This is a genomic window from Burkholderia sp. Bp9142 (assembly GCF_003853415.1).
In the GTDB taxonomy this organism is placed as follows: domain Bacteria; phylum Pseudomonadota; class Gammaproteobacteria; order Burkholderiales; family Burkholderiaceae; genus Burkholderia.
The window spans coordinates 1-55,055 of record NZ_QTPP01000006.1 but is presented as its reverse complement, the minus strand read 5'-3'; the positions used below and the strand labels follow the sequence as shown (position 1 = coordinate 55,055).

Here is a 55,055-nt window from a genome sequence, read left to right as displayed (position 1 = left end):
TCCGGCACCCCGTCCCATTCCGCCACGCCGATCACCGTCCGCGACGCCGTCATCGATTTGTTTCGCCAGTTCGGCATCGATCGCGTGTTCGGCAACCCCGGCTCGACCGAGCTGCCGATGTTTCGCGATTTCCCCGCCGATTTCCGCTACGTGCTCGGCCTGCAGGAGGCTGTCGTGGCCGGGATGGCGGACGGTCACGCGCAGGCCACCGGCAATGCGGCGGTCGTCAACCTGCATTCGGCGGCCGGCGTCGGCAACGCGATGGGCAACCTGTTCACCGCGTTCAGGAACCGCACGCCGCTGATCGTCACCGCGGGCCAGCAGGCGCGCGCGATCCTGCCGTTCGATCCGTTCCTCGGCGCGACGCAGGCCGCCGAGATGCCGAAGCCCTATGTGAAATGGAGCATCGAGCCCGCGCGCGCGCAGGACGTGCCGGCCGCCATCGCGCGCGCCTACCGGATCGCGATGCAGGAGCCGCGCGGGCCGGTGTTCGTGTCGATCCCGGTCGACGACTGGGACCAGCCGGCCGAGCTGCTGCCGCGCCGCGACGTGAGCAGCGTCGTGCGGCCCGATCCCGACGCGCTCGCGCGGCTCGGCGACGCGCTCGATGCCGCGCGGCGTCCCGCGCTGGTGGTCGGTGCGGCCGTCGATCGGGCCGGTGCGTGGGACGACGTCGTGCGGCTCGCCGAGCGGCACCGCGCAAGCGTGTACGTCGCGCCGATGTCGGGGCGCTGCAGCTTTCCCGAGGACCATCCGCTGTTCGCCGGCTTCCTGCCCGCGATCCGCGAAAAGATCGTCGCGCGGCTCGACGGGCACGACCTCGTGTTCGCGTTCGGCGCACCCGCGTTCACCTATCACGTCGAGGGCTTCGGCCCGCACGTGCCGCCGGGCGCCACGCTGGTGCAGCTCGTCGACGATCCGGGCACGGCGGCGTGGACGCCGTCGGGCGACGCGGTCGTCGGCAACCTGCGACTCGCGGCGCGCGACCTGCTGGCCCGGCCGGCGCCGCCCGAGCGGCCGATGCCCGCGCCGCGGCCGCCGCGTCCGCGCGCCGAAGCGCCGGCCGCCGGCGAGCGGATGTCGGTGGCGTTCGCGCTGCAGACGCTCGCCGACGTGCGCGACGCGCATGACATCGTCGTCGAGGAAGCGCCGAGCGCGCGGCCCGTGATGCAAACGCACCTGCCGTTCACGCGCAGCGGCACGTTCTACACGATGGACAGCGGCGGGCTCGGCTACGGGATGCCGGCCGCGGTCGGCGTCGCGCTCGCGCGGCCGGGGCGGCGCGTGATCGGCCTGATCGGCGACGGGTCGAGCCTCTATTCGATCCAGGCGTTGTGGAGCGCCGCGCAGCTGAAGCTGCCGATCACGTTCGTGATCCTGAACAATCGCCGCTACGCGGCGTTGCAGGACTTCGCGCCCGTGTTCGGCTTCGGCCCCGACGATCCGGTGCAGGGCACCGATCTGCCCGACCTGGATTTCGTCGCGCTCGCGCAAGGGATGGGGTGCCGCGGCATCCGCGTCGCCGATGCCGCGCGCCTGCGCGACACGCTGACGGACGCGCTGCGGGCCGATACGCCCGTCGTCGTCGACGTCGAGGTTGCCTGACGCGCATGGCGCGTCGTTCCGGAGAATCCATGCAAACCGTATCGATGCTGATCGGCGGCGAACGCCGCCATTCGTCCAGCGGCGCGACCTTCGTGCGCCGCAACCCGCTCGACGGCGAAGCCGCGTCGGCCGCGCCCGCGGGCACGGTCGACGATGCGCGCGCGGCGGCCGACGCGGCCGCCCGCGCGTTTCCAGCGTGGGCGGCGCTCGGCCCCGGCGCGCGCCGCGCACTGCTGTTGAAGGCGGCCGCGGCGCTCGAAGCGAAGCACGAGCAGTTCGTCGCCGCGATGGCGGCCGAAACCGGCGCGTCGGCGCTGTGGGCCGGCTTCAACGTGCACCTTGCCGCGAGCGGGCTCGTCGAGGCCGCGTCGCTGACCACGCAGGTCGGCGGCGAGCTGATCCCGTCCGACGTGCCCGGTTCGCTCGCGATGGGCGTGCGGCAGCCGGCCGGCGTCGTGCTCGGCATCGCGCCGTGGAACGCGCCGGTGATCCTCGCGACGCGCGCGCTCGCGCTGCCGCTCGCATGCGGCAACACGGTCGTGCTGAAGGGCTCCGAACTGTGTCCCGTCACGCACGGGCTGATCGTCGAGGCGCTGCAGGAGGCCGGGCTGCCGCCGGGCGTCGTCAACTTCGTGACGAACGCGCCCGAGGATGCGGGCGCCGTCGTCGATGCCCTGATCGCGCATCCGGCGGTGCGTCGCGTGAATTTCACCGGATCGACGCGCGTCGGGCGGATCGTCGCCGAAGCGTGCGCGCGTCATCTGAAACCGTCGGTGCTCGAACTCGGCGGCAAGGCGCCGTTCGTCGTGCTCGACGATGCGGATCTCGACGCGGCGGTCGCGGCGGCCGCGTTCGGCGCGTTCGCGAATTCCGGGCAGATCTGCATGTCGACCGAGCGCATCGTCGTCGACGCATCGATCGCCGACGCGTTCGCCGCGAAGCTCGCCGCGAAGGCTGCGTCGCTGCCGCTGGGCGACCCGCGCCACGGTCCCGTCGTGCTCGGCTCGCTGATCGACATGAAGGCCGTCGAGCGCTGCAACGCGCTGATCGACGATGCGCTCGCGCACGGCGCGACGCTGCTGTGCGGCGGCACGTCCGGCAGCACGCTGTTCCCGGCGACGCTGCTCGATCGCGTGACGCCCGCGATGCGGATCTACGCGGAGGAATCGTTCGGGCCGGTGAAGGGCATCGTGCGGGTCGACGGCGAGGCGGCCGCGATCCGCTGCGCGAACGACAATGCGTTCGGGCTGTCGTCGGCCGTGTTCAGCCGCGACGTCGCGCGCGCGATGCGCGTCGCGGCGCGCATCGAATCGGGCATCTGCCACGTGAACGGCCCGACCGTGCACGACGAGGCGCAGATGCCGTTCGGCGGCGTGAAGGACAGCGGCTTCGGTCATTTCGGCGGCAAGGCCGGCATCGCCGCGTTCACGGACCTGCGCTGGATCACCGTGCAGACCGTGCCGCGCCACTATCCGTTCTGAGAGGCCGCCGACGATGAGGATTGCGATTCTCGGTGCGGGCGCGATGGGCTCGCTGTTCGGTGCGCTGCTGGCCGAGCACGGCGAGGCCGTCACGCTGATCGACGTGAACGACGCGCATCTCGATGCGATCCGTCGCGACGGGCTGCGCCTCGACGACGATCGCGGTGAGCGCCGCATCCGTACGTTGCAGGCCATTCGGCCGGAAGCGGCGAATGCGGCCGCAAGCGCGTCGCCCGACATACCGTTCGACTTGCTGATCGTTTTCACGAAATCGCTGCACACGCGTGCGGCGCTCGAAGGCGTGCGCGCATTGCTGACGCCGCATACGCACGTGCTGACGCTGCAGAACGGTCTCGGCAACGTCGAGACGCTGAATGCGTTCGTGCCGCTCGAGCGCATTCTGGTCGGCGTCACGACGTGGCCGGCCGACTTCGCCGGCGCCGGGCACGTGCGTTCGCACGGTGCCGGCACGATCCGCATGATGACGGCCGACGGCGCGACGCGTCCGTTCGTGGCGGCCGTGGCCGACGCGCTGTCGCATGCCGGGCTCGCGTGTTCGCTCGATGCCGACGTGTGGGCCGCGATCTGGGAGAAGGTTGCGTTCAACGCGGCGCTCAACACGCTGTGCGCGGCGACGGGCTGCACGGTCGACCAGCTCGGCGGCGTTCCGGACGGCCCGCGGCTCGCGCTCGCGATCGCGGCCGAGACGGCCGCCGTCGCGCGTGCGAAAGGCATCGCCGTGGACGGCGAACGCATCGCGCGCAACGTCGGGCATGCGATCCACGCGCATCGCGGCCATCGGCCGTCGATGCTGCAGGACGTGCTCGCGGGTCGCCGTACCGAGATCGACGCGATCAACGGCCAGGTCGTCGCGGCCGCGCGCGAGACGGGCGTCGCGGTGCCGCATACGGACACGCTGCTCGCGCTGGTCCGGCTGATCGACGCACGGATCGACTGAGCATCAGGCCGGCGGCCGGCTTGCGCCGCAAGACGATACGAGTGCGTCGCGCGCAGGCGACGGCGCCGGATCGGGACGGGTTGGACAAGACACCGGAGCCGGCGCCGATGCGTCGACGCCGGCCGACTGCGCAGCACGAGATCCGGGCACGCGCCGCCGCGCCAGCCCGGACAACAGGAGACGCCATGAAAGTCATCGAATGCCGTTGTCTGGACGCGCGCCGTTCGCGCACCTTGCCGCCGACGCGCGGCGCGCGGGAGCGCGCATGAGCACGCGCGACGGATTGCAGCCGCCCCCGGTCGACATCGGCGCGACGCTCGACGACGGGCCGTTCACGACAATGCAGCGTTACGTGGTGCTGCTCGCCGCGCTCGCGATCGTGCTCGACGGTTTCGACGGCCAGTTGATCGGCTTCGCGATTCCGGTGCTGATGCGCGAATGGGGGATCACGCGCGGCGCGTTCGCGCCGGCGGTGGCCGCCGGGCTGATCGGGATGGGCATCGGCAGCGCGTGCGCGGGGCTGGTCGCGGACCGCTTCGGCCGCCGCCAGGCCGTGATCGGCAGCGTGTTCCTGTTCGGCGTCGCGACCTGCGCGATCGGCTTCGCGCCGGATGTCGCGACGATCGCGATGCTGCGCTTCTGCGCGGGGCTCGGGATCGGCGGCGCGCTCCCGACGGCCACGACGATGACGGCCGAATACACGCCCGCGCGGCGCCGCACGATGATGGTGACGGCGACGATCGTCTGCGTGCCGCTCGGCGGGATGCTGGCCGGACTGTTCGCCCACGAGGTGCTGCCGAGCTACGGCTGGCGCGGGCTGTTCTTCGCCGGCGGCGCGCTGCCGCTCGTGCTCGGCTTCGTGCTGGTGCGCGCGCTGCCCGAATCGCCGCGCTACCTGGCGCGCCGCCCCGCACGCTGGCCGGAACTCGGCGCGCTGCTCGCGCGCATGCGGCGGCCCGTCGCGCCCGGCACCGCGTTCACCGATCTGCGCGATGCACGCGCGCCCGGCGCACGAGGCGGGTTCGGTGCGCTGTTCGCCGGCGGGCAAGCGCGCGACACGATCGCGCTGTGGTGCGCGTTCTTCATGTGCCTGCTCGCGGTGTATGCGGCATTCAGCTGGCTGCCGACGATGCTGGCCGCGAGCGGGCTGAGCGTGTCGGTCGCGGGCTCGGGACTTACCGCGTACAACCTCGGCGGCGTGATCGGCGCGCTGCTGTGCGCATGGGCGATCGCGCATGCCGGTTCGCGCTGGCCGCTCGCGCTGTGCAGCATCGGCGGCGCCGTGAGCGCGGTGTGGCTGATGGGCGTGGATGCAAGCCGCCATACGGGCTGGCTGATCGTCGGGCTCGGCCTGCACGGGCTGTTCGTCAACGCGGTGCAGTCGACGATGTATGCGCTCTGCGCGTACATCTACCCGACGGCGGTGCGGGCAACCGGCACCGCGAGCGCGCTCGCGTTCGGCCGGCTCGGCGCGATCCTCAGCGCGTTCGCGGGCGCGATCGTGATCACCACGGGGGGCGCCGCGGCCTACCTGACGATGCTGGCGATCGCGATGGGGGTAGTCTGCGTCGCGCTGCTCGTCGTGCGACGGCATATCCCGCGACTGTCGCGCGCGACAGTGCAGCCGCGCGAAGGGGAGGAACTGGCCCGCACGTCGTCGTGACGGCGGGCGCATGACGTGCGCGGCTGACGTGCGTTACAGCGTGGTGCGCACGTGCCAGAGCTCGGGGAACAGCACGACGTCGAGCATCTTGCGCAGGTACGGCGCGCCGCTCGTGCCGCCCGTGCCCTGCTTGAAGCCGATGATGCGCTCGACGGTCGTCACGTGACGGAAGCGCCACTGGCGGAATGCATCCTCGAGATCGACGAGTTCCTCCGCCATCTCGTAGAGCTCCCAGTGTTGCTGCGGGTGACGATAGACCTCGAGCCACGCGGCCTCGACGGTTTCGTCGTGACGCATCGGCTGCGTCCAGTCGCGCTCGAGCCGTTCGGGCGCGATCGGGAAGCCGCGCCGCGCGAGCAGGCGCACGACCTCGTCGTAGAACGACGGCGCCTCGAGCGTCGCGCGCACCTGCTCGAGGATGTCGGGCCGGTGGGCATGCGGCTGCAGCATCTGCACGTTCTTGTTGCCGAGCAGGAATTCGAGCTGCCGGTACTGGTACGACTGGAAGCCCGACGACTGGCCGAGATACGGCCGCATCGCCGAATACTCGGACGGCGTCATCGTCGACAGCACGCTCCACGCCTGCACGAGCTGCTCGAGGATCCGCGACACACGCGCGAGCATCTTGAACGCGGGCGGCAGCGCGTCGCCGCGCACCGCGTCGAGCGCGCCGCGCAGCTCGAAGAGGGCGAGCTTCATCCACAGCTCGCTCGTCTGATGCTGGATGATGAACAGCATCTCGTTGTGATCGGGCGACAGCGGATGCTGCGCGTCGAGGATCGCGTTCAGCGACAGGTAGTCGCCGTAGCTCATCGACTTCGAGAAATCGAGCTGCGCGTCGTGCCAGCCGGCTTGCGCGGGGGCATCGCCCGGCACGTGCGGCGCTTCATGAGCGGGGTGGCCCGCGCGTGCGCCCGAGAACGGGCAGCCCGCCGGCGCATCGTCGCCGGGTGGCTGCATATGACCAGAATTCACGACTCTCTCCAGATTTGAATGACGGGGGCGCGGCGCGCGGCCTGCGCGCGCCGGGCGATGCCGATCAGGTCACCGCGCCGCGCTCGGCGAACTCGGGGGCCTTCCACGCATCGGTGGCGAGGATGTCGCGCAGCGTCTCGACGGCATCCCACACGTCGGCGAAACGCGTATAGAGCGGCGTGAAGCCGAAGCGCAGCACGTACGGCTCGCGGTAGTCGCCGATCACGCCGCGCGCGATCAGCGCCTGCATCACCTCGTAGCCGTGCGGATGCTCGAAGCTCGCCTGCGAGCCGCGCTGGTGATGCGCGCGCGGCGTGACGAGCTTCAGCGACAGGCCCGCGCAGCGCGCTTCGACGAGCGCGATGAACGCGTCGGTGAGCGCGAGCGACTTGCGGCGGATCGCGTGCATGTCGGTCTGCAGGAACACGTCGAGCCCGCATTCGACCATCGACATCGACACGATCGGCTGCGTGCCGCACAGGAAGCGCGCGATGCCCGGATCGGGCGCGAAGCCCGGCTGCATCGCGAACGGTGCGCGGTGGCCCCACCAGCCCGACAGCGGCTGCGAGAAATGCGCGTGATGGCGGTGCGGCACCCACACGAACGCCGGCGAACCGGGGCCGCCGTTCAGGTACTTGTACGTGCAGCCGACCGCGCCGTCCGCATGCGCGCCGTTCAGGTCGACCGGCACCGCGCCGGCCGAATGCGCGAGATCCCACAGCATCAGCGCGCCCGCGTCGTGCACGAGCTGCGTGACGGCCGGCATGTCGTGCATGTAGCCGGTGCGGTAGTTCACGTGCGTGATCATCGCGACGGCCGTGTCCGCGCCGAGCGCGCCCGGCAGGTCCGCCGGATCGTCGATCAGGCGCAGCTCGTAGCCGCCGCCGAGCTGCTCGATCAGCCCTTGCGCGATGTACAGGTCGGTCGGGAAGTTCGAGCGCTCCGACACGATCACGCGGCGCTGCGGTGCGCGCCCGGCCTGGTGGCGCAGCATCGCCGACAGCAGCTTGAACAGGTTGATCGAGATGGTGTCGGTCACGACGGTCTCGCCGGGCGCGCCGCCGATCAGCGTCGCGAGCTTGTCGCCGAGGCGGCGCGGCAGCGCGAACCAGCCGGCGGTGTTCCAGCTGCGGATCAGGCCTTCGCCCCATTCGGCGCCGATCACCTGTTGCGCGCGGGCGGCCGATGCGCGCGGTTGCGCGCCGAGCGAGTTGCCGTCGAGGTAGATCACGCCGCCGGGCAGCGCGAACTGGTCGCGCAGTGCGGCGAGCGGGTCGTCGCGATCGAGGGCGAGCGCGTCTTCACGGGTCTTGATCATGATGTCGGGTCAGTGGTTCGGTTAATCAGGAGGATCGGCCGGGCAGCGCGCGCAGCACCGCACGCACGGGGCTCGCGTCGAGCGTCGCGAACTTCAGCGGCAGTGCGATCAGCTCGTAGTCGCCGGGCGGCACGTCGTCGAGCACGATCCCTTCGAGGATCGCCATCCGGTGCGCGCGCACGCGATGATGCGCATCCATGGTCTTCGATTCCTGCGGGTCGAGCGACGGCGTGTCGATGCCGATCAGCTTGACGCCGCGCGCGGCGAGCAGGTCGACGGTCTCGGGCGCGACCGCGCAGAAGCCGCTGTCCCATTGCTCGACGCTGGCGCGCGCATAGGTGCGCAGCAGCACGCGCGGCGGCACGCCGTCGAGCGCGGCCTCGAGGTCGGCCGGGCGCACGACCGGCGATGCGCCGATGCAGTGGATCACGCGGCACGGGCCGAGATAGGTGTCGAGCGGCACCGCGCCGATCGGCGCGCCGTCGGCGTCGTAGTGGAGCGGCGCATCGCAGTGCGCGCCGGTGTGCGGCGACAGCGTCAGGCGCGCGACGTTGACCGGCGAGCCGGCCTCCATCCGCCATACGCGTTCGACGGAAACCGGCGTATCGCCCGGCCACACGGGGGTGGCGGGGCTGACCGGCGGCGAGATGTCCCAGAGTGTGTCCATGGCATGACGAATCGGTGAATCGATGCTTCGAATGATAGGTGGACGCTCGCAGAAAGTGCTTGCGAAATAAACATGGACAATCCGCCCGATTGGCAGATAATTCGAATCAGAGGGAAAACGGGGACCAAAAATGCATGCGATCACGCTCGATGCCACCGACTGCCGGATTCTGGCGGTACTGCAGGAGGAGGGCAGAATCAGCAATCTCGACCTGGCCGAACGCATCTCGCTTTCGCCGTCGGCCTGCCTGCGCCGGATGCGCCTGCTCGAAGAGCAGGGCGTGATCGAGCACTATCGCGCGTGCCTGAGCCGCGAGAAGCTCGGCTTCGAGCTCGAGGCGTTCGTGCAGGTGTCGATGCGCAACGAAGAGAATCAATGGCACGAGCGTTTCGCGGAAGCGCTGCGCGAATGGCCGGAGGTGGTCGGCGCGTTCGTCGTGACGGGCGAGAGCCACTACCTGCTGCGCGTGCTCGCACACAACCTCAAGCACTATTCGGATTTCGTGCTGAACCGGCTCTACAAGGCGCCGGGCGTGATGGACATCCGTTCGAACATCGTGCTGCAGACGCTGAAGGACGAAGCGGGCGCGCCGGTCGGACTGGCGCGCACCGGGGCGATCAAAGCGGTGTGAGGCCGTGGAAGCCGCCGCCGTGGAACACGAGCGGCGGCGCGGCGTCCGACACGTCTCGCACGCCGCAGCGTTCCACTTCGCCGACGAAGATCACGTGGTCGCCTTCGTCGTAGCGGCTGCGGTTGTGGCATTCGAACCACGCCAGCGCACCGTCGAGCACCGGCATGCCCGAGTTGCCGGCCGCATGCGCGATGCCTTCGAAGCGGTCGCCCTTGTAGGTCGAGAAGCGCTTGCACAGGTCGAGCTGCGATGCCGCGAGCACGTTCACCACGTAATGGCTGTTGCTGCGGAACACCGGCGTCGACGCCGATTTGTGCGCGAGGCTCCACAGCACGAGCGGCGGATCGAGCGACACCGAGTTGAACGAGCTCGCGGTGATGCCGATCAGCTGCCCGGACGGCGCGCGCGTCGTGATGACGGTGACGCCGGTCGCGAACTGGCCGAGCGCCTGGCGGAAGGCGGCCGAATCGAAATCCGGCGGGTTGGCATGCTTCATCGGGCGGCCATCCGGAACGAAACGGACAGGCGCGGCGCGCGGCGGATGCAACGGGCGCGGCGGACGAAAGGCGGCAAGGCCGGGGCGGTCGGTTGGAAAGTGGTGCGCATGGCCCGATTTTAGCGGAATCGTGACCGGCAAGCCCGTGCGGACGGCGCATTGCGGCGCGAGCGTGAGGTAGCGAACACTGTCGCGCGGCGCCGCCATCGCTGCGGAACGGCCGTTCGATCGCGTTTTGTTGCGCGCCATCGCGGCCGCGCCGCGCGCCGGGTGCTACCGCGTCGTCGCCAGCCCGAGCGACAGCGCACCCGTCAGGATCAGGCTCGACGCCCACACCGCATCGAGGTTGAACCAGCTCCGTGCAACGAACTTCAACCCGAGATAGCGGTACACGAGCCACGCCAGCACGCCGCCCGCGCCGATCATCGCGGCCGCGTGCACGGCCGCGACGACGAGCGCCATCCCGAGATGCGCGTCGACGAGCGTGGCCGCCGCGCGATGGCCGGCGTCCCCGTCGAGCCCGCAGAGTCCCAGATAAATCGGCACCAGCATCAGCCCCGCGCCGTGCGCGAGCGCGACCGCGAACGACCAGAGCCCGAGCCGCGCGGGCGGAATCCGCGCGAGCGCGCGCGGATGGCGCCGACGGATCAGCAACGCGGCGCCGAAGCCGATCACGAGCGCGCTCGCGCCGATCCGGATCGCCGACTGCCACGCGAGCAACGCGGCAAGCAGCCCGAACGGCAGCATCACCGTGAATACCGCGAGCGCGTGGCCGAGCGCGAGATAGCCGAGCGCCGCGACGAGCGCGCCTGCGCGGCGCGTCATCAGCGCGTTCGACACCGCGAGCGGCCAGCCCATCGCCGGGTTGAGCCCATGATAGACGCCGCTCGCGAGCACGGCCGCCCACAACGCGAGCGACGCGGGGAGGCCGGTGCTCAACGCTTGACCGACGGATAGCAGAACGAGTCGGTCGAGCAGTCGCCGCCCTCGAGCCGGATCTGGTGCGCGCGATAGCCGTCGGGGAAGTCGACCCAGTAGTCGTCGGCGAGCGTCAGCCCGCCGTCCGGCCCCGCATGCGCGAGCACCTGCGCGGCCGGCACGCCGTCCGGATAGAACTGGTCGTCCCACGTCGAGTAGAGCGAGTTGGTCCAGTACACGCGCCGGCCGTCGCGGCTGATCTCGACCATCTGCGGGCCGCCCGCGAACGCGCGGCCGTTCGTGTGCGGCGCGCGGCGCACGATCCCGCCGATGCGTACCGACCCCGCGAGCACCGGGTGATGCGGATCCGATACGTCGTACTGGCGCATCTCGCCCGTGCCCCAGCACGACACGTACAGGAAACGGTCGTCGAGCGACAGGTCGATGTCGGTCACGAGCGGCGGCACCGCGCCGAATCCCTTGAGCAGCGGCGGCAGTTCGTCGGCCGCGGCCGGCTCGGGCGGAATCGTCGCTGTCTTCTTCACATGGAACTGGCCGTCCTCGCGCCACCAGGTCCAGATCGACCCTTCGAGATTGGTCGTGTCGACCACGACGCCGACGAACCCGTATTCGCGCACCGGATCGTGCGCGGGCCGCACCTCGAGCGCCATCTGGTGGTGCGCGCCGAGATCGATCGTCTGCACGTTGCGCCGCGCGCGCAGGTCCCAGAAATGCAGCCGGTGGCCGTAGCGGTTCGCGAGCAGGTCTTCCGGCACGATGCCGTTCTCGAATTGCGGCGGCAGCGCCCATTCGCTCGACACCATGTAGTCGCGCGGCAGGTTCCACCAGAAGTCGTAATGCTTGTCCTGCGGGCCGCGGTCGATTTCCCAGCGGCCGAGCACGTCGAAGGTCTCGCAGTCCATGATGAAGATGCCGGGCGCGCCGTCGGTGCCGTCCTTGCCTGCACCGCCGAGCGTGCTCACGTAGATGCCCTCGGGGCCGCAGTGGACCGTGTGCGGCCGCGAATAGCCGGTCTTCGCGAAGATCTCGTCGGGCTCGATGATCTTGTGGATGCGTGCCTGCGTCGGGTGCGGCTTCGTGTCGATCACGTAGATGCGCGACGAGCGCAGGCCGGGGATGATCAGGAAGCGGCGCTCGAGAAACGCGTGGCCGGTCAGCGGCGACAGCGACGACGAACACGCATTCCAGCCGAAGTGGTGGAATTCGTCGCCGGTGTTCGGCATCGTCACCGTGTGCACGATCCTGCCGTAGGTCGCCGAGCCGGGCTTCACGTCGATCACGGCGAGCGCGTCGGGTCTGGAAAAATCGGGGCTCAGCAACAAGGTATAGGCGAATTCCTCCGCCGGCGCCTGCATCGCGAGTTCCGGCGAAGCGTGAAATGTCGGGTCAGGCCGCATGCTCATCGTAGTGCCTCTCTCGGTTGTATCGGATCACGGGCGCACGGCCGTTCGCGTGCGTGCGGGTCGAACAGTTGCGTGATGCGAATGCGCCGGCGGCCGCACGCGTTGCGGGACGCGCGGTGCGGTGCATGCATCAGATCGGGACAGCGGGGAAACGCGGTGCACCGGATCGTCGCGCATGCGGCGCAACGCGCGCACGGCGACGCAATGGTGCGATGGAAGCGACCGCGCGAGGGACGCCGGCGGCCGGGTTCGCGATGCGGACGGAATCTGCTGGGGCGTGCATATCGATGTTCCGGCGGATGATGGTGGCATCAGGGCGGGCATGCATCGGACGCTGCGTGCAGCCGGACGGTGTGCCGTCGCGGCGAGGCGTGCCTAAGTGTAGTCGAGAAACGCGCGGCTGGTGGTACGCGGCACGCACGCGTTTCTGCCTGATTCGCGCGCGAGTGAGATACTTGAACGCGTGCCGCTTCGCGCCGGTCAACCGGGCAGCGGCGATACGGACCGGCGGCGCCGGCGCGTGCCTGCGTGCCGGCCGCCGTCATCAACGAGGTGATGATTTCATGGTGAACGAGATGCTTGAAACCGCGACCGTGGGCGGCGGGTGCTTCTGGTGCACGGAGGCCGTGTTTCTCGACGTCGACGGCGTGACGGCCGTCCAGTCGGGCTATGCGGGCGGCCATACGCGCAATCCCGGCTATCGCGACGTCTGCGACGGCGACACCGGTCACGCGGAGGTCGTGAACGTGACGTTCGATCCGGCGCGCATCGGTTATCGCGAGATCCTCGAGATCTTCTTCGCGACGCACGATCCGACCCAGCTGAACCGGCAGGGCAACGACGTCGGCACGCAATACCGGTCGGTCGTGTTCACGCATTCGGACGCGCAGCGCGACATCGCGCTGGAGGTGATCCGCGAACTGGAGCGCGAGCAGATGTTCGGGCAGCCGATCGTCACGCAGGTCGTGCCGCTCGACGACAACTACTGGCCGGCCGAGGACTATCACCAGAACTATTACGCGCGCAATCCGGGGCAGGGCTACTGCTCGGTCGTGATCGGGCCGAAGCTCGCGAAATTCCGCCAGAAGTTCTCGCACCGGCTGAAGTCGCTGCGCGGCGCGTAATCGGCCGGCAAGCCCGCGTGTCATTTGGGGGCGCGGGCGCCCGCGCCGCGACCCCTACGCCGCCTCGCTGCGCCAGTGCGCGCACGCGGCGGCGATCTCGCGCGCGAGCGCGAGGCACGACAGCGGTGCGGAGCCTTCCGCCTTGTTGTTGATCGTGATGATCACCGGCTGTCCGGCCAGCGTGTAGCGCGCGGCCAGCTCGGCGAGCGCCGAGCGTGTGGCCGGATCCTCGTCGACGAGCTTGTCGAACGGCTCGTACTTCGCTTTCGCCTGTTCGTACTTGAACCCGCCGTGCAGGCTCCAGCGCACGATCAGCGGGCCCGGCGCGTCGCCGTCGAGCAGCGCGAGCGCGGCCGCCTGGCGCAGCGGGTCGGGCATCCGCGCGTGCAGGCCGACGCAGTAGCGCACGCCGAGCGCCGCGAGCGAGCGGATGAAGCGCGGCGTGAGCAGGCTCGCGTCGCGGATCTCGATCGCGTAGCGCGTGCCGTCGGCGTCCGGCGGCAGCGGCGGCAGCGCCGCGAAGAACGCCGACAGCCGGTCGATCAGCGCCGCCGGTTCGGCGAGCAGTTGATCGGGCATCGGCGAAAACTGGAACACCAGCACGCCGGCCTTCCTGCCGAGCCCTTCGAGGCACGGCTCCACGAATTCCCGGGTGGCGAGCGGCGCGTCGAGGAAGGTCGGGTTCGGGCCCGACGGCTCGCCGCGCCGGCCGCGCACGACCGCGTCGGTGACGGACGCCGGCGCCTTCACGACGAAGCGGAAGTCGTCCGGCACCTGTTGCGCATAGCGCAGGTAGTCGGCCACCGACAGCGGGCCGTAGAACGACCGGTCGAGGCTCACGCTCTTCAGCAGCGGATGCGCGCCGTACGCCTCGAGCCCCTCGCGCGACAGCTTCGTCTGCGCGAAATCGCCGTCGTAGACGATGCCGTCCCAGCCGGGGAAATACCACGACGACGTGCCGAGCCGCACATTCGGCGGCAGCGCGGCCGCCGCTTCGGCGACGTCGGCGGAAACCGGGGCGGGCGGCACGCCGCGCCGGCGACGGCCCTTCTTCGGCGGCGCGGCCGGCGGGGACGGCTCGTCCCACAGCAGGCCGGAGGCGGGGGGCGGTTCCGGATCCTGATCGGCGGAAGGGCGGGGTGATGCACGGCTGGCGGCGCGCGCAGGCGGCTTTGCAGGTTGCGCGGCGTCGCGCTCGTCCGGCGTCACGCGGTCGCCAGCGCCTGCAGGGTTGTCGTCTTCCGCCGGCGCAGCCGCGCGCGCGTCGTCGGGCGACGCGCCGAACAGGTCGAACTGCCCGTCGGCGTGCGACCCGTCCGGTTCGTCGCGCTGCTGTCGTTGCGGCGGTGTGTCGCGCCGCGTCCTGCCGTCACCCATGCCTGCCCAGCTTGAAGTGCCGCCTAGCGCGGCAGCGGGTTTTCGTACATGTAGCGCCGCGACCACGGCAGCGTTTTCGCGCTGTGACCGGCCTTGCGGCACACGATCTGGAAGATCGACACGTCGTCGTGCTCGAACGCATACGCGCAACCGGCGAGGTACACGCGCCAGATGCGGAATTTTTCGTCGTCGACGAGCGCGCGCGCCTCATCCGCCTTCGCCTCGAAGTTCTCGGTCCAGATCTCGAGCGTGCGCGCATAGTGCCGCCGCAGGCTTTCGACGTCAATCGCCTCGAGCCCGCCGCGCTGCGCCGCTTCGAGTGCGAGACTGATGTGCGGCAGCTCGCCGTCCGGGAACACGTAGCGGTCGATGAATTCGCCGCCGCCGAGCGCCGTCTCGCCGCTTTCCGCGTCGGTCGACGTGATCCCGTGGTTCATCGCGACGCCGTCGTCGGTCAGCAGCTCACGTACGCGCGAGAAATAGAGCGGCAGGTTCTTGCGGCCGACGTGCTCGAACATCCCGACGCTCGTGATGCGGTCGAACTGGCCCTCGATCTCGCGGTAGTCCTGCAGGCGGATCTCGATCTTGTCCTCGAGCCCGGCGGCCTTCACGCGCGCGGTCGCGAGGTCGAACTGGTTCTGCGACAGCGTCACGCCCAGACACTGCGCGCCGAACTTCTGCGCGGCGCGCAGCACGAGCGCGCCCCAGCCGCAGCCGATGTCGAGCAGGCGCTGGCCGGGCTGAAGCTGGATCTTGGTCAGGATGTGGTCGATCTTCTTGATCTGCGCGGTCGCGAGATCCTCGTCGCCGTTCTCGAAGTACGCGCACGAGTACACCATGTTCTCGTCGAGCCAGAGCTGGTAGAACGCGTTCGAGACGTCGTAGTGATACTGGATCGCCTTCTTGTCGGTGCTCTTCGTGTGATTGAAGTAGCGCCTCACGCGCGCGAGCTTGCTCGCGCTGGTGACCGTGCTGCGCGCGAGCGAATAGCTGATGTTGATGATGTCCGACAGCCGGCCCTCGATGTCGATCTTGCCCTTCACGTACGCCTCGCCGAGATTGTCGAGGCTCGGTTCGAGCAGGAGCGGCAACGCGGACGCGCTGTTGACCTTCAACGTGACCTGCGGCGCGCTGAAGGTGCCGAAATCGAGTTGATCGCCGTTCCACAGCACGAGGCGCGCCGGTATGTTCGCTTTTGCCCGTACTTCGTCCGCCCACTGTGCCAGCTTCTTTTCCCAGAACATTTGGATTCTCCGTTTGTTCGTTGAATCGAATACAGCCAAGTATCTTGACCGGCGCCCGCCTCTCGCGAGGCGGGCGCCCGGATGCAACACGAGACACGACCGGCGTGCGCCGGCACCGCGGCAGCGGCGCTTACGGCGACAGGCGCGAGATCGTCCAGCCGGCCGCCGCCGCGGCGTCGCGCGTATAGAGCAGGCGGTCGTGCAGTCGCGACGGGCGGCCTTGCCAGAACTCGATCGCGTCGGGCACGACGCGATAGCCGCCCCACTGCGGCGGGCGCGGCGGGTTCTCGCCGTAGCGTTCGGCCACGGCCTTCTCGCGCGCTTCGAGCGTCGCGCGGCTGTCGATCACGGCGCTCTGCTCGGACGCCCACGCACCGATGCGCGAGCCGAGCGGGCGCGACGCGAAATAGCGGTCGCTTTCGTCGGCGCTGGTTTTCTCGATCCGGCCTTCGATGCGCACCTGGCGCTCGAGCTCGATCCAGTAGAACAGCAGCGCCGCGTGCGGATGGGCGGCGAGATCGCGGCCCTTGCGGCTTTCGTAATTGGTAAAGAAGACGAACCCGCGTTCGTCGACGGCCTTGATGAGCACGATTCGGGCCGACGGCCGGCCGTTATCGCCGACGGTGGCGAGCGTCATCGTGTTGGGCTCGGGGAGCTTGGCGGCGAGCGCCTCCTTGAACCAGCGATCGAACTGGGCGAAGGGGTCGGGGGCGGCGTCTGCTTCGTCGAGCGAAGCACGCGAATAATTGATGCGGAGATCGGCGAGAGTCGTCATGTTATGCAAACGCTTCAATCTGGGGCCAGTATAGCGAACGCGCGAGAATCGTGCGTGCACAGTGGCGCGTGTCGACGGGGAGTTCAGGCAAAATAGAGGGCTGCTCGACTTACGTTTTCCTTGCTGCCATGTCCGCTGCCGACACTGCCCCGCCCAGTTCCTCTGATCTTACCCCGACCCCGACAATCCGGCTTGACGTGGATCGCGAACGCCGCTTCGGCGGCATCGCGCGGCTGTACGGCGCCCCTGCGCTCGCCGCGTTCGAGGGTGCGCACGTTGCCGTGATCGGCATCGGCGGCGTCGGATCGTGGACGGCCGAGGCGCTCGCGCGCAGCGCGATCGGCACGCTGACGCTGATCGACCTCGACAACGTCGCGGAAAGCAATACGAACCGGCAGATCCACGCGCTCGACGGCAATTACGGCAAGCCGAAGGTCGACGCGATGGCCGAGCGGATCGCGCTGATCGATCCGGCGTGCCGCGTGAACCGGATCGAGGATTTCGCGGAGCCCGACAACTTCGACGCGCTGCTCGGCGGCGGCTTCGACTACGTGATCGACGCGATCGACAGCGTGCGCACGAAGGTCGCGCTGATCGCGTGGTGCGTCGCGAAAGGGCAGCCGCTCGTCACGGTCGGCGGCGCGGGCGGGCAGCTCGACCCGACGCGCATCCGGATCGACGATCTCGCGCTGACGATCCAGGATCCGCTGCTGTCGAAGGTGCGCGCGCAGCTGCGCAAGCAGCACGGTTTTCCGCGCGGGCCGAAGGCGCGCTTCAAGGTCAGCGCCGTGTATTCGGACGAGCCGCTGATCTATCCGGAAGCGGCCGCTTGCGACATCGAGGACGGCGCGGAGCCGTCCGCCGCCGCGCATGTCGCGGGGCTCAACTGTGCGGGGTTCGGTTCGAGCGTGTGCGTGACCGCGAGCTTCGGCTTCGCGGCCGCCGCGCATGCGCTGCGGGCGATCGCGGCGCGGGCCGCGGGCTGATCAGGGAACCGATCGACGCGCAGGGGAATGCTGCGGCGCGGCAAACCCGCCGCGCGCGACAGGGCGACTCGGCCGGGCCGTTGCGGCCCGGCCGGCCGTTGGTTCGTCAGTTGAGCGCCATGCTCAGCTTGCGCCGCCACGCGGCGACGAGCTCGGGGCGATCGCCCGCCAGCTCGAACACTGAAATCATCGTGCGGCGGCCGAGGTCGTCGCCATACGCGCGGTCGCGCAACACGATTTCCAGCAACTGCTCGAGCGCGCCTTCGTAGGCGCGTCGCGCGATCAGGCTCTGCGCGAGGTCGAAGCGTGCTTCGAGATCGGCCGGGTTCGCTGCGATGCGTGCTTCGAGCGCATCGGTCGGCGGCAGGTCGGCCGTCGCGTCGAGCGCATCGAAACGGGTCTTGATCGCCTGGTAGCGCGGATCGGCGCCCTGCACGATCTGCGGCGCCAGGCGCTCGGCCTCGGTGCGCGCGGCATCCACCTGGTTGTTCGCGAGCAGCAGTTCGATCAGGTCGAGCCGTGCGTCGTCGAAACCGGGGTTCAGCGCGAGCGCCGCCTCGAGGTGGGTGAGCGCATCGTCGTAGCGCGACTCGGCGATCGCGTATTGTGCGGCGCGGCGTTCGGCTTCGTCGGGCGCCGGCAGCAGCCGGTCGAGAAACGCCCGCAACTGGCCTTCCGGCAGTACGCCGATGAACTGGTCGACCGGGCGCCCGTCGGCAAACGCGATCACGTGCGGGATGCTGCGCGTCTGGAAGTGCGCGGCGAGCTCCTGGTTCTCGTCGACGTTCACCTTCACGAGCTTCCAGCGGCCTTCGTAATCGGCTTCGAGCTTCTCGAGCAGCGGGCCGAGCGTCTTGCAGGGGCCGCACCACGGCGCCCAGAAGTCGACCAGCACGGGCGTGTCCAGCGACGCCTCGATGACGTCTTTCTCGAAAGTGGCAAGCGTGGTGTCCATGTCGTTCTCTTCCGTTCGAATGTCGTCAGGATGGGGGCGGCGCGCCCGTTTTTCAACGCGGCTTCGATTCGGGCAGCGCAATCCACTCGGTTTCGCCGGGCACCTTGCCCATTGCCTGGTTCGTCCATGCTGCTTTCGCGCGCTCGATCGCGTCGCGGCTGCTGGCGACGAAATTCCATTCGATGAAGCGCTCGCCGTCGATCTTGTCGCCGCCCAGCAGCATCGCGCGTGCGCCGTTGCCGCTCGCGAGCGTGACGGTTGCACCCGGCGCGAGTACGGCCATCTGCGCGGCCGGCACCGGCGTGCCGTCGATCGTCAGGTCGCCGTCGACCACGTAGACCGCGCGCTCCTCGTGCGACGCGTCGAGTTCGAGGCGGCCGCCGGCCGCGAATTGCGCGGCGACGTACAGCGTGCGCGAGAACGTCGTGACCGGCGAGCGCAGGCCGAACGCGTCGCCGGCGATCACGGTCAGCGACACGCCGTCTTCGTGGCGCGTGGGCAGCGTATCGGCCGCATGGTGCTCGAACGACGGCTCGGTGGTCTCGTGGGCGACGGGCAGCGCGACCCAGGTCTGGATCCCGTGCACCGTATGGCCGCTCGCGCGCTGCGCGTCGGGCGTGCGCTCCGAATGGACGATGCCGCGGCCGGCCGTCATCCAGTTCACGTCGCCCGGCACGATCTCCTGCAGCGAACCGAGGCTGTCGCGATGCAGGATCGCGCCGTCGAACAGGTAGGTGACGGTGGCGAGCCCGATATGCGGGTGCGGGCGCACGTCGAGCCCGGTGCCGGCCGGCAGCGTCGCGGGCCCCATGTGATCGAAGAAGATGAACGGGCCGACGAGGCGCGCGGCGAGCGCGGGCAGCGTGCGGCGCACCTGCAGGTTGCCGATGTCGCGGACGTGCGGCTTCAGCAGGGCTTTGATCGGATCGCTCATGGCGGACCTCGTGGGGAGCGGCTGGAATGCCGGTCATTGTACTGGCGGCGCGGCGGCGACGCGCGTGACGGACCTGACGAACGCGCCGGCCGGCGGTATCGGCGCCGGCGGGTACGCGCGATGCTGCTTTCCTGCCGACGCGTGCCGACGCGTGCCGACGCGCGGCCGCGCAGGCCGCCGATTCCATGCGCGCCTCGCGGGTATCGGGCCGCGTGGCGAAACCCGGTAGACTGACCGGCTTCAGAACATCCATCCGACAATCGAGGAGACGCCGATGATGGCCCCGAAGGACTTGCTGCTCGCGCTGGTCGTGATCCTGGCGTGGGGCGTGAACTTCGTCGTGATCAAGGTCGGCCTGCACGGCATGCCGCCGATGCTGCTCGGCGCGCTGCGCTTCACGCTTGCGGCGGTGCCCGCGGTGTTCTTCGTGCGCCGGCCGCGGATTCCGTGGCGCATGCTGATCCTGTACGGCGCGACGATCCAGCTCGGCCAGTTCGTGTTCCTGTTCACCGGCATGTACGTCGGCATGCCGGCCGGCCTTGCGTCGCTCGTGCTGCAGTCGCAGGCGTTCTTCACGCTGGTGTTCGCGATGCTGTTCCTCGGCGAGCGGCTGCGCGTGCAGAACCTGGCCGGGCTCGCGATCGCCGCGGCCGGGCTCGTCGTGATCGCGGCGCAGGGCGGCCGCGCGATGACGCTCGCGGGCTTCCTGCTGACCATCTGCTCGGCCGCGATGTGGGCGTTCGGCAACATCGTCACGAAGAAGGTCGGTCGTGCGGACCTCGTGTCGCTCGTCGTGTGGGCGAGCCTCGTGCCGCCCGTGCCGTTCTTCCTGCTGTCGCTGTGGTTCGAGGGGCCGCAGCGGATCGGGGCCGCGCTCTCGGGGCTGGACGGCGCGTCGATCTTCGCGGTCGTCTATCTCGCGTTCGTCGCGACGCTCGTCGGCTACGGCCTGTGGAGCCGCCTGATGTCGCGCTATCCGGCCGCGCAGGTCGCGCAGTTCTCGCTGCTGGTGCCGATCGTCGGGCTCGCGTCGTCGGCGCTGCTGCTCGACGAGCATCTGACCCAGGCGCAACTGATCGGCGCCGCGCTCGTGATGGGCGGGCTCGCGGTGAACGTGTTCGGCGGGAAGCTGGTGCGCCGCTTCGCGGCGTCGTGACGCGCCGGCACGCGGTGCGTGCCGGCGGCGGGGAAGGGGCGGCCGTGCTTCAGGCCATCCGGCTCTTCGCGAGCGGCGGATTCGCGGCGAAGTAACGCTTGATGCCGCGGAAGATCGCGTCGGCCATCTGGTCGCGATAGCTTTCGTCGTTGAGCCGGCTTTCCTCTTCCGGGTTGCTGATGAACGCGGTCTCGACGAGGATCGACGGAATGTCCGGCGCCTTCAGCACCGCGAACCCGGCCTGCTCGACCGAGCCCTTGTGCAGCTTGTTGATGCCGCCGACTTCCTTCAGCACATAATTGCCGTAGCGCAGCGAATCGCGGATCTGCGCGGTCGTCGACATGTCGAACAGCGCGCGGCTGACTGCCGCGTCCTGCGTCTTGATGTTGATGCCGCCGATCAGGTCCGACGAGTTCTCCTTGTTCGCGAGCCAGCGCGCCGCGGCGCTCGACGCACCGTGGTCGGACAGCGCGAATACCGACGAGCCGCGCGCGGACGGCGTCGTGAACGCATCCGCGTGGATCGACACGAACAGGTCGGCGCCGACGCGGCGCGCCTTCTGCACGCGCACGTTCAGCGGCACGAAGAAGTCGGCGTCGCGCGTCATCATCGCGCGCATGTTCGGCGCGCCGTCGATCTTCGCGCGCAGCTTCTTCGCGATGTCGAGCGCGATGTGCTTCTCGTACGTGCCGCCGCCGCCGATCGCGCCCGGATCCTCGCCGCCGTGGCCTGGATCGATCGCGACCGTCAGGAGCCGCACGGTCCCGCCCTTGCCGGATTTCGGCGCGGTGAATTTGTAGGTGTCGCCGTCGTCCTCGCTGTCGTCGCGGCGCGCGATGACGGGCGGCGGCTTGACGGCCGGCTTCGCGGGCGCGGAAGGCGTCGTGGTGCCCGGTGGCGTGCGCGGCGTGGCCGGCGTGTTCTGCGCGAAGCGCTGGAAGAACGCATCGCTGTTGTCGCCCGCGGCGGGCGGCGGCGTGGCCGGGCCCGCGAGCGCGGTCGGCGGTTGCATCTGTTGCGCGCGCGCGGTGTCGTTGAGCGCCTGTTCCTTGCGTTCGGTCTGCGCGATCAGGTCGGTCAGCGGATCGGGCGCGACGGCCGGATACAGGTCGAACACGAGCCGGTACTTGTAGGTGCCGACCGGCGGCAGCGTGAACACCTGCGGCTTCACCGAGCCTTTCAGGTCGAACACCATCCGCACGACGTGCGGCTGGTACTGGCCGACGCGCACCGACTGGATCTGCGGATCGTTCGGCGCGATCTTCGACACGAGGTCGCGCAGCGCCTGGTCGAGATCGAGCCCGTTCAGGTCGACGACGAGCCGGTCGGGACCCTGCAACAGCTGTTGGCTATTCTGCAGCGGCTGGTCGGATTCGATCGTGACGCGCGTGTAATCGCGCGCGGGCCAGACGCGCACGCCGAGCACCGACGACGCGTGCGCGAGCCGCGGCACGGCGAGACCGAGCACCAGCGTCGACGCACCCGCGCGCAGGATCTGGCGGCGGCGCCAGTTGTGCGTCGCGGTGGCCGCCGATTCGATCGAGCGGAACGGTTTGATCAACATCTTTCGAGACATGCCTTTCCTGAAGCGCTGTACGCCCGCACGGTGAGGGCGCGGCCGTCGCCATCCACGTCGAGCGAGAAAACCAGATCGGGCACGCCGAGCAGGGTGCCCGCCTGTTGCGGCCATTCGACGAGACAGATCGCGCTGGAATTGAAATATTCGCGAAAGCCTGCGTCGGACCATTCGGCCGGATCGTTGAATCGATACAGATCGAAGTGATAGACCTCAAGTTCCCCGTCATCGCGTGCGAACGCATAAGGTTCGACGAGCGTGTAGGTCGGGCTGCGCACGCGTCCCGGGTGGCCGAGGCCGCGCAGGATCGCGCGCACGACGGTCGTCTTGCCCGCGCCGAGGTCGCCGATCAGCTGGATCTGCAGTCCGTCGAACGCGTGCGCGCGGGCGAGTTCGGTGCGTGCCGCGTCGAGCGCGTGCGCGAAGCGGGTGCCGAAGGCCTCGGTCGCCGCTTCGTCGGCGAGTGCGATCACGCGCTCCGCGAGCGGGGCAGGCAGCGTGTCGGCATGAGGCGTATGAGGCGTGGCTGGCATTCTCGTAAAATAGTGCGATGAACCGATTACCGGAACTCGCCGCATCCGACAGGCCTTCGACTCGTGCCGAAGGCGCGGCGCCGTGCGCGCTCGATGATGCGACGTTGACTGCGCTCGCCGCGCGCATCAGGGCGTGGGGGCGCGAATTGGGTTTCGGGGCGATCGGCATCAGCGATACCGATCTCTCGGATGCCGAAGCAGGCCTCGCCGCCTGGCTGGAAGCCGGGTGCCACGGCGAAATGGATTATATGGCGAAACACGGGACGAAACGCGCGCGGCCGGCCGAACTTGTGGCCGGTACGCGACGCGTGATCTCCGCGCGGCTCGCCTATCTGCCGGCCGAAACGCTCGCCGCCGACGCGCCCGATGCGTCATCCGGCGCACGCGTGCCGCACGACTGGCGCGCCCGCGAGCGCGCGCGCCTCGACGATCCGCAGGCCGCCGTCGTGTCGATCTACGCACGCGGCCGCGACTATCACAAGGTGCTGCGCAACCGGCTGCAGACGCTCGCGGAGCGCATCGAGCGCGAGATCGGCGCATTCGGGTACCGCGTGTTCACCGATTCGGCGCCGGTGCTCGAGGTCGAGCTCGCGCAGAAGGCCGGTGTCGGCTGGCGCGGCAAGCACACGTTGCTGCTGCAGCGCGACGCGGGTTCGCTGTTCTTCCTCGGCGAGATCTACGTCGACATTCCGCTGCCGACCGACGCGCAAACGGCGCCCGACATCGCGCCCGAGACACCCGGCGCGCACTGCGGCAGCTGCACGCGCTGCATCGCCGCATGCCCGACCGGCGCGATCGTCGAGCCGTACCGCGTCGACGCGCGCCGCTGCATCTCGTACCTGACGATCGAACTGAAAGGCAGCATTCCGGAGCCGCTGCGCCCGCTGATCGGCAACCGCGTGTACGGCTGCGACGACTGCCAGCTCGTGTGTCCGTGGAACAAGTTCGCGCAGGCCGCGCCCGTCGCCGATTTCGACGTGCGGCACGGGCTCGACCGCGCGACGCTCGTCGAGCTGTTCCGCTGGGACGCGGACGCGTTCGACACGCGGATGCAGGGCAGCGCGATCCGGCGCATCGGTTACGAAAGCTGGCTGCGCAATCTCGCGGTCGGGCTCGGCAATGCGTTGCGCGCGCCGGCCGACCGGCTCGCGCCCGATGCGCGCGACGCGATCGTCGCCGCGTTGCGCGCGCGGGCCGACGATCCGTCGCCGGTCGTGCGCGAGCATGTCGAATGGGCGCTGCGTGCCGCATGATCACGGCGTAAAGTGTCGTCGGCGTGCGGCGGCGCCGCGCGTTTCACGGTGAGGAGAAGCTCATGTTCAACGCAGTCATCGACGCACCGTTCGGCAAGGTCGGCATCCGTACCGATGCCGTGGTGGTGCGCGAGATCGTCTATCTGCCCGAGTCGATCGAGCCGGTCGAGCCGGACTCGCCGCTCGCGAAGCGCGTGGTCGAGCAGATCGAACGTTATTTCGAGCGCGCGTCGGCGCGCTTCGACCTGCCGCTCGCCGACGTCGGCAGCGCATTCCAGCATCGCGTGTGGAACGTGATCAGCGACATTCCGCCGGGCACGGTGCTGACCTACGGGCAGGTCGCGAAGCGGATCGGCAGCGCGCCGCGCGCGGTCGGCCAGGCGTGCGGCGCGAACTATTTCCCGCTCGTGATCCCGTGCCATCGCGTCGTCGCGGCGGGCGGCCTCGGCGGCTTCGCGAACCACGACGACGACGGCTATTACCAGAAAGTGAAGCGCTGGCTGCTGGCGCATGAAGGCGTGCCGTACTGATGAGTGAACCGCTGCTTTCCCCCGACTCCGCGTCCGGCGCCGATGGCGACGCGGCCGCCGCATCGCCCGCGCTGCTCGCGAGCCGCGCATCGATCGACGTGTTCTGCGATGGGCTGTGGCTCGAGCACGGGCTCGCGCGCAACACGCTCGATGCATACCGGCGCGATCTGGTGCTGTTTTCGCAATGGCTGGCCGCGACGCACGACGTGCCGCTCGACTCGGCCGACGAAGCGATGGTGACCGGCTATATCGCCGCGCGCAGCGACGGCAAGGCGACGTCGTCGAACCGGCGGCTGTCGGTGTTCCGTCGCTATTACGGCTGGGCCGTGCGCGAGCATCACGCGAGCACGGACCCGACGCTGCGGATCACGTCGGCGAAGCAGGCCGCGCGCTTTCCGTCGACCCTGTCCGAGGCACAGGTCGAGGCGCTGCTCGGCGCACCCGACATCGGCACGCCGCTCGGCCTGCGCGATCGCACGATGCTGGAGCTGATGTACGCGAGCGGGCTGCGCGTGAGCGAGCTCGTCACGCTGAAGACCGTCGAGGTCGGGCTCAACGAGGGCGTCGTGCGCGTGATGGGCAAGGGCTCGAAGGAGCGGCTCGTGCCGTTCGGCGAGGTCGCGCACGGCTGGATCGAGCGCTACCTGCGCGACGCGCGGCCGGCGCTGCTCGGCGCACGCGCGGCCGACGCGCTGTTCGTGACCGCGCGCGGCGACGGGATGACGCGCCAGCAGTTCTGGAACATCATCAAGCGCCACGCGCAGCAGGCCGACGTGCGCGCGCACCTGTCGCCGCATACGCTGCGGCACGCGTTCGCGACACACCTGCTGAACCACGGCGCCGACCTGCGCGTCGTGCAGCTGCTGCTCGGCCACAGCGACATCTCGACCACGCAGATCTACACGCACGTCGCGCGCGAGCGGCTGAAGACGCTGCATGCGCAGCACCATCCGCGCGGTTAGCGCGGCGCGTGCGCCGGCCCGCGTGCGCGATGCGGCCGGCGCCGCGCGTCACGCGAGTTCGCGCAGCTTGTGCTTCAGCACCTTGCCCGTCGACGCGGCGGGCAGCGCATCGAGCACGCGGATGCGCGCAGGGCGCTTGTAGGGCGCGAGCCGTTGCGCGCACCATGCCTGCAGCGCGGCCTCGGTCGCGGTCGCGCTCGGCACCAGTTCGACGAACGCGAGCACTTCCTCGTTGCCCTCGATCGCGCGGCCGACGACGGCTGCCTGCACGACGTCCGGGTGTGCGTTCAGCACCTGTTCGACCTCGACCGGATACACGTTGAAGCCCGAGCGGATGATCAGCTCCTTGCTGCGGCCCGCGATCGTCACCGAGCCGTCTCCTTCCTGGCGCGCGAGATCGCCGGTGCCGAGCCAGCCGTCCGGCGAAACGGCCGCGCGCGTCGCCTCCGCGTTGCGGTAGTAGCCGAGCATCACGTTCGGCCCGCGCACGCGGATTTCGCCCACTTCGCCCTGCGGCACGTCGGTGCCGTCCGGTGCGACGATCCGCATCTCGACGCCCGGGATCGGCACGCCGACCGAGCAGTCGGTACGCGGTGCGTCGAGCGGCGTCTGCGTGATCGTCGGGCTGCTCTCGGTCATCCCGTAGCCATTGTGGAGCGGCACGCCGTACACACGCTCGACGCGCGCCTTCAGGTCGGCGTCGAGCGGCGAGCCGCCCGAATACGCGAAGCGCAGCCGCGGCGCGTGCCACGCGTGCGCATGCGTGTGCAGGTGCTCGAGCAGCTTCGCGTGCATCGCGGGCACGCCCTGGAAGATCGTCACGCCTTCGTCGGCGAGCGCGACGCGCACGGCCTCCGGCGAGAAGCGCGGTGCGAGCCGCAGCGTCGCGCCCGCGTACAGGCTGCCGAGGCAGACCGACGCGAGCCCGTACACGTGCGACACGGGCAGCACCGTATAGACGACGTCATCGGGCGACACGCGGCGCAGCGCGCTCGATGTCGCCGCGATGAACAGCAGGTTGCGATGCGACAGCATCACGCCTTTCGGCGTGCCGGTCGTGCCGGTCGTGTAGATCAGCGCCGCGCATTGCGCGGCGCCGTCGGCCGCCACCGGTTCGCCGGGCGCGCTCGTGTCGATGCGGTACGACCATGCGCCGATGTCGACCGGCAGCGCGTCGGCCGGCGTCGCGTCGTAGCGTGCCGCGTGCGTGCGCGCGTCGGGCGACGCTTCCGTCGCGAACGCGATCAGCTTCGGGCGCGCGTGCGCGGCGATTGCATCGAGCTCGCCGGCCGACAGCCGCGCGTTCGACACGAGCGCCCATGCGTCGACACGCGCGACCGCGAACAGCAGCACGATCTGCGCGACGCTGTTCTCCGCGACGATCATCACGCGATCGCCGCCGCGCACGCCAAGGCGCGCGAGCCGCCCGGCGGCGGCATCGACGGCCTGCGACAGCTCGCCGTACGACAGGCGGCGCGCGTCCTCGATCAGCGCCGGATGCGCGCGCGCGCGTGCGGCCCAGCGGGCGGGCACGTCGGCGATGCGGCCGGGCAGCGCGGCGAGCAGTGCCGCGACGTCGAGCGGCGCGGATGAGCGGACAGGCGAGGTCATGGCGTCTCCAGAAAAAGGGCCGGGCGGCGGCGCGGCGAGTTTTGCGAACGATCGTGCCATGATGGCGGGCGCGCCACAATCGGCCAATCGGGCAATAGCGCTTCGCGATGTCCGCAATGATGATGGCGCGCTGCGGCGACGGGCGCGCTCGCCCCGGACAAAAGGGCCGCGAGTATACCGCCGGCGCGCGGCGCACCGGCGCGAACACGGGATGCCGCGATTGTGCGATGGCGGCCGCCCGCCGGTCGTTCGCCATTAAAATGCCGCCATGAGCAAATCCAGACACGTGTCCGAGACACCCGCGACCCAGCTGCTGCGCCGCCACGGCGTCGCGTTTGGCGAGCATCCGTACGATTACGTCGAGCACGGCGGCACCGGCGAGTCGGCGCGCCAGCTCGGCGTCGACGAACACAGCGTCGTGAAGACGCTCGTGATGGAGGACGAGCATGCGAAGCCTCTGATCGTGCTGATGCACGGCGACCGCACGGTGTCGACCAAGAACCTCGCGCGGCAGATCGGCGCGAAGCGCGTCGAGCCGTGCAAGCCCGACGTCGCGAACCGCCACTCCGGCTATCTGGTCGGCGGCACGTCGCCGTTCGGCACGCGCAAGACGATGCCCGTGTACGTCGAGTCCACCATCCTCGAATTGCCGACGATCTACCTGAACGGCGGCCGCCGCGGCTATCTCGTCAGCCTCGCGCCGGCGGTGCTCGCGACGCTGCTCGGCGCGACGCCCGTGCAGTGCGCGAGCGTCGACTGAGGGTTTCACCCTCGTGGCAGGCCGTGCTCGTTCGGTAGAATGGGCGCCGCTTCGGCCGGGCGCGCCCGGCCGTCCCTTCACCGATACGTTGAAAGAAGAGTTCTCCGCATGCAGATCCTGCTCGCCGCACTAGTTGCCTACCTGATCGGTTCGGTGTCGTTCGCCGTCGTCGTCAGCGCCGCGATGGGCCTGGCCGATCCCCGTTCGTACGGGTCGAAGAATCCCGGCGCGACCAACGTGCTGCGCAGCGGCAACAAGAAGGCCGCGATCATGACGCTCGTCGGCGACGCGTTCAAGGGCTGGCTTGCCGTGTGGCTCGCGCGGCACTTCGGGCTGTCCGACGTCGCCGTCGCGTGGGTCGCGATCGCCGTGTTCCTCGGCCACCTGTATCCGGTGTTCTTCCGCTTCCAGGGCGGCAAGGGCGTTGCCACCGCGGCCGGCGTGCTGCTCGCCGTGCACCCGGTGCTCGGCCTCGCGACCGCGCTGACCTGGCTGATCGTCGCGTTCTTCTTCCGCTATTCGTCGCTCGCGGCGCTGGTGGCGGCCGTGTTCGCACCGGTGTTCGACGTGTTCCTGTTCGGCACGGGCCACAACCCGGTCGCATGGGCCGTGCTCGCGATGAGCGTGCTGCTCGTGTGGCGTCACCGCGGCAACATCTCGAAGCTGCTGAAGGGGCAGGAAAGCCGGATCGGCGACAAGAAGAAGGCAGCGTCCGACGGCGGTGCGCAGAACGGCGGGAAGGTCTGAGGAAGGCGTTGCTGCTGTTGCCGCCCGCCGGGGCAACCCGCATGCGGGGCCCGGCGGTGCGGCGTGACCGGTCGACGGCGTCGATCAGTCGCGGAAGTTGTTGAAGTCGAGCGGGGTGTCGGTCACGTCCTTGCGCAGCATCGCGATCACGCTTTGCAGGTCGTCGCGCTTCGTGCCGGCCACGCGCACCGCGTCGCCCTGGATGCTCGCCTGCACCTTGATCTTGCTGTCTTTCACGAGCCTGACGATCTTCTTCGCGAGGTCGCCCGTCACGCCTTTCTTCACGGTGACGATCTGCTTGACCTTGTCGCCGCCGATCTTCTCGACCTTGCCGTAGTCGAGGAAGCGCACGTCGACGTTGCGCTTCGCGAGCTTGTTGATCAGCACGTCCTTGACCTGGCCGAGCTTGAAATCGTCGTCGGCGAACAGCGTCAGCTCGCGCTCCTTCTGCTCGACACGCGCGTCGGAGCCCTTGAAGTCGAAGCGCGTCGAAATTTCCTTGTTCGACTGCTCGATGGCGTTCTTCACTTCGATCATGTTCGCTTCGGAAACGACGTCGAACGATGGCATGGCATTCTCCCTTGAGATGCAAGCGCCCGGCTCGCGCGCGGGCACTCGCTATAATTGCGGACTGTTTGCCATTTTACCGATGCCCCTCCGTTTGCCCAAGGCCGGCCGTGCGCCCGCCCGGCGGACGTGACCGCGAATGCCGATGCCTCCTGACGATTCCGCCCTGTCGCTGCTCCCCGACCATCCGCTCGCCGCGCACAACACGTTCGGCATCGGCGCGACCGCGCGCTTTGCCGCCCGCATCACGCATGCGGCGCAGTTCGCGGCGCTGCATCGCGACCCGCGCGTCGCGCATCTGCCGCAGCTCGTGCTCGGCGGCGGCAGCAACGTCGTGTTCACGCGCGATTTCGACGGCGTCGTGCTGCTCGACGAGATCGCCGGCCGCCGCGTCGTGCGCGAGGACGACGACGCGTGGTACGTCGAGGCCGGCGGCGGCGAGACCTGGCATGCGTTCGTCGCGTGGACGCTCGAGCACGGGATGCCGGGCCTCGAAAACCTGGCACTGATTCCGGGCACCGTCGGCGCCGCACCGATCCAGAACATCGGCGCGTACGGCCTCGAGATGAAGACGTATTTCGAGTCGCTGGTCGCCGTCGAACTCGCGACGGGACGTAGCGAGCGCTTCGACGCCGCGCGCTGCGCGTTCGGCTATCGCGACAGTTTCTTCAAGCGGGACGGGCGCGGGCGCTTCGCGATCGTCGCGGTGACGTTCCGGCTGCCCAAGCGCTGGACGCCGCGGCTCGGCTACGCGGACGTCACGCGCGAGCTCGACGCGCGCGGCATCGCCCCCGACTTCGCGACGCCGCGCGACGTGTTCGACGCGGTCGTCGTGATCCGCCGCGCGAAGCTGCCCGATCCGCTGGCGCTCGGCAACGCCGGCAGTTTCTTCAAGAATCCGGTGATCGACGCCGCGCAGTTCGATGCGCTGCGCGCGCGCGCGCCGGACGTCGTGTCGTATCCGCAGCCGGACGGGCAGGTGAAGCTCGCGGCCGGCTGGCTGATCGACCGCTGCGGCTGGAAAGGGCGCGCGCTCGGCGCGGCGGCCGTGCACGACCGGCAGGCGCTCGTGCTGGTGAATCGCGGCGGCGCGACGGGTGCCGACGTGCTCGCGCTGGCGCGCGCGATCCAGGACGACGTGTTCGCGAAATTTGGCGTCGAGCTGGAGCCCGAGCCGGTTTGCCTGTGAGCCGGGCCACGACGCCCGCGTAACGGAACCACGCCGGTTGTTGCCGATTCCACACGGCAAACCGTCCCTTTTTCTAGAGGCGCGCTGTCGTGTCCCGCATCGCGCCCGCACCCCGCACCGCTCGGCGGCGGCGATGCGTGCGTCGTTCCGTTCCGCCGCCCGTCCATCCACGCCGTTGCGTCCCCCGGCCGCCACACCCGTCATCCCCTTGACTCTCATTTAACCTTGAAGTTAAATGAGATCATGCATTCCACATCCGATCCCCTGTCTGCGGTGTTTGCTGCGCTGGCCGACCCTACCCGGCGCGCGATCCTGGTGCGGCTGGCCGAGGGCGCGGCGCCCGTCAGCGAGCTGGCCCGGCCGTTCGACATGTCCGCGCCGGCGATTTCGAAGCACCTTCGCGTGCTGTCGGAGGCGGGGCTGATCGAGAGGGAAGTCAATGCGCGCTGGCGAATCTGCCGGTTGCGCGCGGACGGGATGCGCGATGCGCATGGATGGCTCGAAGCCTATCGGCAATATTGGGAAGAGAGCCTCGATCGACTGACGGCGTTCGTCGAATCGTGCGCGGGCGGCACGGCCGGCGACGACGCCCCACCTCGGCGGGAGAAGTCATGAGTCAGGCAGCGACGTTTCATCTCGAATTGAACCGGTTCATCCGCGCACCGCGCGAACGTGTTTTCGACGCGTTCACGAACGAATCCGCGCTGGCGACCTGGCATTGTCCGCGCGGGATGAGCGTGATCGAAGCGAGCGCCGACGCGCGGGTCGGCGGCACGTACCGCATCGTGATGGGCGGGCGCGACGGTTCGCGCCACATCGCGGGCGGCGAATACCAGAAGGTCGATCGCGTCGACTTTCTGGCGTACACATGGGCGTGGGAGGCCGGGTCGATGCCGGCCGACCTGAAGACGCTGATCGAGGTCACGTTCACCGACAAGGACGGCGGCACGCATCTGCACATGCGTCACAGCGGCTTTCCGGGCGAGGCCGAGCGCGATTCGCACATGGGCGGTTGGCAATCGGTGTTCAACCGGCTCAGCGATCTGCTGGACCCGGAAGGCAGCGCGGGTACCGTCGTCGTGATCGGCGATCCGCGCAGCAGCTATTGCAGGACCGTGCGCATGGCGCTCGCGGAAAAGGGCGTCTCGTACACGTTGCAGCCGCTGCCGCCGCATTCGCCGGACGTGCTCGCGCACAACCCGTTCGGACGCATCCCGGCATTCTGCGACGGTCCGATCGAGTTCTACGAAACGCGTGCGATCCTCGGCTATATCGACGAAGCGTTCGACGGCCCGGGCCTGCTGGCCCAGTGGGGCGCCACCGCGCATGCGCGCGGCGAGCAGTGGATCAGTCTGATCAACTGCCACGCGTACGACGCGATGGTGCGCCGCTACGTGCTGCAATACATCTTCCCGAAAGGCGAGAACGGCCAGCCCGATCGCGCGGTGATCGACGCGGCGCTGCCTGAAATCGACAAGCATCTGCAGGTGTTCGACGCGGCGTACGGCGGTCGCGATTACCTGGTCGGCAGCGAGGTGTCGATGGCGGATCTGTTCCTGGCGCCGATCCTGGCTTACGTGGGCATGTTCCCCGAAGGGGCGGAATTGCTGCGGAAATACCCGAACGTCACGCGTGCGCAGGCGGTGATGCGCGAGCGGCCAAGCTTCGCCGCGACGCAGCCGACGCCGGGCTGACGGGGGCATCGGCATGCGCGCGCATGCCGCGCGGGTGGCGGGAAAATAAAAAGCGCCGGGCTGTGCCGGCGCTTATCGCTTGCGACGAGGCCGCGCGCGTCAGTGCTTCAGCCGGCCGAGCAGCAGGAACTCCATCAGCGCCTTCTGCACGTGCAGGCGGTTTTCCGCCTCGTCCCACACGACGCTTTGCGGGCCGTCGATCACGCCGGCCGTCACTTCCTCGCCGCGGTGCGCGGGCAGGCAGTGCATGAAGAGCGCGTCCGGGTTCGCGTGGCCCATCATTTCCTCGTCGACGCACCAGTCGGCAAACGCCTGCATGCGCGCTTCGTTCTCGGCTTCGAAGCCCATGCTCGTCCACACGTCGGTCGTCACGAGATCGGCGCCCTTGCACGCTTCGTTCGGGTCGTCGAACACCTCGTAGAACGGCGCGCTGTCCGGCGACACGAGCTTCATGTCGAGCGCATAGCCGGGCGGCGTCGACAGGCGTAGCTTGAAGCCGAGAATCTGCGCGGCTTCGATCCACGTGTACAGCATGTTGTTCGCATCGCCGACCCACGCGACCGTCTTGCCGGCGATCGGGCCGCGGTGCTCGTAGTACGTGAAGATGTCGGCGAGCACCTGGCACGGGTGGTATTCGTTGGTCAGGCCGTTGATCACCGGCACGCGGGAGTTCTGCGCGAAGCGCGTGATCACGTCCTGCTCGAACGTGCGGATCATGATGATGTCGACCATCCGCGAGATGACCTGCGCGGAATCCTCGACCGGCTCGCCGCGGCCGAGCTGCGTGTCGCGCGTGCTCATGAACACCGCATGGCCGCCGAGCTGGAAGATGCCGGCTTCGAACGACAGCCGCGTGCGCGTCGAGCTCTTCTCGAAGATCATCGCGAGCGTGCGGTCGTGCAGCGGGTGATAGGTCTCGTAGTTCTTGAACTTGCGCTTCAGGATACCCGTGCGTTCGAGCACGTACTCGTAGTCTTCCAGCGAGAAATCCTTGAACTGCAGGTAGTGACGAATGGTTTTGGCGGTCATGAAACGAGATACGGCGGGTTTCACCCGGCCGCGGGGCCGGACGGCGCCGCCGTCGGGTGTGGATAACTCAAAGCAGCATAAAGGATTTTCTGTGCTTTGACGAGCCGCGAAGAAAAGCGGGGAGCGCTTGGGGCGGGCGACGGAGCGTGTCGGGAGAGGGGGGCGGCACGACGCGCGATGGCGCGCTGCGGTATAATTCAAAAGTTTTCTCCAGCCCGGCAGGCAAGGCTTTTCGCGCTCTGCCGGACACAAGCCGTGCGCTGCACAAATCCGGTGCGGCGCGCCGGCGGCACGCATCGACGGCCTGTTTTCGGGATATCGAAGCGCGTGTGCAGCCGTCCACTCCAGCTTTGTGTTCGCATATCCAGGCGCCGTCGCCTGGATATCGCCGGGCCGTCACTTGGGTAACCACATGGCTGAAACCCCTCCGACCGAATTCTTCATCCAGGGCATCACGAAAGACGGGAAAAAGTTTCGCCCGAGCGACTGGTCGGAGCGTCTGGCCGGCGTGATGGCCTGCTTCGGGCCGGGTGCGAGCGGGCCGAATGCGCGCCTGAAATATTCGCTGTACGTGCGCCCGACGATGCTCGGTGACCTGAAATGCGTGATCCTCGATTCCCGGCTGCGCGACATCGAGCCGATGGCGTTCGATTTCGTGCTGAACTTCGCGAAGGACAACAACCTTGTCGTCACCGAGGCGTGCGAGCTGCCGGACTACAACGAGAAGAAATGAGTTCGACGGACGAGGGTGCATGCCGCGCCCACGTCCGGCAGTCGTCCGGCGCGATGCGCGGACGACGCGCAACAAAAAAGCCCGCCTAGGCGGGCTTTTTTGCGATCGCAGGAAACAGGAGCGCCCGCCGAGGCGGGCGCCCTCGCCGGTCGCACCGGATTTACGCTGCTGCCTGCAGACCCTTGACGGCTGCGGCGAGGCGGCTCTTGCTGCGAGCGGCCTTGTTCTTGTGAACGATCTTCTTGTCGGCGATCGTGTCGATCGTCTTCACGGCAGCCTTGAACAGCTCGGCAGCCTTAGCCTGGTCGCCGGCTTCAACAGCCTTGCGAACCGACTTGATCGCGGTACGGAATTTCGAGCGCAGCGCCGAGTTGTGCGAATTTGCCTTCGCGGCTTGGCGGGCGCGCTTGCGTGCTTGTGCGGAGTTAGCCATGACGGTTCCTTATCCTGTCCTGTTTCCAGAGCTTGGAGCCTGACGGCCAAGCGCTGCTTTTCGATCCGTCCCCTGAGAACGATTGCCCAGGGGCGCATAAAAAACGGTGATTTTAACCGAGGCCGAGACATGAAAACGACAGGCGCCGTGCATGTAACAGGCTCAGAAACCGGCGATTATAGCAACAAAATCAAGCGCGTGGCAAGTTCAACGTGACATCGGCCGGATGGGGCGCCGGCGACGCGCGCGCTTTTCCGGATCCGTCCGTGCCGGGACACGCAACGTCCGTATAATAAGCGCCCCATGAATCTATTCCGAGCCCTGCTGACGGTCAGCGGCTTCACGCTGCTGTCGCGCGTGACCGGACTGGCCCGCGAGACGCTGATCGCCCGTGCGTTCGGCGCCAGTCAATACACCGACGCGTTCTACGTCGCTTTCCGTATTCCGAACCTGCTGCGCCGCCTGTCCGCCGAAGGCGCGTTCTCGCAGGCGTTCGTGCCGATCCTGGCCGAGTTCAAGAACCAGCAGGGGCACGATGCGACCAAGGCGCTCGTCGATGCGATGTCGACCGTGCTCGCGTGGGCGCTCGCCGTGCTGTCGGTCCTCGGGATCGTCGGCGCGTCGTGGGTCGTGTTCGCGGTCGCGTCCGGCCTGCGCACCGACGGGCAGGCGTTCCCGCTCGCGGTCACGATGACGCAGATCATGTTCCCGTACATCGTGTTCATCTCGCTGACGACGCTCGCGTCCGGCGTGCTCAACACCTACAAGAGCTTCTCGCTGCCGGCGTTCGCGCCGGTCCTGCTCAACGTCGCGTTCATCGCCGCGGCCGTGTTCGTCGCGCCGCACCTGAAGGTGCCGGTGTTCGCGCTCGCGTGGGCCGTGATCGTGGGCGGCGTGCTGCAGTTCGTCGTGCAGTTGCCGGGCCTGAAGAAAATCGACATGGTGCCGCTGATCGGCCTCAACCCGGTGCGCGCGCTGCGTCACCGCGGCGTGAAGCGCGTGCTCGCAAAGATGGTGCCCGCGACGTTCGCGGTGTCGGTCGCGCAGCTGTCGCTGATCATCAACACCAACATCGCGTCGCGGCTCGGGCAGGGCGCGGTGTCGTGGATCAACTACGCCGACCGCCTGATGGAATTCCCGACCGCGCTGCTCGGCGTCGCGCTCGGCACGATCCTGCTGCCGAGCCTGTCGAAGGCGCACGTCGACGCCGATACGCAGGAGTATTCGGCGCTGCTCGACTGGGGGCTGCGCGTCACGTTCCTGCTCGCGGCGCCGAGCGCGCTCGCGCTGTTCTTCTTCGCGACGCCGCTCACCGCGACGCTGTTCAACTACGGCAGGTTCGACGCGCATACCGTCACGATGGTCGCCCGCGCGCTCGCGACCTACGGGATCGGTCTCGTCGGCATCATCCTGATCAAGATCCTCGCGCCGGGCTTCTATGCGAAGCAGGACATCAAGACGCCGGTGAAGATCGCGATCGGCGTGCTCGTCGTCACGCAGATCTCGAACTACGTGTTCGTGCCGCTGATCGGTCATGCGGGCCTCACGCTGAGCATCGGCGTCGGCGCGTGCCTGAACTCGCTGCTGCTGTTCCTCGGGCTGCGCAAGCGCGGCATCTACCAGCCGTCGCCGGGCTGGCTGCGCTTCTTCGTGCAGTTGATCGGCGCGGCGCTCGTGCTCGCGGGCCTGATGCACTGGTTCGCGATCAGCTTCGACTGGACCGGCATGCGTGCGCAGCCGCTCGATCGCATTGCGCTGATGGCCGCGTGCCTCGTGCTGTTCGCTGCACTATATTTCGGTATGTTGTGGGTAATGGGCTTCAAATACGCTTACTTCAGAAGGCGCGCCAAGTGACGACCGCAATGACCCGCGTCCTCGACTACTTCAGCACGCTCGTGGCGGACGACGACAGTCTGCCCGTCACGGAAACCGCGCTGTCGCTCGCACAGGACGCGTATCCCGACCTCGACCTGCAGGGCACGCTGGCCGAAATCGACATGCTGGCCGCGCGGCTGAGCCGCCGGCTCGCCGACGATGCGGACCTGAAGGACCGCGTCGCCGCGCTGAACGAGTTCTTCTTCCGCGAACTCGGCTTCGCGTGCAATCACAACGATTACTACGACCCCGACAACAGCCACCTGAATGCGGTGCTGAAGCGGCGGCGCGGGATTCCGATCTCGCTGTCGGTGCTGTACCTCGAGCTCGCCGAGCAGATCGGCGTGCCGGCGCGCGGCGTGTCGTTCCCCGGCCACTTCCTGCTGCGCGTGACACTGCCGGACGGCGACCTGATCATCGATCCGACCAACGGCCATTCGCTGTCCGAAGCCGAGATGGTCGAGATGCTCGAGCCGTACGTCGCGCGCGCGGCGGGCGCGGTCGACAGTGCGTTGCGCGCGCTGCTGCAGCCCGCCACGAGCCGCGAGATCATCGCGCGGATGCTGCGCAACCTGAAGACGATCTATCTGCAGACGGAACGCTGGCAGCGGCTGCTCGCGGTGCAGCAGCGGCTCGTGATCCTGTTGCCCGAACAGCTCGACGAGGTGCGCGACCGCGGCTTCGCGTATGCGCGGCTCGATTACCTGCGTCCCGCGCTCGAGGATCTCGAGCAGTATCTCGGCGAGCGGCCCGATGCAGAGGATGCGACCGTCGTCGAATCGCAGGTGACGGAATTGCGGCAGCGGATGCAGCGCGACGGCGAGGACTGAGCCGCTTGCGGGCGGCATTGCCGGTGGGCAAGCCCGCCGTCCGGCGCCTCGAATGAAAAACGCCCGCGGGCGTTTTTCGTTTGCAGTTGTTTGCACTTATTTCGGCTGCATCCGGATCGCGCCGTCGAGGCGAATCACTTCGCCGTTGAGCATCGGGGTTCTCGACTATCTGGCGCACCAGCAGCACGTATTCGTCCGGTTTGCCGAGCCGCGGCGGGAAGGGCACCATCGCATCGAGCACGACCTTGCCGCCTGCCTGCGCGAGCATGCGGGCCGTTCCGGCGCCGAGGCCCGATGCGCCGCCCGTGATCGGAAAGACGTTGCCGGCCGCGAATCTCCATCACGGTCTCCTTGGCTGGGTCCGATGCCGGTCGATCGGAGCAAAGCCGGGGCGTCTGCGTTCGATCGATTGTATGGGGCGCCGGCGAGGCCGGCACGGCCGTGCGGATCCTGGTCAGACGAAACGGAGGAAGCAGACGAAAAAAAGCCGCCCGGAAAGGGCGGCTTGCGGGGGCACGACGCGGTGCTTACTTCAGTGCGTCGAACGCACGCTCGCGGATTTCGTCCACGCTGCCGAGGCCCGAGATCTTGCGATACTGCGGGGCCTTCAGGCCGTTTTCCTCGCCGCGCTGCGCCCAGTCGCCGTAGTACGTGATCAGCGGCTTGGTCTGCGCTTCATACACTTCGAGACGCTTCTTGACGGTTTCTTCCTTGTCGTCGTCGCGCTGGATCAGCGGTTCGCCCGTCACGTCGTCCTTGCCCTCGACCTTCGGCGGGTTGAACTTCACGTGGTACGTGCGGCCCGATGCCGGGTGCGTGCGGCGGCCGCTCATGCGCTCGACGATTTCCGAGAACGGGACGTCGATTTCGAGCACGTAGTCGATCGCGACGCCGGCTTCCTTCATCGCGTCAGCCTGCGCGATCGTGCGCGGGAAGCCGTCGAACAGGTAGCCGTTCGCGCAGTCCGATTCCTTCAGGCGCTCCTTCACGAGGCCGATGATCAGCGCGTCCGGCACGAGCTTGCCGGCGTTCATGTAGCCCTTCGCCTCGACGCCGAGCGGCGAGCCGGCCTTGACGGCCGCACGCAGCATGTCGCCCGTCGAGATTTGCGGGATGCCGAACTTTTCCTTGATGAAGTTTGCCTGGGTGCCCTTTCCCGCGCCGGGCGCGCCCAACAGGATCAAACGCATGGTGATATCTCCAGTATGTAGATTCGTATGGCGAGACGCAAAAGTGTCAGCGACAGCGTGCGCGGGGCTTGCCTGGCGCGCGGCGGACCGGTCTGACGCGGCACGTCGGCGAAAGCGACGCGCGGCTGCCGGGATGGGCCGTGGCGGGGTCAAGCGAGAACGCGCGGGTCGCGGACGGCTCGCACAATCGCCTGATTATGCCACGGGTTATTTTGAACCCGGCCGAAAAAGGGCCTGCACGCGTGCAAGATCGGCCGGCGTGTCGATTCCGGCTGCGGGCGCGTGCTCGGTAATCAGCACGGCAATGCGCTCGCCGTGCCACATCGCGCGCAGCTGTTCGAGCTGCTCGGCCTGCTCGATCGGCGCCTGCGCGAGCGACGGATAGGTGCGCAGGAAGCGCGCGCGATACGCGTAGAGGCCGATGTGGCGGTAGACCGGAAACGCCGGCGCCGGCATGGCTCCGACGTCCGGCCAGTGTGGCTGGTACGCGTCGCGGCTCCACGGAATCGGCGCGCGCGAGAAGTACATCGCGACGTTGCGCGCGTCGAGCGCGACCTTCACGATGTTCGGGTTGAACACGTCGGCCGCTTCGTGGATCGGGTGCGCGGCAGTCGCGATCGCGCAGTCCGGATGCGCGGCGAGGTGCGACGCTACGTCGCGCACGAGCACCGGGTCGATCAGCGGCTCGTCGCCCTGCACGTTGACGACGACGGTGTCGTCGCTCCACCCGAACGTCGCGGCGACTTCCGCGAGCCGGTCGGTGCCCGACGGATGGTCGGCGCGCGTCAGCACCGCTTCGAAACCGTGATCGCGTGCCGCGTCGAGCACGCTCTGCGCGTCGGACGCGACGAGCACCTGCTGCGCGCCCGCTTCGCGCGCGCGCTCGGCGACGCGCACGACCATCGGCTTGCCGCCGAGATCGGCGAGCGGCTTGTTCGGCAGGCGCGTCGACGCGAGCCGGGCAGGAATGACGGCGATGAAGGGCTGCGGATGAGTCATCGGGGCTGGGCGGTGAGAAGGGCGGGGCGGGCGGCGCGTCGAAAGCAGGCCGCCCGGCAGGGTTCGGCACGTGGCCGCGGCGGGGCGCCGGTGCAGCGGTCGGCGTTCAGCTGCCGGCCGGGCCGGCGGGGTCGACCGGCGTGCCTTCGACGGTCTGGCGTGCTTCGTCGACGAGCATCACGGGGATGCCGTCGCGGATCGGGTAGGCGAGCTTGTCCGCGTTGCAGATCAGCTCCTGCGCGGCGCGGTCATAGTGGAGCGGGCCTTTGCAGATAGGGCACACAAGGATTTCAAGCAGGCGAGCGTCCACGGAGTTTCTCCACAACGAGGGCAATGAGGCGAGGATCGAGCGCGGCTTCGACGGGGACGACCCACAGCCGAGCGTCGCGCCAGGAAGCGCCCAATTTTACTGCATCCTTCTCGGTGATCAGGATCGCGTCGACCGCGTCGTCGACGAACGGATTGTCGGCGAACGCGTAATGGTCGGGCAGCGCGCGTGTCGCCGGCGCGAGGCCGGCCGCGCGCAGCGTCGCGAAGAAGCGTTCCGGCGCGCCGATGCCGGCCGCGGCGAGCACGCGCTCGTTCGCGAACTGCGACAGCGGGCGGCGCAGCGCCGGCTGGTCGAGGTGCCACGCGGCGCCCGGTGTCAGCGCGAGCGCGTAGGTGTCGGGCCACGGCGGCAGCGCGCCGCTGTACGGATCGTTGACGAGCGTCGCGTCGCGGTGGCGCGACAGCGGCTCGCGCAGCGGGCCGGCCGGCAGCAGGAAGCCGTTGCCGCCGAGCCGGTGGTCGAACACGACGAGCTCGACCGTGCGCGCGAGGCGGTAGTGCTGGAGGCCGTCGTCGCTGACGATCACGTCGACGTCAGGATGCGCGGTGCGCAGCGCCTGCGCGGCCGCGACGCGGTCGGGGCATACCCACACGGGCGCGCCGGTGCGGCGCGCGATCAGCAGCGGTTCGTCGCCGGCCGCGCTCGCGCGCGACGCGGGCGTGACCGCGGTCGGCGCCTTCACGTTCGCGCCGTAGCCGCGCGACACGACGCCCGGCGTGAAACCGGCCGCGCGCAGCGCATCGACGAGCGCGATCACGGTCGGCGTCTTGCCCGTGCCGCCGACGGTCACGTTGCCGACCACGACGACGGGCACACCGACGTCGACCGGTTGCTTCCAGCCCTGCGCATAGGCCGCGCGGCGCAGCGCCGCGCACAGGCCGAATACGCATGCGAACGGCGTGAGCGCCCAGGCGAGTGCGCCGCGTCGCTGCCATTCGCGCGTGAGGCGCGCTTCGAGCCGCGCGAGCGGGCCGCCGGGCGCGCTCATCGGGTCGGGCGCGGCGTATCGTGCGCCGCGTCGTGGGACGGATTCGTCAAGACGGATTCTCCGTTGGGCGGCGCATGCCGCAAGGTCTTCGGAAGGCGGCACTCTAGCGCGCCGCACGCGGGCGCGGCAAGCGCGGCCGGGCGACGTACCCGGCGGGGCCGGATCGGGGCGGGCTGTGGATAACTCTGTGAAAAACTCGCCGCCCGTCCGCACCAAACGCCCGCCGGGTGGACGTCGAGTCGGCGTCGAATAAAATTGTAAGGTTTGAAAATCTATAAAAATCAATGGATTGCGTGAAATTGTCTGGTTTTTCCCGCGGTTTTCAAGCGTTTTGGGTGGATGAATGTCAGAGTGTGGACACCTTCCGCGCGTCGCGGCGCGGACGCTCGGCGCTGGACGCCGCGCGCGTGTCGGACTATCGTGTCGCCGCCAGCATTCATCCGATCGCCCATGCTTTCCGACTCTCCTTTTTCCGCTCCCGGCGCCACCCGCGGCGGTGACGAAGTGATTCCCGTTTCGGCGCTCAATCGCGCGATTTCGACAATGCTCGAACGTTCGTTTCCACTGCTGTGGATCTCGGGCGAAGTGTCGAATTTCACGCGCGCCGCGAGCGGCCACTGGTATTTCTCGATCAAGGACCCGCAGGCGCAGATGCGCTGCGTGATGTTTCGCGGTCGCGCGCAGTATGCGGAATTCACGCCGCGCGAAGGCGACCGGATCGAGGTGCGCGCGGTCGTCACGATGTACGAGCCGCGCGGCGAAGTGCAGCTCAATGTCGAGGCCGTGCGGCGCACCGGGCAAGGGCGCCTGTACGAGGCGTTCCTGCGGCTGAAGGCGCAGCTCGAGGCCGAAGGCCTGTTCGCGCCCGAGCGCAAGCGTTCGCTGCCCGCGCATCCGCGCGCGATCGGCATCGTCACGTCGCTGCAGGCGGCCGCGCTGCGCGACGTGCTGACCACGCTCGCGCGCCGCGCGCCGCACATCCCCGTGATCGTCTATCCGGCGCCCGTGCAGGGTGCGGGCTCGGCCGAGAAACTCGTCGCGGCCGTGCAGGCTGCAAACGCGCGGCGCGAGGTCGACGTGCTGCTGGTCTGTCGCGGCGGCGGCTCGATCGAGGATCTGTGGTCGTTCAACGATGAAGCGCTCGCGCGCGCGATCGCGGCGAGCGAACTGCCGGTCGTCAGCGGCGTCGGCCACGAAACCGATTTCACGATCGCGGACTTCGCGGCCGACCTGCGCGCGCCGACGCCGACCGGCGCGGCCGAACTCGCGAGTCCGCAGCGCGCGTTGCTGTTGCGCGAGGTCGCCGACCGGCAGCGCGCGCTGGCGCGCAGCCTGGAACGCGGGCTCGAGCAGCGTGCGCAGCAGCTCGACTGGCTCGCGCGCCGGCTCGTCAGTCCGGCCGAACGGCTGCAGCGGCAGCGCACCCACGTCGAGCAACTGGCCGTGCGGCTCGCGTCGGCGGCGTCGCGGCCGGTGCGCGACGCGCGTGCGCGCTTCGCGCTCGCGCAGCTGCGCTGGCAGCGCGCGCGGCCCGACCCGGCGCAGGCGCGCCATGCGCTCGCGGGACTGTCGCAACGTCTCGCGGTGGCGCTGCAGCGCCGTCACGAGCGCGATACCGCGCGGGTCTCGGCCTGCGCGGCGCGGCTCGAGGTGTTGAGCCCGCAGCGCACGCTCGAGCGCGGCTACGCGGCGCTGATCGACACGCAGACCGGCCGCGCGGTGCGCGCGCCGAGTGCGCTGAAACCGCAGCGCCGCCTGACCGTGCATCTCGCCGAAGGCTCGGCCGATGTGTCGCTTGCCGACGTGCAGCCGCGGCTGACCGATACGATCTGACGACGGCGGCGTAAGCGAAACGAAGGTCGTGCGCCCGGCGGTCCGGATGCACCGGGCGCGCCGGACCCGGGAACGGAAGCTGCGCATCGTCGTCTCGTCCTGCCGGATGAAGCGCCAGCGCCGATTTTCTGCATACCGCGGATAAATGCCCGTGAGTTTGCGGGGATATTCGGACTCGCCTACAATCGGACGCTCGGCAGCATTCAACACAGCCTCCCTACATACTCAACGAAGGAATCGCCATGGCTCATACGCTCCCGCCGCTCCCGTACGCTGAAGACGCACTCGCGCCGACCATCTCGAAAGAGACGATCGAGTACCACTACGGCAAGCATCACCAGGCATATGTGACGAACCTGAACAATCTGATCCCGGGCACGGAATTCGAAAGCCTGTCGCTGGAAGAGATCGTGAAGAAGTCGTCGGGCGGCATCTTCAACAACGCCGCGCAAATCTGGAACCACACGTTCTTCTGGAACAGCCTGTCGCCGAACGGCGGCGGCGCACCGTCGGGCGCGCTGGGCGACGCGATCAACGCGAAGTGGGGTTCGTACGACGCGTTCAAGGAAGCGTTCACGAAGGCCGCGGTCGGCACGTTCGGCTCGGGCTGGGCATGGCTCGTGAAGAAGGCTGACGGTTCGCTCGACATCGTGTCGACGAGCAACGCCGCAACGCCGCTGACGACGGCCGACAAGCCGCTGCTGACGATCGACGTGTGGGAACACGCGTACTACATCGACTACCGCAACGCACGTCCGAAGTTCGTCGAAGCGTTCTGGAACATCGTGAACTGGGACTTCGCAGCGAAGAACTTCGCGTAAGTCCAGGCATCCCGCGCGCCTTCGCGGCGCGCGGTACCTCAAGAAAGCCCTCGTCAAGAGGGCTTTCTTGTTTTTGTCGGACATGAATCGACGCACGACATTCGCCGGATCAGGCGATCATCCCCGACAACCACCCGAGCGCCGCGCTCGCGATCACGACCGCCCACGGCGGCACGCGCCAGAACGCGAGCGCAACGAACGCGACGAGCGCGGCCGCGAAATCGCGTGGCGACGAGATCGTGTCGCTCCACACCGGGTGATAGAGCGCGGCGAGCAGCAGTCCTACGACGGCCGCGTTCACGCCCGCGAGCGCGGCCTGCATGCGCGTGCTGCGGCGCAGGCGTTCCCAGAACGGCGCGGTGCCCGCGACAAGCAGGAACGACGGCGCGAAGATCGACACGAGCGCGATCGTCCCGCCGAGCCAGCCGTTCGGCGCGTCGCGCAGCGAAGCACCGAGGAAGGCCGAAAACGTGAAAAGCGGCCCCGGCACGGCCTGCGCGATACCGTAGCCGCCCAGAAACACCGAATCGCCGACCCAGCCCGGCGCGACGACGGCCGCCTGCAGCAGCGGCAGCACGACGTGCCCGCCGCCGAACACCAGCGCGCCGGTGCGGAAGAATGCGTCGACGACGGCGAGCGTGTTCGAATGGAGCGCGCGGGCCGCGACCGGCAACCCGGCGATCAGCGCGGCGAACAGCACGAGCCAGAGCACGCCCGCGCGGTGCGATACATGCAGCGGCAACGGATCGTAGGCGTCGCGCTCGGGCTGCGGCAACAGCACGCGTCCGGCTGCCCCCGCCGCGACGATCACGGCCACCTGCAGCCATGCGGCCGGCACGAGCAGCGCGATGCATGCAGCGATCGCCATCAGCGTGACACGGCGCGCGTCCGGGCACAGCGTGCGCGCCATGCCCCACACCGCCTGTGCGATCACCGCGACCGACACGATGCGCAGCCCGTGCAGCGCGCCGGCGGCGACCGGCATGCCCGTCGCGTGCACGCCGAGCGCGAACAGCAACATCAGCAGCGCCGACGGCAGCGTGAAGCCGAGCCACGCGGCGAACATCCCCGCATAGCCCGCGCGCGACAGGCCGATCGCCATCCCGACCTGGCTGCTCGCCGGCCCCGGCAGGAACTGGCACAGCCCGACGAGATCCGCATACGCGCGCTCGGTCAGCCAGCCGCGTGCGTGACGAACGCGTCGCGGAAGTAGCCGAGATGCGCGACGGGGCCGCCGAACGATGTGAGGCCGAGCCGCAGGAACGCGGCGAACACGGGCCATGCGTGGCGGGACGGGGTGGTGACGGTCGACGTGTTCAAGAGCGGATGCGGGGAGGGCGAAAGAGCCGCCACGATAGCGCAACGCCATGGCGGCGCAAATGCGGCGTTGCGGCGCTGGCGCGGCGGTGTCAGCAGGTGCCGTCGGGCAGCCCGCTCGCGCGGCGCAGCGCGTCGACGTCGACGAGTTCGATCTCGCCGACATGCAGCCGCACGACGCCGTCGGCCTGCAGCGCCTTCAGCAGCTGGTTGGTGGTCTGGCGCGTCAGCGACAGCATCGCAGCCAGCTTTTCCTGCGACAACCGGATGCGCGTGCGGCCGGCGCTGATCCCGCCGTAGCCGTCGGCGATCATCAGCAGCCGCGCGGCAAGCCGCTGCGCGGCCGGCATCACGCTCATCGATTCGACGGTCAGGAAGCTCAGCCGGAGCTTTTGCGCCATCAGGAGCGCGAACTGCCGCCAGTATTGCGGCGTCGCGTCGAGCATCGCGAGCAGCGCGGCCTGCGCGACGTGCAGCAGCAGCGTGTCGTCGAGCGCGATCGCGTCGTGCGTGCGCGGCTGGCCGTCGAACAGCGCGATCTCGCCGAACCACGTGACCGGTTCGGCGACCGTCAGCAGCGACTCCTTGCCGTGCGGGTCGACCGCGCCTATGGTGAGGGAACCGGCCAGCACCGCATACAGCCCGCACGGCGGGTCGCCGCGGCGGAACAGCGCGTGGCCGGCCGGCAGGGGCCGCAATGCGGCGCGGGCGAGCAGGTCTTCGCGCAACGCGGGCGGCAGCGCGGCGAACCACGGGTGCGCTTCGATCTGCGGCTGGTAGGGGGCGAGCGACGAGGGCATGGGCGCGCGATGTCGGGTAGCTGACAGAGGTTCTCGGGCGTGACGCGCATCATAGCGCTCAATGATCGTTCAGGAGACGCCATGAAGACGCTCGAAGACCACCTTTCCCAGTATGCGGCCTACCATCGCGATGCGCGCAACATCGCGACGCATCTGGTCGGCATTCCGATGATCGTGTTCGCGGTCGAGGTGCTGCTGTCGCGGCCGGCGCTCGGCACGCTGGCCGGCGTCGCGCTGTCGCCGGCGCTGCTGCTCGCCGCGGCGTTCGCGGTGTTCTACCTGCGCCTCGACCTGCGCTTCGGGGTGGTGATGACGGTGCTGTGCGCGCTCGGCCTCTGGGCCGCGCAGACGCTCGCGCTGTTGCCGACCGCGCAATGGCTCGGGATCGGCATCGGCGGGTTCGTGGTCGGCTGGATCGTGCAGTTCGTCGGGCATTGGTTCGAAGGGCGCAAGCCCGCGTTCGTCGACGACCTGGTCGGCCTGATGGTCGGGCCGTTGTTCGTCGTCGCCGAGGTCGCGTTTTTCGCGGGCCTGCGCGGCGACGTGCGCCGCGAAGTCGAGCGGCGCTCGGGCCCCGTGCACGGCGGCGCGCACTCGCATGTCTGACGGAGCGGCCGCGCAGGTGCCGCGCGCGGGCGACTTGCGCGCGGCGTAGGGGCGCGCGTCGAGCACGACACCACGCACGATGCGCAACGGCTAAGATGCGGGGTGCGTCGCACGACGAGACGCGTACGCGGAGCAATCGCCATGGTGGACCGCCCGACTCTCGATGCCTACGAAGCCCATGCCGCGCAATACGCGCGGGACTGGCTCGACGAGGCCGTCCCCGACGACATGTATGCGCTGCTCGATCAGTATTTCGCGCCGGGGCCGACGGCCGATGTCGGCTGCGGCGCGGGGCGCGACACCGCGTGGCTCGCTTCGCAAGGATTCGACGTGCGCGGCTACGATGCGAGCGCCGCGCTGCTCGCCGAGGCGCGTGTGCGCCATCCGTCGCTGACGTTCGAGCTGGCCGCATTGCCGGCGCTCGCCGGCGTGCCGTCCGGCGTGTTCCGGAACGTCCTGTGCGAGACGGTCGTGATGCACCTCGAACAGGCGGATGCGGCCGCGGCGGCCGCGCGGCTGGCCGCGCTGCTGATGCCCGGCGGCACGCTGTACCTGAGCTGGCGGGTGGCCGGCAACGGTGCGTTGCGCGACGAGCGCGGCCGCTTGTACACGCCGCTCGATTCGGCGCGCATGCATGCCGCACTCGGCGCCGGCATGCACGTGCTCGACGAGCACGAGGTGGTCAGCGCGTCGTCCGGCAAGCGCGTGCACCGGCTGATCGTGCGCCGCGCCGGCGGCGTCGATGGCGCCGCATGAGCGCGGCGCGCACCTTCCACCTTCATTCGCGGTTGAGCGCCGCTTCCCAGTTGATGTCCACGCACAGCACCTGCATGCCGGTCGCGGCCGGCGCGGCGATCGATGCGGTCACGCACAGGTGCGCCTCGTTGATCGACAGGTACGGCGGCGTCAGATGCACGCGGCTCGGCGCGCGCATCGCGTGGATGAAGTAGGGGCGGCGCTCCCAGCTCGCGCCTTCCGAATGCAGCAGCGGCCGGAAGCGCTTCGCCCGCTGCGATACGCTGCCGCGCGCGAGCACGTTATCGCCGATCTGGCGGCCCGATGCATCCAGCAGGAAGCAGCGCGCTGTTTCCGGCAACCCGAGCACGGCGCCGGCGGCGTCGATCAGCGACTCGCCCGCGGCGAGCTTCTGGCTCGCTTCCTCCAGCGCGGCGACATACGGCGCGAGGCGTTCGGCCTGCGTGAGCTCGCGTTGCCCGACGCGTAGCCGCAATGCGGCCGACAGCGTGTCCATGCAGCCGGCGGCGGCCTGCGGTTGCACGGGGTCGACGCTCGGCCCCGCGAAGTACTGCCCTTGAACGAAATCGACGTCGCATTCGAGCGCGATCAGCGCGTCGCGCTCGGTCGAGAGCCCGCCCATCAGCACGAGCTGGCCGGATTCGTGCAGCAGCGACACGAGACCCGGCAGCACGCGTTCGAGATGCGAGTGTTCGCTCGCCTGCGCGAGGATCCCGCGGTCGAGCGTGACGATGTCGGGATGCAGGTGCCACACGCGGTCGATGTTCGAATGCTTGGCGCCGAAGCCGCCGAGCGCGATCAGGAAGCCGGCCTTGCGCAGCCCGTCGACGATCGCCGCATAGCGCGGCGTCTCGCCGCCTGCCTGCTCGGGCACCTCGAGCACCACGCGATGCGGCGGCAGGCCGAGCGCCTTCAGGTTCGCGAGCAGCGCGTCGCCGTAGACGGTGTCCATCAGCGCGGCCGGATGCAGGCTCAGGAAGAGCCATTCGTCGTGGCTGTCGAACGCGTGGAAGTTGCCGAGATGCAGCGATTCGGCGAGCCGGCCGAGCTCGAGCAGGTCGCCGCGCCGCGCCGCCTGCGTGAACACCTCGTGCGACGCGACCTGGCGGCTTTCCTCATCGTGCGCGCGCAGCGACGCGTGATAGCCGATCGCGCGGCGGTGCGACACCGAGAAAACGGGCTGGAACACGCTGAACACGGTGTACGCGCCGTACAGCACGGTGCGCCGCTTTCCGTCGTCGCCGGCGACGGGGCGGGGCGGCTGGAAGCCGGGTGGGTCGATGTCGATCATGCTCATGATGTCGGCCGAGGGAAGACTGCCAGTTTACCTACAGAATAGGCGAGCAAGAAGCATGCACGACATCGCGCCCCGTGCGGCGGGCCGTCGCGCCCGCCAGTTGCGGCGCGGTGCAGGCTTGTTGCACCGACCTGGTGCGTCGCGCGCCGCCGTGGCGATTGCCGCGCCCTGCGTCATGCGCGCTCGGAGGGATCGGTCTTGTACTGCGCGCGGCCGCGGATTTCGGGCGCGAGCTGCGCGAAGATCCACGCGGACGCGGCCGTGATGATCCCGACGCAGATGAAGGTCGCATGGAACGCGGGCAGCGTGTTGCTCGGCGTCACGGTGCGCAGCATCCCGGTGAAGGTGGCCAGCAGCGCACCGGCGACCGTGACGCCGAGGCTCATCGACAGCATCTGCACGAGCGAGAACAGGCTGTTGCCGCTGCTCGCGCCGCCGGTGCCGAGATCCTTCAGCGTCAGCGTGTTCATCGCGGTGAACTGCATCGAGTTGAAGCCGCCGAACAGCGCGAGGTGGACGACCTTCACCCACACGGGCACCGTGTCGCGCATCAGCGCGAAGCTCGCCATCATCACGCCGACCATGATCGTGTTCGCGAGCAGCACCTTGCGGTAGCCGTGCTGCGAGATCAGGCGCGTGATGATCCGCTTCGAGAACATCCCGGCCGCCGCGACGGGCAGCATCATCAGCCCGGCCTCGAATGCCGAATACCCGAGGCTCACCTGCAGCAGCAGCGGGATCAGGTACGGCATCGCGCCGCTGCCGATCCGTGCGAACAGGTTGCCGAGCAGGCCGACGCTGAACGTATGGATCTTGAACAGTTCGAGCGAGAAGATCGGCTGCGGCGCGCGCACCGCGTACAGGCCGTACGCGACGAAGCACGCGAGGCTCAGGATCAGCAGCACCAGCACGGCGGCGTGCTGCATCCCGAGATCGGCGAGCCCGTCGAGCGACAGCGAGATCGCGACCATCCCGATCGTCAGCAGCAGATAGCCCTTCAGGTCGAAGCGGCCGACGGCCGGGTTGCGCGCGTCGGGCATCGAGTAGAAAGTCGCGACGCAGCCGGCGATGCCGACCGGGACGTTGATCAGGAAGATCCAGTGCCACGACGCGATCTTGACGAGCCAGCCGCCGAGCGTTGGCCCGATCAGCGGCCCGATCAGCCCGGGAATCGCGACGAACGACAGCGCGGACAGGTAGCGTTCGGCCGGAAACGTGCGAAGCACGGCGAGCCGCCCGACCGGCAGCAGCATCGCGCCGCCCACCCCCTGCACGACGCGGAACACCACGAGCTGTTGCAGCGTGTGCGCGTTCGCGCACAGCAGCGAGCCGAGCGAGAACACCAGGATCGCGCTGAAGAACACGCGCCGCGTGCCGAACGTGTCCGCGAGCCAGCCCGAGACGGGAATCATCACCGCCATCGTCAGCGAGTACGCGATCACGACCGACTGCATCCGCAGCGGCGATTCGCCGAGACTCACCGCCATCGACGGCAGCGCCGTGTTGACGATCGTCGCATCGAGCGTCTGCATGAAGAAGCCCGTCGCGACGAGCCATAGCATCACGGTAAGGTTCTTTTCGCCGGGTGCGGCGGCGGGCGGGCGTTGGAACATGGGGACGGACCGGTGGCGCGGGACAGCCGCCATTGTAGGCAAAGCCGCCGCGCCACGCAGGATCGGGCGGGCGCGCCGTCCGTCCGGATACGATGCCGGGCGGACGCCCGTCCGCCGGCGGACCGGTACAGTTCAGCCGAAAGTGTCTGCAGGCGTATCTGTCCGCGTGCTGTCGCTGTCCGAAATACTGGTGTCATTGAACCCACGCGACCCGGAGGCGGCCATGCGCGAACTGCGACTTTACGAGATTGACGGCAACGAGCCGGCCGGACGGTGGCGGATCGTCGATCGCACCGCGCTGCAGGTCGCGGACGGCGACCTGTGGGTGACGATCGAGGGCCGGCCCGACGATCACTGGCTGCGCGCCGGCGAGTCGCTGGCGCTGCTGCCCGGCATGCGCGTGTGGATCAGCGCGGCGGCGGGCGGCGCGGTGTTCGCATTCGGCCCGCAGGCGGCGCCAGCCGTGCAGGCCGCGCCGATCGCATGGCGACGGCTCGCCGCATGGCGCGGCGGCCGCGCTCAGGCCGTCGCGTCGTTGCCGACGTAGCGCGCGCGGGGCCGGATCAGTTTGCCGTCCGCATACTGTTCGAGCGCGTGCGCGATCCAGCCCGCGGTGCGGCCGGCCGCGAACAGCGTGAACGCGGCGCCGTCGGGCAGCGCGAGCGTGCGCTCCAGCACCGCGAGTGCGAAATCGATCGCCGGCTGCACGCCGGTCGCCGCTTCGACGCGTGCGGCGAGCGCACGGGCCACCTGTAGCGGCGCCCGGTCGGGCAGCGTCGCGTGCAGCGCGTCGAGTAACGCGCGTGCACGCGGATCGCCGTCGGGATAGAGCGGATGCGCGAAACCGGCGAGCGCCGTGCGTGCGCCGTCCGCGCGTTCGTCATGCGCGACGCGCAGCGCGAGGTACCGGTCGAGGTCGGCGGCGCGCGCCGCTTCATCGAGCAGGGCGCCCGCCCGGAACGTCTCGCCGCCGTGGCGCGGGCCCGACAACGCGGCGAGCCCGCCCGCGACCGCACCGAACAGGTGCGTGCCGGTCGACGCGATGCAGCGCACCGCAAAGGTCGACGGATTCAGTTCGTGATCGGCGCACAGCACGAGCGCGCGGCGCAGCAGGTCGGCCTCGTCGCGCCGCCGGATGCGCCACGCGGCGGCGAGTTGCCGATGCACGGGCGCATTGCCCGGCGCGCTGCCGGCCAGCGTGGCCGTCGTCACGCGCAGCAGCAGCGTGGCCGCGTCGAACTGCGCGTCGCGCCCCTGCGCCCACCGGCGCGGCAGCGCCGCGGCCGCGGCGGGGAGCAGCACCAGCGCACGCTCGAGCGGCGCGAGATGCGCCCAGCGGCGCGCCCAGTCGTCCCACTGCGCGGCGTCGAAACCGGTCGAGGCAAGCGATGCGGCGGCGAGCCGCGCGGGCGGACAATCCCACAACCGTGCGGCGGTTTCCTCGAGCGTCGCATCGTTCGCGAGCGCGATCGCGTCGGCGCCGCGATAGTGCAGGCGGCCGTCGGCGATCTGCGTGATCCGCGATTCGAGCACGGGCACGCCCCAGTCGAGCGAGCGCTCGGCGACGCCGCCCGCGCGTTTTGCGTCGGCGCGACGGCGCGCGAGCAGGCGCACCTCGTTCGCGTCGTAGCGGCGGCGCTTGCTCGCGCCGTCGGGCAACGAGCGCAGCAGGCCGCGGCTCACATACGCATAAAGGGTGCTCACGCTGACACCGAGGATGCCGGCGGCTTCCGGCGCACTGAGGGACGTCATGCGGATCGCTCCTGTCGGGGCGCATGAAACGCAGCCCGGCTACGACTATTCGTTATGCATTGATTCGCGCAATCAAGATTGATCGCACCTGTCGCGAATTCTAGACTCGATTACGTCTCCTCAACGGCGCGTTCCCACCATGACACCCGAACTCGCATTGACCCGTTTGTGGCAACTCGCGCACGGCGAGCCCGGCGCGCTGGCACGCGCAGCGGTGACGGGGCAGGACCCGACGCTGCCGTCGACGTTCCACGTCGGCACGCTGGCCGCGGCGACGATCGCGGCAGCGGGGCTCGCGGCGGCCGAATGCCACCGGCTGCGCACGGGCGTCGCGCAGCGCGTCGACGTGTCGATGCGCGACGCGCTCGTCGCGTTCCGCAGTGAACGCTACCTGCGCGTGGACGACGGCCCGCCGCCCGAGCCGCGCCATCCGGTGACGGGCTTCCACGACACGCGCGACGGATGCTGGGTCCAGCTGCATGCGAACTTTCCGCATCACCTGCACGGGATTCTCGACGTGCTCGGCTGCGGCCCGCGGCGTGACGACGTTGCCGCGGCGATCCGCACGTGGGACGGCGCGGCACTCGATACCGCGCTGGCCGAGGCCGGCCTGTGCGCGGCATTGATCAGAACCCCTGACGAATGGGCCGCGCACGACCAGGCGCGCGCGCTCGCGTCGCTGCCGCTGTTCGAGATCGAACGGATCGGCGACGCGCCCGTCGAGGCGATCGGTCGCGGCGAGCCCGACCAGCCGCTCGCGGGCGTGCGCGTGCTCGATCTCACGCGCATCATTGCGGGGCCGGTCGCGGGCCGCACGCTCGCATCGCACGGCGCGCAGACGCTGCTCGTCAACGGCCCGCACCTGCCGAACATCGCGTCGCTCGTGATCGACAACGGGCGCGGCAAGCGCTCGACGTGGATCGACCTGCGCGAGGCAGCGGGTGTCGCCACGCTGCGCGACCTCGCACGCGACGCCGACGTATTCCTGCAGGCCTATCGCCCCGGCGCGCTCGCGGCGCGCGGGTTCTCGCCGCAGGCGCTCGCGGAACTGCGGCCCGGCATCGTCTGCGTGTCGGTGTCCGCTTACGGGTACGCGGGGCCGTGGTCGATGCGGCGCGGTTTCGACAGCCTCGTGCAGTCGGCCAGCGGCATCGCATGGAGCGAGCAGCACGCCGCGCACGCGGACGGCCCGCGCCATCTGCCGTGCCAGGCGCTCGATCACGCGACGGGCTATCTCGCGGCGTTCGGCGCGATGATCGCGCTCGCGCGCCGGGCGACGGAAGGGGGAAGCTGGCACGTGCGGTTGTCGCTCGCGCAGACGGGGCGCTGGCTGCAATCGTTCGGCGTGGTGCCGGACGGCCTGCACGCACCGGATTTGACGCCTGACGACGTGCGCGACCGGATCGACCGGACCGCGTCGCCGTTCGGCGCGATCGACGCCGTGCGCCCGGCCGAACGCCTGTCGGCGACGCCGCCGCGCTTCGCGCGGCCGCCCGTGCCGCTCGGCACGGACGAAGCGCGCTGGCTGTGAGCGCGGGCGGCGCCGCGCGCGTTACTTGCGCAGCTCGACGACGAAGTCGTAGTAGTCGTTGCGGCAGTAGGTATCGGTGAGCTCGATCGCGCGCTGGTCGGCCGTATAGCCGATCCGCGTGATCAGCAGCAGCGCGTCGTGCGGCGCGATGCCCATCTGTTGCGCGATCTCGTCTGTCGCGTTGACCGCGCGGAAATGCTGCAGCGCGCGCACGATCGGCGTGCCGCGCGCTTCGAGATAGCTGTACAGCGACCCGCCGATCGCCTGCGGATCGGGAATCAGCGTGGCGGGGAACGTCGAGTTCTCGACGGCCATCACGATGCCGTCGGCGAGGCGCAGGCGCTTCAGCCGCGTGACCGATGCGGCCGGCGACAGGCCGAGCTGAATCACTTCGTCGCGGTTCGCCGGCTGGATTTCGCGCTCGAGCCATTGCGAGCTCGGCTTGAAGCCGCGGCGCTCGAGCATCTCGCTGAAGCTCGACAGCCGCGACAGCGGATCCTCGTAGCGCGGCTGGATGAAGTTGCCGGCGCCCTGCGTGCGGCGGATCAGGCCCTGCTCGACGAGCAGCGCGATCGCCTTGCGCGCGGTGATGCGCGACACGCCGAGCGCTTCGGACAGCACGCGCTCGGACGGTAGCGCCTCGCCGGCCGCCCAGCGATTGTCGTGGATCGCGTCGCCGAGCTTGCGGGCGAGCTGCAGGTAGAGCGGCGTGTCGTTGTCGGGGTCGGGGCGCAGGTCCTGCCAGCGGTCGTCCGTGGGTGCCTTCATGGAATGGGTATCGATCAGGTTGCCGGCCATTCTAAGTCATCATGCGGCGCCGTTATAGCCAGTTTTTGCCGTGCAATAGGCGGGCAGGGCGCCGATTGACTACACTGGCCCATGCTTCGGCCGCAGTGCGCGGCCACCTATCCGCAGCGAGGAGTGCATGAGAGACACGATCGCCACGGTCGTCCTGCCGGACGGCGAGACGATTCCGAAGCTTGGCCTGGGGACCTGGGAAATGGGCGAGCGGCCCGCGCGGCGCGTGGACGAGATCGTCGCATTGCGCGAGGGCATCGCGCTCGGGATGACGCTGGTCGACACCGCCGAGATGTACGGCGACGGCGCGACCGAGGCACTCGTCGGCGAGGCGTTGGCTGGCCTGCGCGACGACGTGTTCCTCGTCAGCAAGGTGTACCCGCATCACGCGAGCCGGCGCGGCGTCGTCGCCGCGTGCGACGCGAGCCTCAAGCGCTTGCGTACCGACCATCTCGATCTGTACTTGCTGCACTGGCGCGGTTCGGTGCCGCTCGAGGAGACGGTCGAGGGGTTCGAGGCGCTGCGGCGCGCGGGCAAGATCCGCCACTGGGGTGTCAGCAACTTCGATACGGCCGACATGGCCGAACTCGTCGACGAGGCGGGCGGCAGTGCGTGCGCGACCAACCAGATCCTCTACAACATCGCGCGTCGCGGGCCGGAGTTCGACCTGCTGCCATGGCTTGCCGACCACCGGATGCCGACGATGGCCTACAGCCCCGTCGATCACGGGCGGCTGCCGAAGCGCTCGCCGCTCGACGAGATCGCGCGGCAGCGCGGCGTGTCGGTGACGCGCGTCGCGCTCGCCTGGGTGCTCGGGCAGCCGGGCGTGTTCGCGATCCCGAAGGCGTCGCGGATCGAACACGTGCGCGACAATCGCGCGGCGCTCGATCTCGTGTTGAGCGATGACGAGCGCGCGCAGCTCGACGGGTACTTCCGTCCGCCGCGCAGCAAGCGCGCGCTCGAAATGCTCTGACAGCACGGGGTCAGGCGGTGCTTCGGTCAGTGGCCATGGCCGCCGGCCGATCCACCGTTGCCGCCGCCATTGCCATTGCCGACACCGTTGGCACCGCCGTTACCGGCGCCGCCACTACCGCTGCCGTTGCCGTTGCCGCCACCGTTGCCATGACCGCCGCTGCTGCCGTTGCCGCTGCCTCCGGTTCCATGCCCGCCAGCACTGCCGCTGCCGTTGCCGACGCCGTTGGCACCGCCGTTGCCGGCACCTCCACTTCCGTTACCGCTACCGTTGCCGCCGCCATTGCCGTGGCCGCCGGTGCCATGACCGCCGCCGCTGCCGCCGCTGCCGCCGCTGCCGCCGCTGCCGCCGCTGCCGCCGTTGCCGCCGCCGCCGCCGCCACCGCCACCGCCACCGCCACCGCCACCGCCACCGCCACCGCCACCGCCACCGCCACCGCCA

General features: G+C 69.4%; 53 protein-coding genes and 2 pseudogenes (1 of these 55 running past the window's edge). 27 read left to right on the top strand and 28 right to left on the bottom strand.

Annotation, left to right across the window (positions count from 1 at the left end):
- The 4 genes from mdlC to DIE22_RS08845 form a co-directional block, all read left to right on the top strand.
- Positions 1–1,605, top strand: the 3' portion of a protein-coding gene (gene mdlC, locus DIE22_RS08860; protein WP_124604893.1) for a benzoylformate decarboxylase. Its footprint begins 3 nt before the window's first position; only the last 1,605 of its 1,608 coding nucleotides appear in the window; the start codon falls outside the window, past its left edge; the stop codon is at positions 1,603–1,605.
- Positions 1,606–1,634: 29 nt separating this feature from the next.
- Complete coding sequence (locus DIE22_RS08855; RefSeq protein WP_124604892.1) at positions 1,635–3,086, top strand: aldehyde dehydrogenase family protein; 1,452 nt, start codon at positions 1,635–1,637, stop codon at positions 3,084–3,086.
- A gap of 13 nt (positions 3,087–3,099) precedes the next feature.
- The gene (locus DIE22_RS08850; protein WP_124604891.1) at positions 3,100–4,044 is read left to right on the top strand and encodes a ketopantoate reductase family protein; all 945 of its coding nucleotides are present in this window, start codon (positions 3,100–3,102) and stop codon (positions 4,042–4,044) included.
- Positions 4,045–4,309: 265 nt separating this feature from the next.
- Positions 4,310–5,707, top strand: a complete 1,398-nt coding sequence (locus DIE22_RS08845; RefSeq protein WP_124604890.1) for an MFS transporter — start codon at positions 4,310–4,312, stop codon at positions 5,705–5,707.
- A gap of 33 nt (positions 5,708–5,740) precedes the next feature.
- On the opposite strand, the gene kynA is transcribed toward DIE22_RS08845, so the two are convergent.
- The 3 genes from kynA to kynB form a co-directional block, all read right to left on the bottom strand.
- A complete protein-coding gene (gene kynA, locus DIE22_RS08840) occupies positions 5,741–6,667 on the bottom strand; it encodes a tryptophan 2,3-dioxygenase (RefSeq protein WP_124604970.1) in 927 nt (308 codons plus the stop codon).
- A 79-nt stretch (positions 6,668–6,746) separates the two neighbouring features.
- Entirely contained in the window at positions 6,747–8,000 is a 1,254-nt protein-coding gene (gene kynU, locus DIE22_RS08835; RefSeq protein WP_409364645.1) for a kynureninase, read from the bottom strand.
- A gap of 25 nt (positions 8,001–8,025) precedes the next feature.
- Positions 8,026–8,667: an arylformamidase gene (gene kynB / locus DIE22_RS08830; RefSeq protein WP_124604889.1), complete on the bottom strand. Its 642-nt coding sequence runs from the start codon at positions 8,665–8,667 to the stop codon at positions 8,026–8,028.
- Positions 8,668–8,797: 130 nt separating this feature from the next.
- Here kynB and DIE22_RS08825 point away from each other — a divergent pair, with 130 nt between their 5' ends.
- Positions 8,798–9,298, top strand: coding sequence for an Lrp/AsnC family transcriptional regulator (locus tag DIE22_RS08825; RefSeq protein WP_006477992.1), 501 nt, complete (start codon positions 8,798–8,800; stop codon positions 9,296–9,298).
- Here the strand turns inward: DIE22_RS08825 and DIE22_RS08820 are convergent.
- The 3 genes from DIE22_RS08820 to DIE22_RS08810 all read right to left on the bottom strand — a co-directional run bounded on the left by DIE22_RS08820 (position 9,285) and on the right by DIE22_RS08810 (position 12,136).
- Positions 9,285–9,794 (bottom strand): flavin reductase family protein, encoded by a 510-nt coding sequence (locus DIE22_RS08820; protein WP_124499781.1) that lies wholly within the window; start codon positions 9,792–9,794, stop codon positions 9,285–9,287. The genes DIE22_RS08825 and DIE22_RS08820 overlap by 14 nt on opposite strands.
- Positions 9,795–10,067: 273 nt before the next feature.
- Positions 10,068–10,733 carry a hypothetical protein gene (locus tag DIE22_RS08815; RefSeq protein WP_124604888.1) on the bottom strand — a complete coding sequence of 222 codons (666 nt, stop codon included), beginning with the start codon at positions 10,731–10,733 and terminating at the stop codon, positions 10,068–10,070.
- The gene (locus tag DIE22_RS08810) at positions 10,730–12,136 is read right to left on the bottom strand and encodes a selenium-binding protein SBP56-related protein (RefSeq protein ID WP_124499783.1); all 1,407 of its coding nucleotides are present in this window, start codon (positions 12,134–12,136) and stop codon (positions 10,730–10,732) included. Before DIE22_RS08810 ends, DIE22_RS08815 begins: the two co-directional genes overlap by 4 nt.
- 563 nt (positions 12,137–12,699) lie before the next feature.
- Between DIE22_RS08810 and msrA the strand changes: the two genes are divergently transcribed.
- Entirely contained in the window at positions 12,700–13,260 is a 561-nt protein-coding gene (gene msrA / locus DIE22_RS08805) for a peptide-methionine (S)-S-oxide reductase MsrA (RefSeq protein ID WP_124499784.1), read from the top strand.
- 54 nt (positions 13,261–13,314) lie between these two features.
- Here msrA and DIE22_RS08800 read toward each other — a convergent pair whose 3' ends face one another.
- The 3 genes from DIE22_RS08800 to pdxH all read right to left on the bottom strand — a co-directional run bounded on the left by DIE22_RS08800 (position 13,315) and on the right by pdxH (position 16,656).
- Positions 13,315–14,637, bottom strand: a complete 1,323-nt coding sequence (locus tag DIE22_RS08800; RefSeq protein ID WP_124499785.1) for a DUF72 domain-containing protein — start codon at positions 14,635–14,637, stop codon at positions 13,315–13,317.
- A gap of 23 nt (positions 14,638–14,660) precedes the next feature.
- Positions 14,661–15,881 (bottom strand): SAM-dependent methyltransferase, encoded by a 1,221-nt coding sequence (locus DIE22_RS08795; protein ID WP_124499786.1) that lies wholly within the window; start codon positions 15,879–15,881, stop codon positions 14,661–14,663.
- Between the two features lie 130 nt (positions 15,882–16,011).
- Entirely contained in the window at positions 16,012–16,656 is a 645-nt protein-coding gene (pdxH, locus tag DIE22_RS08790) for a pyridoxamine 5'-phosphate oxidase (protein ID WP_124499787.1), read from the bottom strand.
- 128 nt (positions 16,657–16,784) lie between these two features.
- Between pdxH and tcdA the strand changes: the two genes are divergently transcribed.
- Entirely contained in the window at positions 16,785–17,642 is an 858-nt protein-coding gene (tcdA, locus tag DIE22_RS08785; RefSeq protein ID WP_124499788.1) for a tRNA cyclic N6-threonylcarbamoyladenosine(37) synthase TcdA, read from the top strand.
- Between the two features lie 106 nt (positions 17,643–17,748).
- Here the strand turns inward: tcdA and trxA are convergent, their stop codons facing one another.
- Together trxA and DIE22_RS08775 are read right to left on the bottom strand one after the other, a co-directional pair.
- Entirely contained in the window at positions 17,749–18,597 is an 849-nt protein-coding gene (trxA, locus tag DIE22_RS08780; protein ID WP_124499789.1) for a thioredoxin, read from the bottom strand.
- 52 nt (positions 18,598–18,649) lie between these two features.
- Entirely contained in the window at positions 18,650–19,531 is an 882-nt protein-coding gene (locus DIE22_RS08775; RefSeq protein WP_124499790.1) for a pirin family protein, read from the bottom strand.
- A 277-nt stretch (positions 19,532–19,808) separates the two neighbouring features.
- On the opposite strand from DIE22_RS08775, the gene DIE22_RS08770 reads away from it, so the two are divergent.
- The gene (locus tag DIE22_RS08770) at positions 19,809–20,687 is read left to right on the top strand and encodes an EamA family transporter (RefSeq protein WP_185640583.1); all 879 of its coding nucleotides are present in this window, start codon (positions 19,809–19,811) and stop codon (positions 20,685–20,687) included.
- 49 nt (positions 20,688–20,736) lie between these two features.
- Here DIE22_RS08770 and DIE22_RS08765 read toward each other — a convergent pair whose 3' ends face one another.
- Both DIE22_RS08765 and tsaE read right to left on the bottom strand, forming a co-directional pair.
- A complete protein-coding gene (locus DIE22_RS08765) occupies positions 20,737–22,263 on the bottom strand; it encodes an N-acetylmuramoyl-L-alanine amidase (protein ID WP_124499792.1) in 1,527 nt (508 codons plus the stop codon).
- Positions 22,245–22,796: a tRNA (adenosine(37)-N6)-threonylcarbamoyltransferase complex ATPase subunit type 1 TsaE gene (gene tsaE, locus DIE22_RS08760; protein WP_124499793.1), complete on the bottom strand. Its 552-nt coding sequence runs from the start codon at positions 22,794–22,796 to the stop codon at positions 22,245–22,247. The genes DIE22_RS08765 and tsaE overlap by 19 nt, the downstream gene beginning before the upstream one ends.
- A 17-nt stretch (positions 22,797–22,813) precedes the next feature.
- On the opposite strand from tsaE, the gene queG reads away from it, so the two are divergent.
- From queG to xerD, 3 genes are all read left to right on the top strand, one after another.
- Positions 22,814–24,049 carry a tRNA epoxyqueuosine(34) reductase QueG gene (gene queG, locus DIE22_RS08755; protein ID WP_124499794.1) on the top strand — a complete coding sequence of 412 codons (1,236 nt, stop codon included), beginning with the start codon at positions 22,814–22,816 and terminating at the stop codon, positions 24,047–24,049.
- A gap of 62 nt (positions 24,050–24,111) precedes the next feature.
- Entirely contained in the window at positions 24,112–24,579 is a 468-nt protein-coding gene (locus DIE22_RS08750) for a methylated-DNA--[protein]-cysteine S-methyltransferase (RefSeq protein ID WP_124499795.1), read from the top strand.
- A complete protein-coding gene (gene xerD / locus DIE22_RS08745) occupies positions 24,579–25,541 on the top strand; it encodes a site-specific tyrosine recombinase XerD (RefSeq protein ID WP_124499796.1) in 963 nt (320 codons plus the stop codon). The genes DIE22_RS08750 and xerD overlap by 1 nt, the downstream gene beginning before the upstream one ends.
- A 48-nt stretch (positions 25,542–25,589) precedes the next feature.
- Here the strand turns inward: xerD and DIE22_RS08740 are convergent, their stop codons facing one another.
- Entirely contained in the window at positions 25,590–27,152 is a 1,563-nt protein-coding gene (locus DIE22_RS08740; RefSeq protein WP_124604887.1) for a class I adenylate-forming enzyme family protein, read from the bottom strand.
- A 268-nt stretch (positions 27,153–27,420) separates the two neighbouring features.
- Between DIE22_RS08740 and ybaK the strand changes: the two genes are divergently transcribed.
- A complete protein-coding gene (gene ybaK / locus DIE22_RS08735) occupies positions 27,421–27,912 on the top strand; it encodes a Cys-tRNA(Pro) deacylase (protein WP_124499798.1) in 492 nt (163 codons plus the stop codon).
- A gap of 108 nt (positions 27,913–28,020) precedes the next feature.
- On the top strand, positions 28,021–28,659 hold the full coding sequence (gene plsY, locus DIE22_RS08730) for a glycerol-3-phosphate 1-O-acyltransferase PlsY (RefSeq protein ID WP_124604886.1): 639 nt from the start codon (positions 28,021–28,023) through the stop codon (positions 28,657–28,659).
- Positions 28,660–28,743: 84 nt separating this feature from the next.
- On the opposite strand, the gene DIE22_RS08725 is transcribed toward plsY, so the two are convergent.
- Positions 28,744–29,229 carry a YajQ family cyclic di-GMP-binding protein gene (locus DIE22_RS08725; RefSeq protein ID WP_006762345.1) on the bottom strand — a complete coding sequence of 162 codons (486 nt, stop codon included), beginning with the start codon at positions 29,227–29,229 and terminating at the stop codon, positions 28,744–28,746.
- A 136-nt stretch (positions 29,230–29,365) separates the two neighbouring features.
- Between DIE22_RS08725 and murB the strand changes: the two genes are divergently transcribed.
- From murB to DIE22_RS08710, 3 genes are all read left to right on the top strand, one after another.
- Positions 29,366–30,415 carry a UDP-N-acetylmuramate dehydrogenase gene (gene murB, locus DIE22_RS08720; protein ID WP_124604885.1) on the top strand — a complete coding sequence of 350 codons (1,050 nt, stop codon included), beginning with the start codon at positions 29,366–29,368 and terminating at the stop codon, positions 30,413–30,415.
- A 243-nt stretch (positions 30,416–30,658) separates the two neighbouring features.
- A complete protein-coding gene (locus DIE22_RS08715) occupies positions 30,659–31,030 on the top strand; it encodes a helix-turn-helix transcriptional regulator (protein WP_124499801.1) in 372 nt (123 codons plus the stop codon).
- Complete coding sequence (locus DIE22_RS08710; RefSeq protein WP_124604884.1) at positions 31,027–32,109, top strand: SRPBCC domain-containing protein; 1,083 nt, start codon at positions 31,027–31,029, stop codon at positions 32,107–32,109. The genes DIE22_RS08715 and DIE22_RS08710 overlap by 4 nt, the downstream gene beginning before the upstream one ends.
- A 99-nt stretch (positions 32,110–32,208) precedes the next feature.
- Here DIE22_RS08710 and argF read toward each other — a convergent pair whose 3' ends face one another.
- On the bottom strand, positions 32,209–33,138 hold the full coding sequence (gene argF, locus DIE22_RS08705; protein ID WP_057926108.1) for an ornithine carbamoyltransferase: 930 nt from the start codon (positions 33,136–33,138) through the stop codon (positions 32,209–32,211).
- A gap of 412 nt (positions 33,139–33,550) precedes the next feature.
- On the opposite strand from argF, the gene DIE22_RS08695 reads away from it, so the two are divergent.
- A complete protein-coding gene (locus DIE22_RS08695; protein WP_006762342.1) occupies positions 33,551–33,871 on the top strand; it encodes a DUF3579 domain-containing protein in 321 nt (106 codons plus the stop codon).
- A gap of 160 nt (positions 33,872–34,031) precedes the next feature.
- Here the strand turns inward: DIE22_RS08695 and rpsT are convergent, their stop codons facing one another.
- The gene (gene rpsT / locus DIE22_RS08690) at positions 34,032–34,304 is read right to left on the bottom strand and encodes a 30S ribosomal protein S20 (protein WP_006482211.1); all 273 of its coding nucleotides are present in this window, start codon (positions 34,302–34,304) and stop codon (positions 34,032–34,034) included.
- 303 nt (positions 34,305–34,607) lie between these two features.
- Between rpsT and murJ the strand changes: the two genes are divergently transcribed.
- Positions 34,608–36,158, top strand: coding sequence for a murein biosynthesis integral membrane protein MurJ (gene murJ / locus DIE22_RS08685; protein WP_124604883.1), 1,551 nt, complete (start codon positions 34,608–34,610; stop codon positions 36,156–36,158).
- 8 nt (positions 36,159–36,166) lie between these two features.
- Positions 36,167–37,009 carry a SirB1 family protein gene (locus tag DIE22_RS08680; protein ID WP_124499804.1) on the top strand — a complete coding sequence of 281 codons (843 nt, stop codon included), beginning with the start codon at positions 36,167–36,169 and terminating at the stop codon, positions 37,007–37,009.
- 96 nt (positions 37,010–37,105) lie between these two features.
- Here DIE22_RS08680 and DIE22_RS08675 read toward each other — a convergent pair.
- The 5 genes and pseudogenes from DIE22_RS08675 to lpxK form a co-directional block, all read right to left on the bottom strand.
- Positions 37,106–37,247: pseudogene (locus tag DIE22_RS08675) on the bottom strand (3-hydroxyacyl-CoA dehydrogenase); the annotation flags it as partial.
- A gap of 289 nt (positions 37,248–37,536) precedes the next feature.
- On the bottom strand, positions 37,537–38,199 hold the full coding sequence (gene adk / locus DIE22_RS08670; protein ID WP_124604882.1) for an adenylate kinase: 663 nt from the start codon (positions 38,197–38,199) through the stop codon (positions 37,537–37,539).
- Between the two features lie 207 nt (positions 38,200–38,406).
- On the bottom strand, positions 38,407–39,198 hold the full coding sequence (kdsB, locus tag DIE22_RS08665; RefSeq protein WP_124604881.1) for a 3-deoxy-manno-octulosonate cytidylyltransferase: 792 nt from the start codon (positions 39,196–39,198) through the stop codon (positions 38,407–38,409).
- A 106-nt stretch (positions 39,199–39,304) separates the two neighbouring features.
- Entirely contained in the window at positions 39,305–39,508 is a 204-nt protein-coding gene (locus tag DIE22_RS08660) for a Trm112 family protein (protein ID WP_006750935.1), read from the bottom strand.
- Positions 39,489–40,517 carry a tetraacyldisaccharide 4'-kinase gene (gene lpxK / locus DIE22_RS08655; RefSeq protein ID WP_124499807.1) on the bottom strand — a complete coding sequence of 343 codons (1,029 nt, stop codon included), beginning with the start codon at positions 40,515–40,517 and terminating at the stop codon, positions 39,489–39,491. The genes DIE22_RS08660 and lpxK overlap by 20 nt, the downstream gene beginning before the upstream one ends.
- A gap of 450 nt (positions 40,518–40,967) precedes the next feature.
- On the opposite strand from lpxK, the gene xseA reads away from it, so the two are divergent.
- Both xseA and sodB read left to right on the top strand, forming a co-directional pair.
- Positions 40,968–42,350, top strand: a complete 1,383-nt coding sequence (gene xseA, locus DIE22_RS08650) for an exodeoxyribonuclease VII large subunit (RefSeq protein WP_124604880.1) — start codon at positions 40,968–40,970, stop codon at positions 42,348–42,350.
- A gap of 242 nt (positions 42,351–42,592) precedes the next feature.
- A complete protein-coding gene (gene sodB / locus DIE22_RS08645) occupies positions 42,593–43,171 on the top strand; it encodes a superoxide dismutase [Fe] (protein WP_124499809.1) in 579 nt (192 codons plus the stop codon).
- Between the two features lie 109 nt (positions 43,172–43,280).
- Here sodB and chrA read toward each other — a convergent pair.
- Positions 43,281–44,491: pseudogene (gene chrA, locus DIE22_RS08640) on the bottom strand (chromate efflux transporter).
- Between the two features lie 89 nt (positions 44,492–44,580).
- The gene (locus DIE22_RS08635; RefSeq protein WP_124499811.1) at positions 44,581–45,288 is read right to left on the bottom strand and encodes a Crp/Fnr family transcriptional regulator; all 708 of its coding nucleotides are present in this window, start codon (positions 45,286–45,288) and stop codon (positions 44,581–44,583) included.
- An 81-nt stretch (positions 45,289–45,369) separates the two neighbouring features.
- Here DIE22_RS08635 and DIE22_RS08630 point away from each other — a divergent pair, with 81 nt between their 5' ends.
- Positions 45,370–45,894 carry a DUF962 domain-containing protein gene (locus DIE22_RS08630; RefSeq protein ID WP_124604879.1) on the top strand — a complete coding sequence of 175 codons (525 nt, stop codon included), beginning with the start codon at positions 45,370–45,372 and terminating at the stop codon, positions 45,892–45,894.
- 141 nt (positions 45,895–46,035) lie between these two features.
- Positions 46,036–46,650, top strand: coding sequence for a bifunctional 2-polyprenyl-6-hydroxyphenol methylase/3-demethylubiquinol 3-O-methyltransferase UbiG (locus DIE22_RS08625; protein ID WP_124604878.1), 615 nt, complete (start codon positions 46,036–46,038; stop codon positions 46,648–46,650).
- A gap of 22 nt (positions 46,651–46,672) precedes the next feature.
- Here the strand turns inward: DIE22_RS08625 and DIE22_RS08620 are convergent, their stop codons facing one another.
- Entirely contained in the window at positions 46,673–47,947 is a 1,275-nt protein-coding gene (locus tag DIE22_RS08620; protein ID WP_124604877.1) for an EAL domain-containing protein, read from the bottom strand.
- A 173-nt stretch (positions 47,948–48,120) separates the two neighbouring features.
- Positions 48,121–49,560 (bottom strand): multidrug transporter subunit MdtD, encoded by a 1,440-nt coding sequence (mdtD, locus tag DIE22_RS08615; protein WP_124604876.1) that lies wholly within the window; start codon positions 49,558–49,560, stop codon positions 48,121–48,123.
- Positions 49,561–49,783: 223 nt separating this feature from the next.
- Here mdtD and DIE22_RS08605 point away from each other — a divergent pair, with 223 nt between their 5' ends.
- Positions 49,784–50,107 (top strand): DUF2917 domain-containing protein, encoded by a 324-nt coding sequence (locus DIE22_RS08605; RefSeq protein WP_124499816.1) that lies wholly within the window; start codon positions 49,784–49,786, stop codon positions 50,105–50,107.
- On the opposite strand, the gene DIE22_RS08600 is transcribed toward DIE22_RS08605, so the two are convergent.
- Positions 50,080–51,312 (bottom strand): citrate/2-methylcitrate synthase, encoded by a 1,233-nt coding sequence (locus DIE22_RS08600; protein WP_124499817.1) that lies wholly within the window; start codon positions 51,310–51,312, stop codon positions 50,080–50,082. The genes DIE22_RS08605 and DIE22_RS08600 overlap by 28 nt on opposite strands.
- Positions 51,313–51,451: 139 nt before the next feature.
- Between DIE22_RS08600 and DIE22_RS08595 the strand changes: the two genes are divergently transcribed.
- Complete coding sequence (locus DIE22_RS08595; protein WP_124604875.1) at positions 51,452–52,843, top strand: CoA transferase; 1,392 nt, start codon at positions 51,452–51,454, stop codon at positions 52,841–52,843.
- Between the two features lie 21 nt (positions 52,844–52,864).
- On the opposite strand, the gene DIE22_RS08590 is transcribed toward DIE22_RS08595, so the two are convergent.
- On the bottom strand, positions 52,865–53,611 hold the full coding sequence (locus DIE22_RS08590; RefSeq protein ID WP_124499819.1) for a GntR family transcriptional regulator: 747 nt from the start codon (positions 53,609–53,611) through the stop codon (positions 52,865–52,867).
- 157 nt (positions 53,612–53,768) lie between these two features.
- Here DIE22_RS08590 and DIE22_RS08585 point away from each other — a divergent pair, with 157 nt between their 5' ends.
- Positions 53,769–54,614 (top strand): aldo/keto reductase, encoded by an 846-nt coding sequence (locus tag DIE22_RS08585; RefSeq protein ID WP_124604874.1) that lies wholly within the window; start codon positions 53,769–53,771, stop codon positions 54,612–54,614.
- 35 nt (positions 54,615–54,649) lie between these two features.
- Positions 54,650–55,055 (top strand): hypothetical protein (locus tag DIE22_RS38130; protein WP_185640574.1); only part of this gene is annotated, 406 nt, incomplete at its 3' end.

Coding starts and splice junctions, on each gene's coding strand:
- DIE22_RS08855 (WP_124604892.1), top strand. CDS start 1,635: ATGCAAACCGTATCGATGCTGATCGGCGGCGAACGCCGCCATTCGTCC.
- DIE22_RS08850 (WP_124604891.1), top strand. CDS start 3,100: ATGAGGATTGCGATTCTCGGTGCGGGCGCGATGGGCTCGCTGTTCGGT.
- DIE22_RS08845 (WP_124604890.1), top strand. CDS start 4,310: ATGAGCACGCGCGACGGATTGCAGCCGCCCCCGGTCGACATCGGCGCG.
- kynA (WP_124604970.1), bottom strand. CDS start 6,667: ATGCAGCCACCCGGCGACGATGCGCCGGCGGGCTGCCCGTTCTCGGGC.
- kynU (WP_409364645.1), bottom strand. CDS start 8,000: ATGATCAAGACCCGTGAAGACGCGCTCGCCCTCGATCGCGACGACCCG.
- kynB (WP_124604889.1), bottom strand. CDS start 8,667: ATGGACACACTCTGGGACATCTCGCCGCCGGTCAGCCCCGCCACCCCC.
- DIE22_RS08825 (WP_006477992.1), top strand. CDS start 8,798: ATGCATGCGATCACGCTCGATGCCACCGACTGCCGGATTCTGGCGGTA.
- DIE22_RS08820 (WP_124499781.1), bottom strand. CDS start 9,794: ATGAAGCATGCCAACCCGCCGGATTTCGATTCGGCCGCCTTCCGCCAG.
- DIE22_RS08810 (WP_124499783.1), bottom strand. CDS start 12,136: ATGAGCATGCGGCCTGACCCGACATTTCACGCTTCGCCGGAACTCGCG.
- msrA (WP_124499784.1), top strand. CDS start 12,700: ATGGTGAACGAGATGCTTGAAACCGCGACCGTGGGCGGCGGGTGCTTC.
- DIE22_RS08800 (WP_124499785.1), bottom strand. CDS start 14,637: ATGGGTGACGGCAGGACGCGGCGCGACACACCGCCGCAACGACAGCAG.
- DIE22_RS08795 (WP_124499786.1), bottom strand. CDS start 15,881: ATGTTCTGGGAAAAGAAGCTGGCACAGTGGGCGGACGAAGTACGGGCA.
- pdxH (WP_124499787.1), bottom strand. CDS start 16,656: ATGACGACTCTCGCCGATCTCCGCATCAATTATTCGCGTGCTTCGCTC.
- tcdA (WP_124499788.1), top strand. CDS start 16,785: ATGTCCGCTGCCGACACTGCCCCGCCCAGTTCCTCTGATCTTACCCCG.
- trxA (WP_124499789.1), bottom strand. CDS start 18,597: ATGGACACCACGCTTGCCACTTTCGAGAAAGACGTCATCGAGGCGTCG.
- DIE22_RS08775 (WP_124499790.1), bottom strand. CDS start 19,531: ATGAGCGATCCGATCAAAGCCCTGCTGAAGCCGCACGTCCGCGACATC.
- DIE22_RS08770 (WP_185640583.1), top strand. CDS start 19,809: ATGGCCCCGAAGGACTTGCTGCTCGCGCTGGTCGTGATCCTGGCGTGG.
- DIE22_RS08765 (WP_124499792.1), bottom strand. CDS start 22,263: ATGTCTCGAAAGATGTTGATCAAACCGTTCCGCTCGATCGAATCGGCG.
- tsaE (WP_124499793.1), bottom strand. CDS start 22,796: ATGCCAGCCACGCCTCATACGCCTCATGCCGACACGCTGCCTGCCCCG.
- queG (WP_124499794.1), top strand. CDS start 22,814: ATGAACCGATTACCGGAACTCGCCGCATCCGACAGGCCTTCGACTCGT.
- DIE22_RS08750 (WP_124499795.1), top strand. CDS start 24,112: ATGTTCAACGCAGTCATCGACGCACCGTTCGGCAAGGTCGGCATCCGT.
- xerD (WP_124499796.1), top strand. CDS start 24,579: ATGAGTGAACCGCTGCTTTCCCCCGACTCCGCGTCCGGCGCCGATGGC.
- DIE22_RS08740 (WP_124604887.1), bottom strand. CDS start 27,152: ATGACCTCGCCTGTCCGCTCATCCGCGCCGCTCGACGTCGCGGCACTG.
- ybaK (WP_124499798.1), top strand. CDS start 27,421: ATGAGCAAATCCAGACACGTGTCCGAGACACCCGCGACCCAGCTGCTG.
- plsY (WP_124604886.1), top strand. CDS start 28,021: ATGCAGATCCTGCTCGCCGCACTAGTTGCCTACCTGATCGGTTCGGTG.
- DIE22_RS08725 (WP_006762345.1), bottom strand. CDS start 29,229: ATGCCATCGTTCGACGTCGTTTCCGAAGCGAACATGATCGAAGTGAAG.
- murB (WP_124604885.1), top strand. CDS start 29,366: ATGCCGATGCCTCCTGACGATTCCGCCCTGTCGCTGCTCCCCGACCAT.
- DIE22_RS08715 (WP_124499801.1), top strand. CDS start 30,659: ATGCATTCCACATCCGATCCCCTGTCTGCGGTGTTTGCTGCGCTGGCC.
- DIE22_RS08710 (WP_124604884.1), top strand. CDS start 31,027: ATGAGTCAGGCAGCGACGTTTCATCTCGAATTGAACCGGTTCATCCGC.
- argF (WP_057926108.1), bottom strand. CDS start 33,138: ATGACCGCCAAAACCATTCGTCACTACCTGCAGTTCAAGGATTTCTCG.
- DIE22_RS08695 (WP_006762342.1), top strand. CDS start 33,551: ATGGCTGAAACCCCTCCGACCGAATTCTTCATCCAGGGCATCACGAAA.
- rpsT (WP_006482211.1), bottom strand. CDS start 34,304: ATGGCTAACTCCGCACAAGCACGCAAGCGCGCCCGCCAAGCCGCGAAG.
- murJ (WP_124604883.1), top strand. CDS start 34,608: ATGAATCTATTCCGAGCCCTGCTGACGGTCAGCGGCTTCACGCTGCTG.
- DIE22_RS08680 (WP_124499804.1), top strand. CDS start 36,167: ATGACCCGCGTCCTCGACTACTTCAGCACGCTCGTGGCGGACGACGAC.
- adk (WP_124604882.1), bottom strand. CDS start 38,199: ATGCGTTTGATCCTGTTGGGCGCGCCCGGCGCGGGAAAGGGCACCCAG.
- kdsB (WP_124604881.1), bottom strand. CDS start 39,198: ATGACTCATCCGCAGCCCTTCATCGCCGTCATTCCTGCCCGGCTCGCG.
- lpxK (WP_124499807.1), bottom strand. CDS start 40,517: ATGAGCGCGCCCGGCGGCCCGCTCGCGCGGCTCGAAGCGCGCCTCACG.
- xseA (WP_124604880.1), top strand. CDS start 40,968: ATGCTTTCCGACTCTCCTTTTTCCGCTCCCGGCGCCACCCGCGGCGGT.
- sodB (WP_124499809.1), top strand. CDS start 42,593: ATGGCTCATACGCTCCCGCCGCTCCCGTACGCTGAAGACGCACTCGCG.
- DIE22_RS08635 (WP_124499811.1), bottom strand. CDS start 45,288: ATGCCCTCGTCGCTCGCCCCCTACCAGCCGCAGATCGAAGCGCACCCG.
- DIE22_RS08630 (WP_124604879.1), top strand. CDS start 45,370: ATGAAGACGCTCGAAGACCACCTTTCCCAGTATGCGGCCTACCATCGC.
- DIE22_RS08625 (WP_124604878.1), top strand. CDS start 46,036: ATGGTGGACCGCCCGACTCTCGATGCCTACGAAGCCCATGCCGCGCAA.
- DIE22_RS08620 (WP_124604877.1), bottom strand. CDS start 47,947: ATGAGCATGATCGACATCGACCCACCCGGCTTCCAGCCGCCCCGCCCC.
- mdtD (WP_124604876.1), bottom strand. CDS start 49,560: ATGTTCCAACGCCCGCCCGCCGCCGCACCCGGCGAAAAGAACCTTACC.
- DIE22_RS08605 (WP_124499816.1), top strand. CDS start 49,784: ATGCGCGAACTGCGACTTTACGAGATTGACGGCAACGAGCCGGCCGGA.
- DIE22_RS08600 (WP_124499817.1), bottom strand. CDS start 51,312: ATGACGTCCCTCAGTGCGCCGGAAGCCGCCGGCATCCTCGGTGTCAGC.
- DIE22_RS08595 (WP_124604875.1), top strand. CDS start 51,452: ATGACACCCGAACTCGCATTGACCCGTTTGTGGCAACTCGCGCACGGC.
- DIE22_RS08590 (WP_124499819.1), bottom strand. CDS start 53,611: ATGAAGGCACCCACGGACGACCGCTGGCAGGACCTGCGCCCCGACCCC.
- DIE22_RS08585 (WP_124604874.1), top strand. CDS start 53,769: ATGAGAGACACGATCGCCACGGTCGTCCTGCCGGACGGCGAGACGATT.